Origin of the sequence: Shinella curvata (assembly GCF_022899935.1) — a bacterium.
GTDB lineage: Bacteria > Pseudomonadota > Alphaproteobacteria > Rhizobiales > Rhizobiaceae > Shinella > Shinella curvata.
The window spans coordinates 55,056-110,948 of the sequence record NZ_JALJCJ010000007.1 but is presented as its reverse complement, the minus strand read 5'-3'; the positions used below and the strand labels follow the sequence as shown (position 1 = coordinate 110,948).

Annotated in this window: 56 protein-coding genes (2 of these 56 running past the window's edge); 39 read left to right on the top strand and 17 right to left on the bottom strand. The window is 63.6% G+C overall.

The features are described from left to right. Positions 1-57: the end of a hypothetical protein gene (locus MUU55_RS23680; RefSeq protein WP_244763253.1), read on the top strand. It extends 351 nt beyond the left edge of the window; the window shows 57 of its 408 coding nt (coding positions 352-408); the start codon falls outside the window, past its left edge; the stop codon is at positions 55-57. Between the two features lie 35 nt (positions 58-92). Here the strand turns inward: MUU55_RS23680 and phaR are convergent, their stop codons facing one another. Further along, a complete protein-coding gene (gene phaR, locus MUU55_RS23675) occupies positions 93-671 on the bottom strand; it encodes a polyhydroxyalkanoate synthesis repressor PhaR (RefSeq protein ID WP_244763252.1) in 579 nt (192 codons plus the stop codon). Between the two features lie 291 nt (positions 672-962). Between phaR and MUU55_RS23670 the strand changes: the two genes are divergently transcribed. The 10 genes from MUU55_RS23670 to MUU55_RS23625 all read left to right on the top strand — a co-directional run bounded on the left by MUU55_RS23670 (position 963) and on the right by MUU55_RS23625 (position 10,993). Beyond that, positions 963-2,144 (top strand): acetyl-CoA C-acetyltransferase, encoded by a 1,182-nt coding sequence (locus MUU55_RS23670; protein ID WP_244763251.1) that lies wholly within the window; start codon positions 963-965, stop codon positions 2,142-2,144. 87 nt (positions 2,145-2,231) lie between these two features. After that, on the top strand, positions 2,232-2,957 hold the full coding sequence (phbB, locus tag MUU55_RS23665; RefSeq protein WP_244763250.1) for a beta-ketoacyl-ACP reductase: 726 nt from the start codon (positions 2,232-2,234) through the stop codon (positions 2,955-2,957). A gap of 76 nt (positions 2,958-3,033) precedes the next feature. Next, a complete protein-coding gene (locus tag MUU55_RS23660) occupies positions 3,034-3,342 on the top strand; it encodes a 4a-hydroxytetrahydrobiopterin dehydratase (RefSeq protein ID WP_244763249.1) in 309 nt (102 codons plus the stop codon). 71 nt (positions 3,343-3,413) lie between these two features. Beyond that, positions 3,414-3,803 (top strand): YkvA family protein, encoded by a 390-nt coding sequence (locus tag MUU55_RS23655; protein WP_244763248.1) that lies wholly within the window; start codon positions 3,414-3,416, stop codon positions 3,801-3,803. A 321-nt stretch (positions 3,804-4,124) separates the two neighbouring features. After that, positions 4,125-4,628 (top strand): invasion associated locus B family protein, encoded by a 504-nt coding sequence (locus MUU55_RS23650; protein WP_244763247.1) that lies wholly within the window; start codon positions 4,125-4,127, stop codon positions 4,626-4,628. Between the two features lie 71 nt (positions 4,629-4,699). Beyond that, on the top strand, positions 4,700-5,212 hold the full coding sequence (locus MUU55_RS23645; protein WP_244763246.1) for a SixA phosphatase family protein: 513 nt from the start codon (positions 4,700-4,702) through the stop codon (positions 5,210-5,212). A gap of 127 nt (positions 5,213-5,339) precedes the next feature. Further along, positions 5,340-6,293: an ABC transporter substrate-binding protein gene (locus tag MUU55_RS23640; RefSeq protein ID WP_244763245.1), complete on the top strand. Its 954-nt coding sequence runs from the start codon at positions 5,340-5,342 to the stop codon at positions 6,291-6,293. Between the two features lie 121 nt (positions 6,294-6,414). Then, positions 6,415-7,293, top strand: a complete 879-nt coding sequence (locus MUU55_RS23635) for an ABC transporter permease (RefSeq protein WP_244763244.1) — start codon at positions 6,415-6,417, stop codon at positions 7,291-7,293. After that, the gene (locus tag MUU55_RS23630; protein WP_244763243.1) at positions 7,293-8,087 is read left to right on the top strand and encodes an ABC transporter ATP-binding protein; all 795 of its coding nucleotides are present in this window, start codon (positions 7,293-7,295) and stop codon (positions 8,085-8,087) included. The genes MUU55_RS23635 and MUU55_RS23630 overlap by 1 nt, the downstream gene beginning before the upstream one ends. Before the next feature lie 215 nt (positions 8,088-8,302). After that, positions 8,303-10,993, top strand: a complete 2,691-nt coding sequence (locus tag MUU55_RS23625; RefSeq protein ID WP_244763242.1) for a capsular polysaccharide export protein, LipB/KpsS family — start codon at positions 8,303-8,305, stop codon at positions 10,991-10,993. 9 nt (positions 10,994-11,002) lie between these two features. Here the strand turns inward: MUU55_RS23625 and MUU55_RS23620 are convergent, their stop codons facing one another. Beyond that, entirely contained in the window at positions 11,003-11,644 is a 642-nt protein-coding gene (locus MUU55_RS23620) for a LysE family translocator (protein WP_244763241.1), read from the bottom strand. Between the two features lie 94 nt (positions 11,645-11,738). Continuing rightward, on the bottom strand, positions 11,739-12,587 hold the full coding sequence (locus MUU55_RS23615) for an SDR family NAD(P)-dependent oxidoreductase (protein WP_244763240.1): 849 nt from the start codon (positions 12,585-12,587) through the stop codon (positions 11,739-11,741). Between the two features lie 185 nt (positions 12,588-12,772). Here MUU55_RS23615 and MUU55_RS23610 point away from each other — a divergent pair, with 185 nt between their 5' ends. Beyond that, positions 12,773-13,996 (top strand): argininosuccinate synthase, encoded by a 1,224-nt coding sequence (locus tag MUU55_RS23610; protein ID WP_244763239.1) that lies wholly within the window; start codon positions 12,773-12,775, stop codon positions 13,994-13,996. Between the two features lie 173 nt (positions 13,997-14,169). Here MUU55_RS23610 and MUU55_RS23605 read toward each other — a convergent pair whose 3' ends face one another. Continuing rightward, positions 14,170-15,390, bottom strand: a complete 1,221-nt coding sequence (locus tag MUU55_RS23605) for a multidrug effflux MFS transporter (RefSeq protein WP_244763238.1) — start codon at positions 15,388-15,390, stop codon at positions 14,170-14,172. Further along, positions 15,387-15,872, bottom strand: coding sequence for a MarR family winged helix-turn-helix transcriptional regulator (locus MUU55_RS23600; RefSeq protein WP_244763237.1), 486 nt, complete (start codon positions 15,870-15,872; stop codon positions 15,387-15,389). Before MUU55_RS23600 ends, MUU55_RS23605 begins: the two co-directional genes overlap by 4 nt. 166 nt (positions 15,873-16,038) lie before the next feature. Here MUU55_RS23600 and MUU55_RS23595 point away from each other — a divergent pair, with 166 nt between their 5' ends. Then, a complete protein-coding gene (locus tag MUU55_RS23595) occupies positions 16,039-16,680 on the top strand; it encodes a LysE family translocator (RefSeq protein WP_244763236.1) in 642 nt (213 codons plus the stop codon). Here MUU55_RS23595 and MUU55_RS23590 read toward each other — a convergent pair. After that, positions 16,677-18,065, bottom strand: a complete 1,389-nt coding sequence (locus MUU55_RS23590) for a sensor histidine kinase (protein WP_244763235.1) — start codon at positions 18,063-18,065, stop codon at positions 16,677-16,679. The two genes, MUU55_RS23595 and MUU55_RS23590, sit on opposite strands and share 4 nt — an antisense overlap. Beyond that, positions 18,062-18,736 (bottom strand): response regulator, encoded by a 675-nt coding sequence (locus MUU55_RS23585; protein ID WP_244763234.1) that lies wholly within the window; start codon positions 18,734-18,736, stop codon positions 18,062-18,064. The genes MUU55_RS23590 and MUU55_RS23585 overlap by 4 nt, the downstream gene beginning before the upstream one ends. 78 nt (positions 18,737-18,814) lie before the next feature. Between MUU55_RS23585 and MUU55_RS23580 the strand changes: the two genes are divergently transcribed. The 5 genes from MUU55_RS23580 (at position 18,815) to MUU55_RS23560 (ending at position 23,410) form a co-directional block, all read left to right on the top strand. Further along, positions 18,815-19,882: an ABC transporter substrate-binding protein gene (locus MUU55_RS23580; RefSeq protein ID WP_244763233.1), complete on the top strand. Its 1,068-nt coding sequence runs from the start codon at positions 18,815-18,817 to the stop codon at positions 19,880-19,882. A gap of 230 nt (positions 19,883-20,112) precedes the next feature. After that, positions 20,113-21,057 (top strand): Bug family tripartite tricarboxylate transporter substrate binding protein, encoded by a 945-nt coding sequence (locus MUU55_RS23575; RefSeq protein WP_244763232.1) that lies wholly within the window; start codon positions 20,113-20,115, stop codon positions 21,055-21,057. Continuing rightward, positions 21,054-21,557 (top strand): tripartite tricarboxylate transporter TctB family protein, encoded by a 504-nt coding sequence (locus tag MUU55_RS23570; RefSeq protein ID WP_244763231.1) that lies wholly within the window; start codon positions 21,054-21,056, stop codon positions 21,555-21,557. The genes MUU55_RS23575 and MUU55_RS23570 overlap by 4 nt, the downstream gene beginning before the upstream one ends. 9 nt (positions 21,558-21,566) lie before the next feature. Next, positions 21,567-23,084, top strand: coding sequence for a tripartite tricarboxylate transporter permease (locus MUU55_RS23565; RefSeq protein WP_244763230.1), 1,518 nt, complete (start codon positions 21,567-21,569; stop codon positions 23,082-23,084). 161 nt (positions 23,085-23,245) lie between these two features. Continuing rightward, positions 23,246-23,410 carry a hypothetical protein gene (locus MUU55_RS23560; protein WP_024270181.1) on the top strand — a complete coding sequence of 55 codons (165 nt, stop codon included), beginning with the start codon at positions 23,246-23,248 and terminating at the stop codon, positions 23,408-23,410. A 202-nt stretch (positions 23,411-23,612) separates the two neighbouring features. Here MUU55_RS23560 and MUU55_RS23555 read toward each other — a convergent pair whose 3' ends face one another. Beyond that, positions 23,613-24,734, bottom strand: a complete 1,122-nt coding sequence (locus tag MUU55_RS23555; protein ID WP_244763229.1) for a DUF475 domain-containing protein — start codon at positions 24,732-24,734, stop codon at positions 23,613-23,615. Between the two features lie 379 nt (positions 24,735-25,113). Here MUU55_RS23555 and MUU55_RS23550 point away from each other — a divergent pair, with 379 nt between their 5' ends. The 4 genes from MUU55_RS23550 to MUU55_RS23535 all read left to right on the top strand — a co-directional run bounded on the left by MUU55_RS23550 (position 25,114) and on the right by MUU55_RS23535 (position 31,727). Beyond that, positions 25,114-27,174, top strand: a complete 2,061-nt coding sequence (locus tag MUU55_RS23550; protein ID WP_244763228.1) for a M3 family metallopeptidase — start codon at positions 25,114-25,116, stop codon at positions 27,172-27,174. A 318-nt stretch (positions 27,175-27,492) separates the two neighbouring features. Continuing rightward, the gene (locus MUU55_RS23545) at positions 27,493-29,055 is read left to right on the top strand and encodes an alkaline phosphatase D family protein (RefSeq protein WP_244763227.1); all 1,563 of its coding nucleotides are present in this window, start codon (positions 27,493-27,495) and stop codon (positions 29,053-29,055) included. 134 nt (positions 29,056-29,189) lie between these two features. Beyond that, the gene (gene typA / locus MUU55_RS23540) at positions 29,190-31,016 is read left to right on the top strand and encodes a translational GTPase TypA (RefSeq protein ID WP_244763226.1); all 1,827 of its coding nucleotides are present in this window, start codon (positions 29,190-29,192) and stop codon (positions 31,014-31,016) included. Between the two features lie 204 nt (positions 31,017-31,220). Further along, complete coding sequence (locus MUU55_RS23535; protein WP_244763225.1) at positions 31,221-31,727, top strand: GNAT family N-acetyltransferase; 507 nt, start codon at positions 31,221-31,223, stop codon at positions 31,725-31,727. A 6-nt stretch (positions 31,728-31,733) separates the two neighbouring features. Here MUU55_RS23535 and MUU55_RS23530 read toward each other — a convergent pair whose 3' ends face one another. Next, a complete protein-coding gene (locus MUU55_RS23530) occupies positions 31,734-32,345 on the bottom strand; it encodes a hypothetical protein (RefSeq protein WP_244763224.1) in 612 nt (203 codons plus the stop codon). Between the two features lie 125 nt (positions 32,346-32,470). On the opposite strand from MUU55_RS23530, the gene ppa reads away from it, so the two are divergent. Further along, positions 32,471-33,004 carry an inorganic diphosphatase gene (gene ppa / locus MUU55_RS23525; protein ID WP_244763223.1) on the top strand — a complete coding sequence of 178 codons (534 nt, stop codon included), beginning with the start codon at positions 32,471-32,473 and terminating at the stop codon, positions 33,002-33,004. 82 nt (positions 33,005-33,086) lie between these two features. On the opposite strand, the gene MUU55_RS23520 is transcribed toward ppa, so the two are convergent. The 7 genes from MUU55_RS23520 to hemC all read right to left on the bottom strand — a co-directional run bounded on the left by MUU55_RS23520 (position 33,087) and on the right by hemC (position 39,359). After that, positions 33,087-33,377, bottom strand: a complete 291-nt coding sequence (locus tag MUU55_RS23520) for a YggT family protein (protein WP_117371263.1) — start codon at positions 33,375-33,377, stop codon at positions 33,087-33,089. 113 nt (positions 33,378-33,490) lie between these two features. After that, positions 33,491-34,207, bottom strand: a complete 717-nt coding sequence (locus MUU55_RS23515; protein WP_244763222.1) for a glutamine amidotransferase — start codon at positions 34,205-34,207, stop codon at positions 33,491-33,493. A 3-nt stretch (positions 34,208-34,210) separates the two neighbouring features. Next, a complete protein-coding gene (locus MUU55_RS23510) occupies positions 34,211-34,699 on the bottom strand; it encodes a tellurite resistance TerB family protein (protein ID WP_244763221.1) in 489 nt (162 codons plus the stop codon). Between the two features lie 37 nt (positions 34,700-34,736). Next, positions 34,737-36,335, bottom strand: a complete 1,599-nt coding sequence (locus MUU55_RS23505; RefSeq protein ID WP_244763220.1) for a heme biosynthesis protein HemY — start codon at positions 36,333-36,335, stop codon at positions 34,737-34,739. Positions 36,336-36,348: 13 nt separating this feature from the next. Next, positions 36,349-37,602, bottom strand: coding sequence for a hypothetical protein (locus tag MUU55_RS23500; protein ID WP_244763219.1), 1,254 nt, complete (start codon positions 37,600-37,602; stop codon positions 36,349-36,351). A 98-nt stretch (positions 37,603-37,700) separates the two neighbouring features. Next, positions 37,701-38,426 (bottom strand): uroporphyrinogen-III synthase, encoded by a 726-nt coding sequence (locus MUU55_RS23495; protein WP_244763218.1) that lies wholly within the window; start codon positions 38,424-38,426, stop codon positions 37,701-37,703. Positions 38,427-38,429: 3 nt separating this feature from the next. Then, positions 38,430-39,359: a hydroxymethylbilane synthase gene (gene hemC, locus MUU55_RS23490; protein ID WP_244763217.1), complete on the bottom strand. Its 930-nt coding sequence runs from the start codon at positions 39,357-39,359 to the stop codon at positions 38,430-38,432. A gap of 73 nt (positions 39,360-39,432) precedes the next feature. On the opposite strand from hemC, the gene tsaD reads away from it, so the two are divergent. Genes tsaD through MUU55_RS23465 form a run of 5 tightly spaced genes read left to right on the top strand, consistent with a single transcriptional unit; the run spans position 39,433 to position 42,977 of the window. After that, the gene (gene tsaD, locus MUU55_RS23485) at positions 39,433-40,527 is read left to right on the top strand and encodes a tRNA (adenosine(37)-N6)-threonylcarbamoyltransferase complex transferase subunit TsaD (protein WP_244763216.1); all 1,095 of its coding nucleotides are present in this window, start codon (positions 39,433-39,435) and stop codon (positions 40,525-40,527) included. Then, positions 40,524-41,510 carry an NAD(P)H-dependent glycerol-3-phosphate dehydrogenase gene (locus MUU55_RS23480; RefSeq protein WP_244763215.1) on the top strand — a complete coding sequence of 329 codons (987 nt, stop codon included), beginning with the start codon at positions 40,524-40,526 and terminating at the stop codon, positions 41,508-41,510. Before tsaD ends, MUU55_RS23480 begins: the two co-directional genes overlap by 4 nt. Positions 41,511-41,530: 20 nt before the next feature. Then, entirely contained in the window at positions 41,531-41,824 is a 294-nt protein-coding gene (locus tag MUU55_RS23475) for a YciI-like protein (RefSeq protein WP_244763214.1), read from the top strand. 6 nt (positions 41,825-41,830) lie between these two features. After that, positions 41,831-42,262: an EVE domain-containing protein gene (locus tag MUU55_RS23470; RefSeq protein WP_244763213.1), complete on the top strand. Its 432-nt coding sequence runs from the start codon at positions 41,831-41,833 to the stop codon at positions 42,260-42,262. A 52-nt stretch (positions 42,263-42,314) separates the two neighbouring features. Further along, positions 42,315-42,977: a class I SAM-dependent methyltransferase gene (locus MUU55_RS23465; protein ID WP_244763212.1), complete on the top strand. Its 663-nt coding sequence runs from the start codon at positions 42,315-42,317 to the stop codon at positions 42,975-42,977. A 27-nt stretch (positions 42,978-43,004) separates the two neighbouring features. On the opposite strand, the gene MUU55_RS23460 is transcribed toward MUU55_RS23465, so the two are convergent. Continuing rightward, the gene (locus MUU55_RS23460; RefSeq protein ID WP_244763211.1) at positions 43,005-43,469 is read right to left on the bottom strand and encodes a hypothetical protein; all 465 of its coding nucleotides are present in this window, start codon (positions 43,467-43,469) and stop codon (positions 43,005-43,007) included. A gap of 300 nt (positions 43,470-43,769) precedes the next feature. Between MUU55_RS23460 and sdhC the strand changes: the two genes are divergently transcribed. The 11 genes from sdhC to odhB form a co-directional block, all read left to right on the top strand. Beyond that, positions 43,770-44,162: a succinate dehydrogenase, cytochrome b556 subunit gene (gene sdhC, locus MUU55_RS23455; protein ID WP_244763210.1), complete on the top strand. Its 393-nt coding sequence runs from the start codon at positions 43,770-43,772 to the stop codon at positions 44,160-44,162. A gap of 10 nt (positions 44,163-44,172) precedes the next feature. Beyond that, complete coding sequence (gene sdhD, locus MUU55_RS23450) at positions 44,173-44,553, top strand: succinate dehydrogenase, hydrophobic membrane anchor protein (protein WP_244763209.1); 381 nt, start codon at positions 44,173-44,175, stop codon at positions 44,551-44,553. Positions 44,554-44,559: 6 nt separating this feature from the next. After that, positions 44,560-46,401 (top strand): succinate dehydrogenase flavoprotein subunit, encoded by a 1,842-nt coding sequence (gene sdhA, locus MUU55_RS23445; protein WP_244763208.1) that lies wholly within the window; start codon positions 44,560-44,562, stop codon positions 46,399-46,401. Between the two features lie 18 nt (positions 46,402-46,419). After that, positions 46,420-47,199 carry a succinate dehydrogenase iron-sulfur subunit gene (locus MUU55_RS23440; RefSeq protein ID WP_244763207.1) on the top strand — a complete coding sequence of 260 codons (780 nt, stop codon included), beginning with the start codon at positions 46,420-46,422 and terminating at the stop codon, positions 47,197-47,199. Between the two features lie 142 nt (positions 47,200-47,341). Next, positions 47,342-47,884, top strand: a complete 543-nt coding sequence (locus MUU55_RS23435) for a protease inhibitor Inh/omp19 family protein (RefSeq protein ID WP_244763206.1) — start codon at positions 47,342-47,344, stop codon at positions 47,882-47,884. A 35-nt stretch (positions 47,885-47,919) separates the two neighbouring features. Continuing rightward, positions 47,920-49,125: a cell division protein ZapE gene (gene zapE, locus MUU55_RS23430; protein ID WP_244763205.1), complete on the top strand. Its 1,206-nt coding sequence runs from the start codon at positions 47,920-47,922 to the stop codon at positions 49,123-49,125. A gap of 176 nt (positions 49,126-49,301) precedes the next feature. Further along, positions 49,302-50,264 carry a malate dehydrogenase gene (gene mdh / locus MUU55_RS23425; protein WP_117371244.1) on the top strand — a complete coding sequence of 321 codons (963 nt, stop codon included), beginning with the start codon at positions 49,302-49,304 and terminating at the stop codon, positions 50,262-50,264. 16 nt (positions 50,265-50,280) lie between these two features. Next, positions 50,281-51,474: an ADP-forming succinate--CoA ligase subunit beta gene (gene sucC, locus MUU55_RS23420; protein ID WP_023514888.1), complete on the top strand. Its 1,194-nt coding sequence runs from the start codon at positions 50,281-50,283 to the stop codon at positions 51,472-51,474. Positions 51,475-51,491: 17 nt separating this feature from the next. After that, a complete protein-coding gene (gene sucD / locus MUU55_RS23415) occupies positions 51,492-52,394 on the top strand; it encodes a succinate--CoA ligase subunit alpha (RefSeq protein ID WP_244763204.1) in 903 nt (300 codons plus the stop codon). Positions 52,395-52,538: 144 nt separating this feature from the next. Continuing rightward, positions 52,539-55,535: a 2-oxoglutarate dehydrogenase E1 component gene (locus MUU55_RS23410; protein ID WP_244763203.1), complete on the top strand. Its 2,997-nt coding sequence runs from the start codon at positions 52,539-52,541 to the stop codon at positions 55,533-55,535. 53 nt (positions 55,536-55,588) lie between these two features. Next, positions 55,589-55,893, top strand: the 5' portion of a protein-coding gene (gene odhB, locus MUU55_RS23405) for a 2-oxoglutarate dehydrogenase complex dihydrolipoyllysine-residue succinyltransferase (protein WP_244763202.1). Its footprint extends 925 nt past the window's final position; 305 of the gene's 1,230 nt are visible here — the first part of the coding sequence; it begins with the start codon at positions 55,589-55,591; its stop codon lies beyond the right edge, outside the window.

Genomic DNA, 55,893 nt, shown 5'->3' with positions numbered 1-55,893 from the left:
GCCGGCTTTGCGGTATCGATCCGCACGGCAGGCCGCGATCTTTCGATCGGGCTTTGAGGCGGCGCGGGCGAGCCCGCGCCAGCCCGGCTTCTTCAGCTGAGATTGTCGAGCTTCGTCTGGAGCGCGCGCAGCTGCTCCTTCAGTTCGTCGAGATCCTTCGGCTCCGCCTTGCGCGTTTCCTTCGGCGGCGCGGCATTGGCGAAGGGCGAGAACATCTTCATCGCCTGCTGGAAGAGTTCCGTGTTGCGCCGTGTCGTTTCCTCGATGAGTGCCATGGGCACCTGGAGGTTCTTGGCGAGCGGCGTGTCGCCCAGCGCCTTGTTGATCTGCTCGCGCATCTGCGACTGCTGCTCGGTGAAGGCCTGCATCGAGTGCTCGAGATAACTCGGTACGACCATCTGCATCTGGTCGCCGTAATAGGAGATCAGCTGGCGCAGGAAAGAGATCGGCAAAAGCGTGTTGCCGGTCTTGGATTCCTGCTCGAAAATGATCTGGGTCAGCACCGAATGGGTGATGTCCTCGCCGGATTTCGCGTCCTGCACGGTGAAGTCCTCGCCCTTCTTCACCATGACCGCGAGATCGTCGAGCGTCACATAGGTGCTCGTGCCGGTGTTGTAGAGGCGCCGGTTCGCGTATTTCTTGATGACGATCTGACCGTCGTTCCTGGCCATTAGGGTCTCCTCATCCCCGTATTTCCATTTCTTTTTTGGTCCGGGGAGTATCGGCAAAAAGTCGGCGGCTGACAATCGAATTGTGCGATGCGGCGAGGAATGCTGCGCAACATGGATTTTCATGCTGCAGGTCCCGCGCATGAAATTTTAGCGGCACCGGATATCCCCGTTTGACTCTCCCCCTTCGCTTTGCCAGTTTCGATTTCGGGAGAACCGCCGGGCTCGCGCCGTTCGTGCGCCGGGGCCGGTTCCAGGACCGATAGCCCGGTCGCAGAATTGAGGAAGTACATCATGAGCACCCCGTCCATCGTCATCGCCAGCGCCGCCCGCACCGCGGTCGGATCGTTCAACGGCTCCTTCGCGAACACGCCCGCCCATGAACTCGGGGCAACGGCCATTTCGGCGGTTCTGGAACGCGCGGGCGTCGAGGCGGGCGAGGTCAACGAGGTGATCCTCGGTCAGGTACTGCAGGCCGGCGAAGGCCAGAACCCGGCCCGCCAGGCCGCCATGAAAGCCGGCATTCCGCAGGACGCGACCGCCTGGACGATGAACCAGCTCTGCGGCTCCGGGCTTCGCGCCGTGGCGCTCGGCATGCAGCAGATCGCGACCGGCGATGCCGGCATCATCGTGGCCGGCGGCATGGAGTCCATGTCGATGGCGCCGCATTGCGCGCATCTGCGCGGCGGCGTGAAGATGGGCGATTTCAAGATGATCGATACGATGATCAAGGACGGCCTGACCGACGCCTTCTACGGCTATCATATGGGCATCACCGCCGAAAACGTCGCCAAGCAATGGCAGCTTTCGCGCGACGAGCAGGATGTCTTTGCCGTGGGCTCGCAGAACAAGGCCGAGGCCGCCCAGAAGGAAGGCCGCTTCAAGGATGAAATCGTTCCCTTCATCGTCAAGGGTCGCAAGGGCGATGTATCGGTCGATGCCGACGAATATATCCGCCATGGCGCCACGCTGGAGCAGATGACCAAGCTTCGCCCCGCCTTCGACAAGGAAGGTTCGGTCACGGCCGCCAACGCCTCTGGCCTCAACGACGGTGCTGCCGCCGCCCTTCTGATGAGCGAAGCCGAGGCGTCGCGCCGCGGTATCCAGCCGCTCGCCCGCATCGTGTCCTGGGCGACGGCCGGCGTCGATCCGAAGATCATGGGCACCGGGCCGATCCCGGCTTCGCGCAAGGCGCTCGAGCGCGCGGGCTGGAAGATCGGCGATCTCGACCTCGTCGAAGCCAACGAAGCCTTTGCCGCCCAGGCCTGTGCGGTTAACAAGGACCTCGGCTGGGATCCGTCGATCGTCAACGTCAACGGCGGCGCGATCGCCATCGGTCATCCGATCGGCGCGTCCGGCGCCCGCATCCTCAACACGCTCCTCTTCGAGATGAAGCGCCGCGGCGCCAGGAAGGGGCTTGCCACGCTCTGCATCGGCGGCGGCATGGGCGTGGCGATGTGCGTCGAGAGCCTGTAAGCATCGACTGACATTCTGCTTTGCCAGGACCTGCCGCCCGCGGGGCGTCGGGTCGACTCAAAAAACAGTATCAGGGGAGTGAGCCAGATGAGCAGGGTAGCGTTGGTAACGGGCGGATCGCGGGGCATCGGTGCGGCCATTTCGGTGGCGCTGAAGGCTGCGGGCTACAAGGTGGCTGCGAGCTATGCCGGCAATGACGATGCCGCCAATGCTTTCAAGGCGGAGACCGGCATTCCGGTCTACAAGTGGGACGTTTCGAGCTACGAGGCCTGTGTCGAGGGCATCGGCAGGGTGGAGGCCGATCTCGGACCCGTCGACATTCTCGTCAACAATGCCGGCATCACCAAGGACGCGATGTTTCACAAGATGACGCCCGACCAGTGGGGTGCCGTCATCAACACGAACCTGACGGGTCTCTTCAACATGACCCATCCCGTATGGACCGGCATGCGCGACCGCAGCTTCGGACGCGTCATCAACATCTCCTCGATCAACGGCCAGAAGGGCCAGATGGGCCAGGCGAACTATTCCGCCGCGAAGGCCGGCGACCTCGGTTTCACCAAGGCGCTCGCCCAGGAGGGTGCCGCCAAGGGCATCACGGTCAACGCCATTTGCCCCGGCTATATCGGCACGGAAATGGTGCGCGCCATTCCCGAAAAGGTATTGAACGAGCGGATCATCCCGCAGATCCCGGTCGGCCGCCTCGGCGAACCGGAGGAGATCGCCCGCATTGTCGTCTTCCTCGCCTCCGACGACGCCGGTTTCATCACTGGCTCGACCATCTCGGCGAACGGCGGACAGTTCTTCGTCTGACGCGCATCGGAAAAACGGAACACGGCGCCCTCGGGCGCCGTTTTCATATGGTATCATGAGAAGAAGCGAGGGTGCCATGAAACAGGAAAAGCTCGATGACGCAGCAATCGCCGAGGCGCTGGCGGCACTCGACGGCTGGATCCGTGCCGACGACGGCATCGCCATCGAAAAGACGTTCAAGTTCAAGAGTTTCCGCGAGGCTTTCGGCTTCATGACGGAGGGAGCGCTGGCCGCGGAGAAATTTAATCACCATCCCGAATGGTTCAACGTCTACAACCGCGTCGACGTGCGGCTCACCAATCACGATGCCGGCGGCCTGACCGATCTCGATTTCAAACTGGCGGCGGCGATGGAGAAGGCGGCGGCATCTCGCACGAAGAGTTGAAGGCGCGTGAAGCCATCCCCATATGTTTTGGCGCCGGGCTTTGCCGGCGCTGCCACCCAAGGGAGGCCTGAATGGATGATGTGAAGATCGGCGAGATCCTTCTGCCTGGAGACCCGGACGAGCAGGAGCGTCAAGAAGGCCGCGTGAAGAAGCGGTTCTGGCCGGTTTTGAAGCGCGCGATGCGGCAGGTGCCGTTCTCACGCGATCTTGTCGCATCCTACTATTGCGCGCTCGACCCGCGCACGCCGGCAAAGGTGCGCGGCATCCTGCTTGCAGCGCTTGCCTATTTCGTGCTGCCGCTCGACGGTATCCCGGATGTCTTCGCCTTTGTCGGCTTTTCCGACGACATTGCGGTCCTCACCGCCGCCTTCGCCGCCATCCGTGGCCATGTCCGAGAGGACCACTACAGATCGGCTGACAAGGCGCTTGCGGACGAGCCGGGCATGCAGCCTGCGGGTTAAGGTGGTTGTGCTGGTTTGTCCCACACCTCTGTGGGTCAAATTCTTGCCCTAATCGTTGTGCCATTAGTGGGTTTCGACGGGTTCTATCTCACCAAATGGGGACTGGACATGCCCGCCTTTCACGGCAAGGGCAGTAGCGGTTTTCAACGCCAATTTGTCCCGGTGCGGCACGGAAGACCTTTGGAAATTGGGTGCATGTTGACGGTTTGGTAACCTGAATTAAGTCAAAATGAACCAGATCGTCATCATGCAAGGCCGAGACCGGATGGAAGGCGCCCGCCTTCGACCGGCAATCACTGGCAAGACAACCGGCAGGAAAACATGTTCGTAAGAAAGCTCGCAACCGCACTCGCCCTCGTCATCGCGACCGCAGGCGTTGCCTCGGCCCAGTCGCCGACGCGCATTCAGCAGTTCAACGCCTGGGGTGCCTATTCCTACCAGGCGAATGGCGGCAAGGTCTGCTACGTTCTTTCCGTGCCGAAGGAAAAGACGCCTCCCGGCGTTGATCACGGCGATGTCTTCTTCCTCGTTTCGCAGCGCCCGGGCCAGAACATCAGCTATGAGCCGCAGGCGATGATGGGCTATCCGCTGCAGGAAAACTCCAAGGTCAACGTCGTCATCGACGGACGCACCTTCGTGATGTTCACCAAGGGCAACTCGGCCTGGGTGGAAAACGCCGCCGAAGAGCCCGCGCTCGTCAACGCCATGAAGACCGGCAAGGACATGCAGGTGCAGGCGAAGTCGCGTCGCGGCACCGGCACGGCCTATTCCTATTCGCTCTCGGGGATTTCGGCTGCGTTGAAGCAGATCGAAGGCTGCCGCTGAGGCACGCACCCATTCACAGCAAAAAGGCCGGCGCAATGCCGGCCTTTTCCGTTTTGAGGGTGGAGTCTTCCATGAAAACCCTTCTGTTGCTGCGTCATGCAAAATCCGCCTGGCCGGAGGGCGTCGACGATCATGAACGTCCGCTTGCCGACCGCGGTCGCCGAGATGCGCCGCGCATCGGCGCCTACATCGCCGAGGCGGGTCTGTGGCCGGATTTTGCGCTGGTCTCGTCCGCGCGGCGAACGCTGGAAACCTGGGCGCTCGTCGAGCCGGCGCTTGGCAAGGCGTGCCCGTCCCGAACCGTATCTTCGATCTACGAGGCAGAGCCGGCAGCCATTCTGGCGGCGATTCACACGGCTCCCCAGCGAAGCGAAACCTTGCTCGTCATCGGGCACAATCCAGGCTTCGAGGATCTGGCGGCGATGCTGGCGCCGGCCGGGAATGCGCATGCGATCGGCCAGCTCAAGACGAAATACCCGACGGCAGGGCTGGCGGTGATCGGCTTCGATGTGGGGCGGTGGAGCGATGTCGTGCCTGGAGCCGGGACGCTCGATACGTTCGTGACGCCGAAGACGCTGCCATAGGCGCAACAAACACCATCCCGTTACGGGCTTCTATCAGAAAATGTGATTGATGAAGCTTGATCCAAGAATTGATCTGAAGGGCCGTTTTGCCTAGAAACGCCCTGAAATCATTCTAGGGAAACCCTTCATGCGTCAACTTCTCCTCGCTTTCGCGGCCACGCTCGCGATTTCGCTTCCCGCCCAGGCTGAAGACGTCACGGTTGCCGTGACCGCCATCGTCGAGCATCCCGCACTCGATGCGGCCCGTGATGGCGTCAAGGAGGCGCTTGAGGCGGCCGGCTACAAGGAAGGCGAGAACCTGAAGTTCATTTACGAGTCGGCGCAGGGCAATCCTGCGACGGCCGCGCAGATCGCCCGCCAGTTCGTCGGCGAAGGCCCCTCCGTGATCGTTCCGATCTCCACGCCCTCGGCGCAGGCCGTCGTCTCCGCGACCAAGGACATTCCAGTCGTCTTCACGGCGGTATCGGACCCGCTCGGCGCGCAGCTGGTCACCGACATGGACAAGCCGGGCGGCAATGTCACGGGTCTTTCCGACCTGTCGCCGGTCGCCGAGCACCTGGCGCTGATCAAGGAAATCCTGCCGAACGCCAAGACGATCGGCTTCCTGTACAATTCCGGTGAAGCCAACTCCGTGTCGCTGCTTGCCGTTCTGAAGGCCGAAGCCGAAAAGGCCGGCCTGACGGTCGTCGAATCCGCTGCCACCAAGTCGGCTGAAGTGCAGGGTGCGGCGCGCGCCCTCGTCGGTCGTGCCGATGCGATCTACGTGCCGACGGACAACACGATCATTTCCGCGCTCGAAGGTGCCGTCGCCGTTGCCGAAGAGGCGAAGCTTCCGCTCTTCACCGCCGATACGGATTCCGTTTCGCGCGGCGCCGTCGCAGCACTCGGCTTCAACTACAAGGACGTCGGCAAGCAGACGGGTGAAATCGTCGTGCGCATCCTCAAGGGCGAAAACCCGGGCGATATCGCCGTGAAGGTTGCTGCCGGCACCGACCTCGTTGTCAACAAGGGCGCTGCCGCAAAGATGGGTGTCACCCTGCCGGAAGCCCTCGTCGGCCGTGCGACCCGCGTGATCGAATAATCAGGGTTCCAGACATTTCCAATCGGGATCAACCGCTGCCGGATCGCCCGGCGGCGGTTGATCTGTTAAAAAGGCCCTGCCGCCAAACGGGCGGAATGGGTAAAAGAGAAAGCCGAAAACCGTGAGCCTGATTGCCTTCTGGGGTGCCGTCGAACTGGGGTTGGTCTATGCCTTCGTCGCCGTTGGCGTTTACCTCGCCTTCCGCGTGCTGGATTTTCCGGATCTGACGGTGGACGGGTCCTTTCCGCTCGGCGCTGCCGTCACGGCCGTCCTGATCATCGCGGGTGTCAACCCCTGGCTTGCCGCATTCGTAGCCATGCTGGCGGGTGCCGGTGCCGGTCTCGTCACGGCGATGCTCAATGTGCGCTTCCGCATCCTGAACCTGCTCGCCTCGATCCTGACGATGATCGCGCTCTTTTCGGTCAATCTGCGCGTCATGGGCAAGCCGAACGTCGCCCTGATCAATGCAGAGACGATGCTGAGCCCCTTCTTTGGCCTGGGCCTGCGCGATTTCTACGTGCGCCCGCTTTTCATCGGTGTTCTCGTCGTCGTCGCCGTGATCCTCGTATGGCGGTTCCTTGAAAGCGACGCCGGCCTGTCGATGCGCGCGACCGGGGCGAATGCCCGCATGGCCCGTGCCCAGGGCGTCGATACCAATCGCCAGATCTATCTCGGCATTGCGCTCTCGAACGCGCTCGTCGCGCTCGGCGGCGCGCTTTTTGCCCAGACGAACGGCTTTGCCGACGTCACCTCCGGTGTCGGGACCATCGTCGTCGGCCTCGCTGCCGTCATCATCGGCGAGACGCTTTTTGGCACACGCGGTATTTTGATGGCCTTGATCGGCTGCGTGTTGGGCTCGATCCTCTACCGCATCGCCATCCAGCTCGCGCTGTCCTCCGATGTGCTCGGCCTTCAGGCCTCAGACCTTAACTTCGTGACGGCGCTGCTCGTCACCGTGGCGCTCGTCCTGCCGCGCCTTCGCCGCGGGGGAACCGCCTGATGATCTCCGTTTCCGATATCAAGGTCACCTTCGGCAAGGGCACGCCCCTGCAGAAGCAGGCGCTGAACGGCATCAGCCTCACGATCGAAGAGGGACAATTCGTCACCGTCATCGGCTCCAACGGCGCCGGCAAGTCGACGCTGCTCGGGGTTCTCGCCGGGGACGTCATCGCGACCGAGGGACAGGTGAAGATCGGCTCGGCCGATGTCACCCGACAGGGCACGGCCGCCCGTGCTGGCCGCGTTGCCCGCGTTTTCCAGGATCCGCTGACGGGAAGCTGCGGTGCGCTCTCCATCGAGGAGAACCTGGCGCTCGCCGCTCGCCGCGGTGAACGTCGTGGCCTGTCTTCGGCGCTTGGCCCGCAGCGCCGCGCGCATTTCCGCGAGCGCATCGCCGAGCTGAACCTCGGCCTGGAGAACCGCATGCGCGACCGCATGGACCTGCTGTCCGGTGGCCAGCGCCAGGCCGTCTCGCTCGTCATGGCAACGCTTGCCGGTTCCGAGGTGCTGCTGCTCGACGAGCATACGGCAGCGCTTGATCCTGGTATGGCGGAGTTCATCATGAACCTCACCCAGAAGATCGTCTCCGAACGCAAGCTGACCACGCTGATGGTGACGCATTCCATGCGCCAGGCACTCGACTACGGTCACCGTACCGTCATGTTGCACGGCGGCGAGATCGTGCTGGACGTAGCGGGCGACAATCGCCGGACCCTGCAGGTTGAAGACCTCATCGCCATGTTCCGCAAAATGCGCGGCGAGATGCTGGATGATGATGCCCTGCTGATCGGCTGAAACCGTCACATCATGTCACAATCAGATGAAAGCCGGCTACCTGTGCAGCCGGCTTTCGTCGTTATATGGCTTTTTTACAATGGCTTAGCCGAGAGCCCCAGAGGCGGGAGCCGTTGCAACAAAGGTGCAACAAAACTGTCGCAGACCGTCGCTATAGAGGAGCCTTCCTGAAGAGCGAAAACGCGGCGTTACGCCGCTCTAGAGGGCGAATTGTGATGCACGCTACGGTATTGGAAGCGCTGAGGGCGGTTTACAGGTTTGCGCGCATTCCTCTGGACAGGTTTCGTTCGCTTGGGGAGCCGCTGCGTGTCCTGTTCGTGCGCAAGGCTCCGAAGGAAGTTCTGCTGCAATACTTTCCCGGTGAACGCGTGCGCTCGCGGAACGGCGTGCCATCCCGGTCGGAGTTCTACACGAAGTGGGCACCCTGGCTGCTGGCGGACCGCCGGTCGCGCATCTATTATGCAGGTAGCCCCCTTCCGCGCTTCATTCAGGCATTCTGCACGCGCTTCCGCATTCCCACCGTTGATCTCGTACAGACCCGGCCTGATATTCCGAGGAGCTTCCTGACGGTCCCACCGTCCGGTTCGCGCGCATCGACGGACGCCGAACGCTCCATTCCGTCGTGGTTCCAATCCCGCCCGACCCTTCATACCAAGATGGCGCTGGCATCGGGCAAGCCGGTCTTCCTCTACGTTCCCTGGATTGCCGAACACGGCGATGCCCTGGTGAGCCGCATCGAGGATCCGGCCTACGAGATCCTGCCCTTCGACATCATGAAAGACGTCGACAACAACGAGAACCGCCGGCGTATCCTGAGATTTGCGCGCTCCAATCCCGATCTCTACCGCCAGATGGTGGTGCGCCGCCTCGTGCCGATTCGCGCGTCCATCGCGGGCGTGATCGTGACGTTCGATTGGGCGCCGGTCATGCGGATCATCGTGAGCGTCTGCCAGGAGCTTGGCATTCCGACGATCCTCATTCCCCATGAATCTGTCTTCGTTGACCGGAGCAAATATTACTGGGATCCCTCCAGCCATGCATCGATCCCGCTTTCGGATGTCATCCTCGGATGGGGCAGCCTGCAGAAGGAGATTTTTGTCGAGCGCGGTTATCCCGAAGAGCGGTTCCAGATCGTGGGCGCGCCGAAGTTCGATACCTATTTCGACTATGCGCCGATGCTGACGCGGGTGCAGTTCGCGACGCTGTTCGGCCTCAATCCCGATAAGAAGATCATTCTTTTCGCTTCGCAGCCGCTGGATTCGCAGCTCGATACCGCCAAGGCGCGCGAATCGCAAAGGGCCGCCATCGCTGACCTGTTGCGCTATTGTGAAGCCAACGACGCCCAGCTTATCGTCCGCCTGCCGCCCTCCAAGGACGACATTCTCGGTCTCGTGCTCAGAAACGCGATGCTGCAATCCAACTATGCGGCCTTTGACGATGCGACCTGTTACCTTGTCGCCCCGGAAGAAGCGCTTTTCCATTGCGATGTCGTGACGTCGGTGAACAGCACGATGCTGTTCGAGGGGCTGTTGCTCGGGCGTTGCGCGCTGTCACTGAAATATGTCGAATTCGCACAGTTCTGGGACCAGGCCGGTATCCCGGTGGTCCGCTCGCTGGAGGAGGCTACGCCGGTTCTCGACCGGATGCTTACGGGACGCTGGGAGCGCGACGAGGACGGAATGAAATGGGCGGCCGACATGTTCGGCGTCGGCGCGTTCGATGGCCAGGCAGCGCCCCGTATCCGCACCTTCCTGTCGGATATGGTTTCGGGCAAGGCAACACTCGCGGCCGCCCCGACGCCCATGCAGAAGCTCGCTTCGGGGCAGATGCTGGATGTCGCTGCCATCGACAGCGACGAGGAGGTTCTCGGCACGGCCCATTACTTCCTGCCGAAACTGCTCAACATTCGCGCGCTGAAAAGCAGTCTCGCGAAGAACATGCTTGAAATGGCCTCGGTCGAGGTGTTTTTCCAGGTGGGCCTGAAGGGAAGGGATGCCAAGGAGCAGCAGCGCATGGCGCGGCTTCTCGGCAAGCCGGTCGTGGTCGTAGAGGAGGGGTTCATCCGCTCCCTGAGCACGGGTATCGCCAGCGAGCCGGCGCTTTCCGTGATCGTCGACGACACGACCGCGCACTACGACGCGACACGGCAGTCCGGTCTGGAGCGGGCACTCGAGCATGGCCGCGACATTGGTAACCTCGAGCGCCGGCGCGCACTGGCGGCCATCCGGCAGGTGGTGGAGGCCCGCATATCGCGATACAACCACGCACCTGACGTCCCCCTTCATGTCGGGCGGCCCGGCCGCGCAAAGCTCCTCGTCATCGACCAGCGCTATGGCAATGAGTCGGTCGAGTTCGGCCTTGCCGACGAACGCACCTTCGAGCGGATGCTGCAGGAAGCGATTGCCAATTATCCCGAGCACGACATCGTCGTCAGCGGCTATGTCGATCCGACCGGCCGGGGCAAGGTGGGATATTTCGACAAGAACCTGGCGCAGGTGCCGGCGCAGGATCGGCACAGGGTCTTCTTCATCCAGGAAGACCGCAATCCCTATGCATTGATCGATCTCGCCGAAATCGTTTTCGTCGTCTCGTCGCTGACCGGTTTCGAGGCGCTGATGGCCGGCCGTCAGGTTCATTGTTACGGCGCGCCCTTCTATTCGGGCTGGGGCGTGACCACGGATCACTGCGCAACCGGGCGGCGCAGCCGCAGGCGCACCATCGAGGACATCTTCCACTTTGCGTATATCGAGGCGTCGCGCTATGTGAATCCGCAGACCAACGAGCGCGTCGAGGTCGAGGAACTCGTCGATTTCGTAAGCCGGAAGAAAGCCGAGCTTGCCACCGCCGAAAGGTCCCTGCCGGCCCGCCTGGCGGAGCCGCGGAGCCTTGCGGCGCTCAGTGCCTGATGCTGTGCGTCACCGCGCCTGCGTAAACAGGATCTTTGCCGCGAAAACCGAAAAGACACCGGCGAAGGTGTAGTCGATGCCGCGCAGGATTTTCGGGTTTCGCTGCAGCCAGACGGCGAGCTTGTCGGCGGCGAGGATGACGGTCATGTTTACGGGCATGCCGATGGCGATGAAGAGCAGGCCGAGCACAATCAGCTTGCCGGTGACGTCGGGATCGCCTGCCGATATGAACTGCGGCAGGAAGGTCATGAAGAAGATGATGACCTTCGGATTGAGCAGATTGACCCAGAAACCGGTCGAGATGTTGTTGAGGGTCGTACCGCGGGGGCCGGTTGCGGTTCTGACGGTCAGGCTCGATCCGAAACGGATGGCCTGAACGGCAAGCCAGAGCAGATAGGCTGCGCCGCCGGTTTTCAGGATCAGGAAGGCCGTCGGCGAGGCGGTGATGAGCGCGGAAACGCCGAAAGCGACGAGCAGCGTGTGCACGACGATGCCGAGGCTGGTGCCGATCACCACATAGAGTGCCGGGCCGCGGCCCTGCGACAGTGCCCGGCTGATCGACAGCGTCATGTCGGGGCCCGGTGTCATCGCAAGCAGAAGGCTTGCGGCGGTGAAGGCGAGCAGTGTTGCAAGCGTGGGCAGGTAGTCCATGGCAAATCCCCGAAAGCCGATTTTGGCCGAAATATCGTTCGGTCCTAAGCCGGCTTCCGGACAATTGCCAATCAAGCTTTGTGATGGGCGGTCATCAGTCTTCCAGGAAGGTTCGGAAGGCCTCGGAATAGTCCTTGTGCCAGCGTGAGAGTGGCGGGCGATTCTCGATGACGTCGCCGATCGCCCAGGCCATGCGGCGCTCATCGAGCGCGCGGGGCACGTCGTTGTCGGGGCACAGGATGTAGAAATCGCCGCGGGCGAGGCTCTCCAGCATGAAATCGACGGTCTGGGCCGGCGTCCAGGCCGCATCCGGTTTTTCCGTGCGGTCGCCCTTGGTCAGTGCCGTATAGACGAAGCCGGGGATGAGGAGATGGGCCGAGAGCTTCGCGCCTTCGGTGTTGCGCAGTTCGTGCTGCAGCGCCTCGGTGAAGACTTTCACGCCAGCCTTTGAGACGTTGTAGGCGGGATTGCCGGGCGGCGTGGTGATGCCCTGCTTGGAGCCGGTATTGATGATGAGGCCGGGCTCGCCATGGGTCAGCATGTTCGGCCCGAAGACCTGCGTGCCGTGGATGACGCCCATCAGGTTGACCGCAAAAATGTGATCCCAGTTGGCTTCAGCGCTGAAGACCGAGGTATCCGGCTGGATGCCGGCATTGTTCATGAGCACATGCACGCGTCCGAAGCGTTGTAGAACCGCGCGTTCCAGCGCCTCCAGCTCGTGGCGATGGGCGACGTCCGCTTCCACCGCCATGACATTGGCTTCGCCGGCGATGGCTTCGAGTTCGAGACGGGCTTCGCCCAGCCGGTCGCCGCCGAGATCGGCGATCGCGACGGACATGCCGGCCTCCGCAAAGCGTCGCGCGGCGGCAAGCCCGATGCCGGAGGCGCCGCCGGTGACGACGGCGACGTTGTCCTTTTTGATGATATCCTTAAGGTCGGTCATGGGGTCATCCCCTTCCATGGTCCAGTCTTGCGCAATATGGGGTCGCCCGCGTCGGCGTCAAACCCTGCTTGCGGCAGGATGCGACGGTGCTCACCCTTGCGCCGCGCGCCAATCTCGCTAAAAGTGCCCGCGATACCGGGCCTTCGCGGGTTTGCCGCGTCCCTCATGCAACGGACCTCATCATCATGGCATCACATAAAGACGTGAAGAAAGTCGTTCTCGCCTATTCCGGCGGCCTCGACACCTCGATCATCCTGAAGTGGCTTCAGACCGAACTCAACGCCGAAGTCGTGACCTTCACGGCCGATCTCGGCCAGGGCGAAGAGCTCGAGCCGGCGCGCAAGAAGGCCGAGATGCTCGGCATCAAGGAGATCTTCATCGAGGACGTGCGCGAGGAATTCGTGCGCGATTTCGTCTTCCCTATGTTCCGCGCCAATGCGGTCTATGAGGGCGTCTATCTGCTCGGCACGTCGATCGCCCGCCCGCTGATTTCAAAGCATCTGATCGAGATCGCCGCCAAGACCGGCGCCGACGCCATCGCGCATGGTGCGACCGGCAAGGGCAACGACCAGGTCCGCTTCGAGCTTTCGGCCTACGCGCTGAACCCCGACATCAAGATCATCGCCCCCTGGCGCGACTGGACGTTCAAGAGCCGCACGCATCTGCTCGAATTCGCCGAGCAGCACCAGATCCCGGTCGCCAAGGACAAGAAGGGCGAAGCGCCGTTCTCCGTCGACGCCAACCTGCTGCACTCCTCGTCCGAGGGCAAGGTGCTGGAAGACCCGGCCGTCGAGGCCCCCGAATACGTGCATATGCGCACCATTTCGCCGGAAGCGGCCCCCGACAAGGCGACCATCATCAAGGTCGGTTTCGAACGTGGTGATGCCGTCTCGATCAACGGCGTGCGCATGTCGCCGGCGACGCTACTGGCCGCGCTCAACAACTATGGCCGCGACAACGGCATCGGCCGGCTCGATCTCGTGGAAAACCGCTTCGTCGGCATGAAGTCGCGCGGCGTCTACGAGACGCCCGGCGGCACAATCCTGCTCGCCGCCCACCGCGCCATCGAATCCATCACGCTCGACCGCGGTGCCGCGCACCTGAAGGACGAGCTGATGCCGCGTTACGCCGAACTGATCTATTACGGCTTCTGGTTCTCGCCGGAGCGTGAAATGCTGCAGGCGCTGATCGACAAGAGCCAGACGCATGTCGAGGGCGAAGTGACGCTGAAGCTCTACAAGGGCAATGTCATGGTCATCGGCCGAGAATCGGACAAGTCGCTCTATTCCGACAAGCTCGTCACCTTCGAGGACGACCAGGGCGCCTACGACCAGAAGGACGCTGCCGGCTTCATCAAGCTGAACGCGCTGCGCCTGCGCACGCTGGCCGCCCGCAACAAGCGCGGCTGATCGGGACGATACGAATGAAAAGGCCCGCTGCTGGAAACGGCAGCGGGCCTTTTTGCGTTTGAAGGCACGTTTCTTGTGTAAGGCAACGCCACACACTTCTCGTCATCCTCGGGTCAAGCCCGAGGATGACGGCAGAGAGGAGGCGGGGTCTCGCCCACGTATCGTGTTGGCGGCTACTCCGCCGGCTCCGTCGCAAGCTGCGCCTCGCGGCTGCACACCGCGCGGTACCAGACATACGAGAGGATCGCCATCAGGCCCATCAAGGGGATGATCGTGCCGAAGGCGAAGAGCGGCATGCCGATGGCGGCGGCGATCAGGCCGGCAAGGAAGCCGGAGCCCATCTGGATGAAACCCATGGCGGCGGATGCGGAACCGGCGATATGCGGGAAGGGCTCCATGGCGGCCGTCATCATGTAGGGCATGACGAAGGCGATACCGAAGGCATAGAGGCCGACCGGCCCCATGACGCTGATGAAGGTCGGGGTCTCCAGGAGATGCGAGGCAAGCGCGATGAAGATGCTGGCGACGCCGATGAAGGAAAGGCCGGCCGGCACGAGCCGGTCGGGCGCGAATGTGCGCATCAACAGGCGTACCGCGACGGTGCCGGCGAAGAAGAAGCCCGATTGCATCAGCATGCCGACGCCGAACTGGGTCGGCGTCAGGCCGACGCGATCGATCAGCACGAAGGGCAGCATGGTCGCCTGGCCGTAGAGTGCGCCGACGGCGCCGGCCATGACCAGCGTGGCGGAGATGAAACGGCTGCTCGATGCAAGTTCGCCATAGCCGCGCAGGATCGGTCCGATATGGCCCTTGGCCGAATCGGGTACCGTCGTCTCGCTCATGCAGAAATAGACCGCGCCGCAGGCGGCGAGCGCAAAACCCACCATCAGGAAGAAAATCGACTGCCAGCCGAACAGGCCGAGCGCGAAGCCGCCGAGCGTCGGCGAGACCGCTGGGCCGATGGCAAGCATCATACCCACCATATTCATGATGCGGGCGGCTTTGGTGCCGGTGAACTGGTCGCGCACGATGGCGCGCGAGACGGTCATGCCGACGGAGGCGCCGATGCCCTGCACGAGGCGGCCGGCAAGCAGCACGCCGACGGATGGCGCGAAGGCGGCCATCAGGCTGCCGAGGAGGTAGACGGACATGAAGATCAGCGTCGTCTTGCGCCGCCCGAGCACATCGGACGTGGTGCCGGACACCAGCTGGGCCAGCGCGAAACCGGCGAAATAGAGCGACAGCGTCAGCTTGATCGCCGATTCCGTGGAGGAGAAGGCATGCACCAGCTGCGGCATGGCCGGCGTATAGAGCGCCATGGAGACCGGGCCGAGCGCCACGAGGAAGGCGGCGATGATGCTGGTGCGCCGTTCGCTCATGCGCGGCAATGTCATTGCGCCAATTCCTTCACGAGGGCCAGTGCTGCGCTGTCCTCTTCCAGGGCGCACAGATTGGCGCGCAGCCGCTTCAGCTTTTCGCGCATGGCCTCGAGATCCTGTTCGCCGATACCGCTCGTCACATGCTGCATCAGACCGATCTGCTCGTCGCGGATATCGTCGATGAGGGGAATGGCGGCCGGTGTCGTGTAGATCAGCTTGGCGCGGCGATCGGATGGATCCGGGCGGCGCTCGATGAAGCCGAGGCTTTGCAGGCGGTCCAGATAGGTCGAAAGCGTCATCGGCTCGATGCCCATGCGCTGGGCGATGTCGAGCTGGCGGCTACCCTCAAGCGTGGCGATACGCACGAGCGTGCGCGCCTCCCCGGGGGTCAGGCCGAGGCCGGCGGTGGCGATGCGGCGTTCGAAGGCGCTGCGCAGCATGCGGGCAACGTCGATAAGGACGAAACCGAGGGCGTCGGGATCGGGGCGTGAGGGCATGTTCACTTTCTGGCTTATTATAAGTTTAGCTTACTATGCCTTGCCGGAATGAACAACTGTCAAGCTGGCGCCGCAATGCATGGCTGCCTTGCGAAAGGACGAATCCGCCCCTTGACGAAACCGGTGGCAAAGACTGGAATGCCGGGAAATTCTCGGGGACACTTTAATGACCGGTTCGATGCTGTTCGGCGCCTTCATGGCTGCGCTTCTCTATGTGCTTATTCCTGGGCCGGCGTTTCTTGCGCTTCTCGGCATCGGGGCGGGGCAGGGGCGCAAGGCGGGCGCGCTTTTCATGGGCGGCCATCTCGCCGGCGACCTCTTGTGGTCGACGCTTGCGCTGGTCGCCATCGTTGGTGCCAAGACAATCGGTACGATGGTGTTCGATGTGCTCGGTCTGCTTTGCGGCTTCTATCTCGCCTGGATCGGCTGGTCGGCGCTGCGTGCCAAGCCGCGGCAGGATGGTGCCGCCGTCATGACCGTCGAGCGGCCGCTGCGCCGCGGCCTCGTCTTCGGCCTCACCAATCCCAAGGGCTATCCGGTGGCGCTCGCGACCTTCACGGCGCTGCTTGCCGGTTCGTCCAACGCGCTCGATTTCGACGCGCTGCCCGCCTTGCTCGGCGTGTCCTTCTTCGGCTTCCTGATGGCGGACGTCATTCTGATCGGCATCATCGGCGCGGGCATGGTGCGCCGCTTCTATCGCCGCCACGAGCTGGCGATCGTGCGCATGTCCGGCCTGCTCTTCATGGGCTTTGCCGTTCAGGCCGTCTGGCACGCCGCACCGGGCCTGCTGGGCTGGCGCAAACCCTAGACGGTGCCTGGGAAGCGGATCGTCACACGAAGACCCCGGTCGTTCGCACCGCTTTCCAGCGCCATCGTGGCCTCGAACAGCGCAGCGATCTCCTCGACGATGGGCAAGCCGAGACCCATGCCGGGCGCGTCGCGATGCTCGCCGCGCGAAAAGCGCTGGCGCACGAGGTTGCGACGCTCGGGTGGGATGCCGGGACCGTTGTCCTCGACGGTGAGGAGCACGGCATCGCCGGTCTGGCGCACGCTGACCGTCACTTCCGCGCCGGGGCCGGCATAGGCAAGCGCGTTTTCCACGAGGTTGCGCAGCAGTTCGCCGAAGAGCAGCGGCTCGGCACGGGCGAAGGCGGGGCTGTTCCCCTCGTAGCCGAGATCGATGCCGGCTTCCGCGGCGGACGGCACGCGATCGGCCGTCAACTGTTGGGCGAGTGCCGCGATATCGATCGGGGCCGGTTTCTGGGGTTCGTTGGAGCCAGCGGCATCGATCTTCGCCATCAGCAGCAGTTGGGCAAGAATACGCTCGGCATGCGCCACGGCGGCGTCACCCTTGCGCGCGGCTTCCTGCGCTTCCTCCAGCGTATTGGCGCGGCTGGCGAGCGCCAGCTGTGTGCGGATGATGGCGAGCGGTGTTCGGAGCTGGTGGCTGGCATTGCCGGAAAAATGCCGGAGTGCATCGAGTGCCGCTTGCAGGCGCACCATGAAGGAGTTGACGGTCACGACGAGGCCCTGCACCTCGTTCGGCACGCGCTGCTCGATCGGGTGCAGGTCGTTCGGATTGCGCTCGGCAATGGCGTCACTCAGCCGGTAGAGCGGGCGCAGCGACACCGTGACGGCGATCCAGACGATGGTGGCCGCACCGGCGATCATCATGGCAAGCCGCAGCGCCGAGCGCAGCAGGATCGCCTGCGCCAGCTGGCGACGGGCGATGGTGGTCTCGGCAACCGTTACGGCGAAGGGCACGGAATTGATGCCGGTCGAGGCGGACCGCTGCAGCACGGCGATGCGGATCGGCTCACCGCGGAAGGTGGCGTCCCGATAGGCGGTCGGCTGGCCCTGCATGTCGGCGATGGTGGGCAAGGTCTGGTAACCGGTTATGAACTGGCCGGGCGGGCCGTCGACCCGGTAGAAAACCCGGTCCTGCGCTGCCGAGGTCAGCATTTCCAGCGCGACATAGGGAATATCGACTTCCAGCACGCCGTTTTCCGTCACCACCACGCGCTCCGCGATGGCAAGCGCCGATCCGGCCAACACGCGGTCGGATACGGCATTGGCGGTCTTCACGGCCTCGCGCCAGGTATCGATGAGCGCAACGACGCCGATCACCGCCGTAGAGACGAGCAGCCAGGCGAGCAGGCGGCGGCGCAGCGAGGAGGCCGGAGGGAAGGTCAAGCCGCACTCGCCTTGTCGAGATAATAACCAATGCCGCGCGCGGTGCGCACGGTCAGACCGTGCGGTGCGAGACGCTTCCTGAGCCGGCTAACATATTGTTCGATGGCATTGGCGGAGAGGTCGTCGTCGAAGGCGGCAAGCGACTGCATGATCGCTTCCTTGGCAACCACCTTTCCGGCGCGCATGAAGAGGATTTCCAGGAGGCCGACTTCGCGGGCCGGGATATCGAGCGGGGCACCGTCGGCGGAGAAGGTGCGCGAATTGAGATCGAGCGCGATGGCGCCATAGGTGATCGCCGCGGAGCGCAGGCCGGCCTGCCGGCGCAGCAGCATGCGTACACGCGCCTCGAATTCCGAGATGTCGAACGGCTTGATCATGTAGTCGTCGGCGCCGAGATCGAGGCCGCGCACCCGCTCTTCCGGGGCGCCGCGCGCCGTCAGGATCAGCACGGCGGCCTTGCTCTGGCGCGCGCGCATGGCGCGCAGCACGTCGAGCCCGTCCATTTCGGGCAAGGTCAGGTCGAGGATGACGAGATCGAAATTTTCCGATGCGATCGCCGCATCGGCAGATGCGCCGTCGCGCACCACGTCGACGGCGTGGCCGGTCCCCTTGAGGATGGCGAATAGGCCATCCGCCAGAGCTTCGTTGTCCTCCACCAGTAGAATGCGCAAGCGTCCGGTCCTCCCGCCGAAACCTTAGCGGTGGCGAGCGCACTTGTGAACGGGCCTGCGCTTTGGCAAGCTCGCATCATGCGCTTTGTCCTCACGCTTCTTCTCCTGCTCGCCGCGCCGCTTGCCGCCTTCGCCAATGTGACGCTTTACCCGGCCGGTGACGGCAATGTCGCCGCGTCTGTTCTCGTCGTCTATTCCTCGCTCGACGAGCCGCTTGCCCGGCCCATGATCCGGGGGTTCCAGGCGGCCAATCCGGATGTCGCCGTGCGCTACGAGGAAATGCTGACCGGCGAGGTGCATGACCGCATCGTGCGCGAGACCGATGCCGGCGAGAAAACGGCGGACTTCGCCTTCTCCTCGGCGATGGACCTTCAGGTGAAGCTGAGCAATGACGGCTACGCCCAGCGCAGCGATCTGCCGATGAGCGAGCGCTGGCCGCAATGGGCAAACTGGCGCAACACGGCTTACGCGCTGACCTTCGAGCCCGCCGTCTTCGTCTACCACAAGCCGAGCTTCAAGGGGCGCAAACCGCCCGCCTCGCGGGCGGAGTTCGTGGAGTATCTCAAGAGCGAGGGCGAGAAGGTTTTCGGCCGCATCGGCACCTATGACATAGAGCGCTCCGGCGTCGGCTTCCTTTTCATGGCGCGTGACCAGGAGCAGTTCGGCGATATCTGGACGGTGATCCAGGCGATGGGGGCTGCCGGCGTCAAACTCTATTCGACGAGTTCGGCGATCCTTGAACGTGTCGCCGACGGGCGCTTCGTTCTCGGCTACAACATTCTCGGTTCCTATGCGGCGGACTGGGCCTCGCGCGATCCGAATGTCGGCATCATCCTGCCGAAGGACTACACGGTCGTCATGTCGCGTATCGGGCTTGTGCCGCAGGCGGCTGCATCTCCCGAACTCGGCCGGCGCTACCTCGCCTTCTTCATGTCGAAGGAGGGCCAGGAGATTCTGTCGCGCGAATTGCAGATCGCCGCCGTCAGCCCCGAAGTCTCCGGCTCCAATACGGCGCGCACGATGAACGCGCTGCTCGGAGCGCAGCTCAAGCCCGTGCCGGTCAGCCCCGGCCTCATGGTCTATCTCGACCAGGTGAAACGGGCGCGGCTGATTGCGCGCTGGAATGAAGTTCTGCGGATGCAATAACCCGTTTTACGCCTCGACAACGCGCATCCGCGCCCCATGTCAGTTAGATGTCAGCTTCTTGTGCTGGTTTAGGGGTCTTCATCGTCCGTGGAGGCGGACGGAAGACCGGGAGGAGACTTCAGCCGATACGTTTTGCGCCCGCGAACCCAGCGTTCGTGCCGGTGCGGCTGACCATCCTCCCGTCACAGGCAACGACGCGCGAACAATCGCGCCTGACGGAGGACAGACCTTTGAAACATTTCTTCCTGGCATCCCTTATCGCCGGCGCGATGGCGCTTCCGGCCCTTGCCGCGGACTATACGATCATCGCGCCGGCCGGCCCCGGCGGCGGCTGGGACCAGACGGCCCGCTCGATCCAGACCGTTCTGCAAGATGAGAAGATTTCCGGCAGCGTGCAGGTGGTGAACGTTCCGGGTGCCGGCGGCACGATCGGCCTTGCCCAGTTCGCCAGCCAGAACAGCGGCAACCCCAACGCCCTCATCGTCGGCGGCTACGTCATGGTCGGCGCAATCCTCACCAACCAGTCGCCCGTTTCGCTGAAGGACGTGACCCCGATCGCCCGCCTCACCGGCGAATACGAGGCGATCGTCGTTCCCGCCGCCTCGCCGATCCAGAACATGGAAGACCTGATCAAGGCCCTGAAGGCCGATCCGGGTGCCGTTTCCTGGGCCGGCGGCTCGGCCGGCGGTACGGACCACATCACGGCCGGCCTGATCGCCAAGGCGGCCGGCGTCGATCCGACCAAGATCAACTACGTCGCCTATGCAGGCGGCGGCGAAGCACTCGCCGCGATCCTCGGCAACCAGGTGACCGCGGGCATTTCCGGCTACGGCGAGTTCGAAGCCCAGGTGAAGGCCGGCACGTTGCGCCTCATCGCCATTTCCAGCGCCGAGCGCGTCGAGGGTATTGACGCCCCGACCATCAAGGAAGGCGGCCTCGACGTCGTCGTGCAGAACTGGCGCATGATTGCCGCAGCGCCCGGTCTTTCGGCCGAGCAGGTCACGGCGATCAATGCCGATATCGAGAAGATGGTGAACTCCGAGGGCTGGAAGACCATTCTGAAGACCAAGGGATGGCAGAACACCTACCTCGCCGGTGACGCGTTCAAGGCACAGCTGGACGAGGATGTCGCCGCCACCGAGAGCATCCTCAAGGACATCGGGCTCGTCAAATGAGCGAGGTTCCGTCCTCCCACGTCCCCTCCTCGCATGGAAAGCGCCGCCCTGATCGGGCGGCGCTGGCCATCGCTCCGGTCCTCTTCATCCTTGCCGGCATCATCTGGTGGGATGCCGGCCGGCTGGCGGAAATGAGCAACTATTCGCGCATCGGCCCCGCCACCGTGCCGCATGTCGTTGCCATCGGGCTCGCACTGCTTGCCATCTGGACAGGTTTCGAAGCCTGGCGCGGCGATTTTCCGGAACGCGAGCCCATCGAAGTCCAGCCGGTCGTGATGATCGTCGCGGGTCTTGCCGGGCAGATGCTGCTCCTCAAGGCTGCGGGCTTCTCGATTGCCACGGGTGTGCTCTTTGCCCTGACGGCCTTCGGTTTCGGCCGGCGCAAGCTCTGGATATCCTTGCCCATCGGCATCGTCTTCAGCTTCGTCGTCTACATCATCTTCGGCCGCTTCCTGCAACTCTCGCTGCCCGCCGGGCCGCTCGAGCACCTGTTCTTCTGAGGACTGACGATGGGCACTTTCGAATTCCTGCTGCAGGGCATCCTCATCGCCGCACAGCCGATGAACCTGCTCTACGCCCTGATCGGCGTGACGCTCGGCACCGCCGTCGGCGTTCTGCCCGGCATCGGCCCGGCCCTGACCGTGGCGCTCCTGCTGCCGGTTACCTACAAGCTCGATCCGGCCGGCTCGCTCATCATGTTCGCCGGCATCTACTATGGCGGCATGTACGGCGGTTCGACGACATCGATCCTGCTCAACACGCCCGGTGAAAGCGCTTCCGTCGTCACCGCGCTCGAAGGCAACAAGATGGCCCGTGCCGGCCGTGGCGGGCCGGCACTCGCGACGGCTGCCATCGGCTCCTTCGTTGCGGGCCTCATCGCCACGCTCGGTCTCGCCTTCATCGCGCCCTTCGTCGTGAAGTTTGCCCTCTCTTTCGGCCCGCGCGAGTATTTCGCGCTGATGGTCCTCGCCTTCGTCACCGTCTCGGCGGCGTTCGGCGATTCGACGCTGCGGGGCCTGACCGCGCTTTTCGTCGGTCTCGGCCTTGCCATCATCGGCATCGACCAGCAGACCGGTCAGGCACGGCTCTCCTTCGGCATCCCCGATCTGCTCGACGGTATCGAGGTGACGACGCTTGCCGTCGCCATGTTTGCTATCGGCGAGACGCTTTTCGTCGCCTGTCAGGGCGACCGCATCCCCGACAAGGTGGAGGCGGTCAAGGGTTCGGTCTGGATGAGTGCGCAGGATTGGGCCCGCTCGTGGAAACCCTGGCTGCGCGGCACCTTCATCGGTTTCCCGATCGGCGCCATGCCGGCCGGCGGCGCGGACATTGCGAGCTTCTTGTCCTATTCGACGGAAAAGCAGTTCTCCAGGCACAAAGAAGAGTTCGGCAAGGGCGCCATCGAGGGCGTGGCCGGTCCGGAGGCGGCGAACAACGCGTCCGCCGCCGGCACGCTGGTTCCGCTGCTCTCGCTCGGTCTGCCGACCACGGCGACTGCGGCGATCATGCTCGCCGGCTTCCAACAATACGGCCTGCAGCCCGGTCCGCTTTTGTTTGCGACCAACCCGCAGCTCGTCTGGGGTCTCATCGCCAGCCTGCTCATCGCCAATTTCATGCTGCTGGTACTGAACCTGCCGCTGATCGGGCTCTGGGTGAAGCTGCTGACCATCCCGAAGCCCTGGCTCTATGCCGGCATCCTGCTCTTCGCGACGCTCGGCACCATCGGCGCCAACCCGTCGGTCTTCGAACTCGGCATGCTGCTCGTCTTCGGCCTGCTCGGCTTCGCCATGCGCATCTTCGGCTATCCGATCGCGCCCGTGGTCGTTGGCCTCATCCTCGGGCCGATGGCGGAGCAGCAGCTGCGCCGGGCGCTGGCGATCAGCCAGGGGGACGTGACGACACTCTTCATGTCGCCGATCGCCGCGGTGCTCTTCGCGCTCGCCTTCCTTGCCGTCGCCGTGCCGCTCGTTCTGCGCGCCCGCGGAAAGGGCGAAGTTCTCTCGCAGTTCGCAGCGAACGAAGATTGACTATTCTGCATGTTCCTCCCGGGACCGAAAGCAAGGCAGGTCGGAAACGGAGTTTCCGGCCTGCATCCGTTGCATGGCTGGGCTGAGAAAGAGTCTGTTGTACTTTCGGCCCCCAAGCCTCATCTTTCGCTCGTAAGCTAAACAAGAAAGCGAGCAATCCAATGACCACCCTCCGCAACTCCTTCGCCCAGGGCTTCTTCGGCCGGGCCTTCGCCGTACTGAGCGCTGCCAACGCAGCCGCCGCGGCCGTTGAAGGCCACCGCCGCCCGAAGGAACGCGACCTGAGGACGCTCGGCATCAACCCTGCCGACTTCCCCCGCGTCTAACGCGAAGCAGAATTTTCCGAATGAAAAGGCCCGCTGATCGCAAGATCAGCGGGCCTTCTGTATTTCTGCGTTGCTTTGGTAGATTGCAGCCGCGCCGCCTTCTCCTCCGTCATCCTCGGGTCAAGCTCGAGGATGACGGAGAGAGTAGATCCGGGCGTCACCGAACAAAAAGGCCGGCCGTTGGAGCGGTCGGCCTTCGTGTTTAGGCGTTGTTCTCGCCGAGCTGGGCCGACACGCGGTCGCCAGCATGTGGGGCCTCGTGGTGCCCCAGTTCCTTTTCCCGCCTGTTGTAGCGGATGGAGGACCACAGCGAGATGCCGATGAGCGTCGCGCCGCCAAGGCCGGTGATCACCTCGGGGATATGCACCAGCGTCTGGCAGTACATGACGACCGACAGGATCAGGATCGCGTAGAACGCGCCGTGCTCCAGGTAGCGGTATTCTGCAAGCGTGCCCTTTTCCACGAGCATGATCGTCATCGAGCGCACATACATGGCGCCGATACCGAGGCCGATGGCGATGATGAAGAGGTTCTGCGTCAGCGCGAAAGCGCCGATGACGCCGTCGAAGGAGAAGCTGGCATCGAGCACTTCGAGATAGATGAAGGCGCCGAGGCCGCCCTTGGCCGCTTCCGACATCGCCTTCTGCGAGGCATCGAGCAGGCCGCCGACGACTTCCACGGCAAGGAAGGTCAGAAGGCCATAGATGGCGGAGAAGACGAAGGTGTTGGCATCCTCGCCCTCGAGCAGATTGGAGAAGACGAGGATCAGCAGCAGCACGAAGGCGATCTCGATGCCCTTGACGGTGGCCGAGCGCGCCATGTGCTTCTCGATGAAGCCGATCCAGTGCACGTCCTTCTCATGATTGAAGAAGTAGGTGAGGCCGACCATCATCAGGAAGGTGCCGCCGAAGGCGGCGATGGGCAGGTGCGCGTCATGCATGATGCGGGCGTATTCCGCCGGCTCGCGGGCCGCGAGGATGAGCGCGTCGATCGGGCCGATACCGGCGGCGATGACGACGATCAGAAGCGGGAAGACGATGCGCATGCCGAAGACGGCGATCAGGATGCCCCAGGTCAGGAACCGGCGTTGCCAGACCGGCGTCATGTCCTTGAGCTTGTTGGCGTTCACGATGGCATTGTCGAAGGACAGCGAGATTTCCAGCACCGCCAGAACCGCGCAGATGAAAAAGACGGTCGCCATGCCGGCGAGCGTGCCTTCCGTCTGCCAGCCCAGCCACGCGCCGAGCGCGAGGCCGATGACGGTCGAGATGAGTGCCCATTTCAGGTAGGAGAGGGTGGTCTTGCCTTCACCGTTGCCGATCATGACAGCACCTCCATGGAGGTGGAGATACGGGAGGTGAAGTTGCGCATACCACAACGGGCATGCGGGTAAGGCATCGTCAGGATGTTCATGTGCGTATGAATCCGCCGGCTAATTGCTGGCGGTACCGACATCACGAGAGCGCCGTAAAAACTCTCGCCAGAGGGGCCCGGCACCAGTGTTCGTCGCGGCAAGGATGTCAAAAGGCCGCGAACCGAACTGTTTTCACCGAAGTTGCCGTCCGCGTCAAGAGGCAGGGTGCCGCAGCCGGTCTAACGCGGCAATGGGGTTTCCGTTCCCGGTTTTTGTGCTGCTCCCCTGTACCAGACCCGGTCTCCGTTCCTATATTCGCCGCACAGTGATTTGCCAGAAAGGATCTCCCATGACCGAAACGCCGATCGATCCCGCCCTCGTCGAATGGACCGGCCTCAACGGCCTGCCGCGGTTCGATCTCGTGAAGGACGAGGCCTTTGCGGCGAGCTTCGATGCGGCGCTTGTGGCCCATGAGGCGGAGATTGACGCCATTGCCGGCAATCCCGATGTGCCGACCTTCGAGAACACGGTCGTGGCGCTGGAAATCGCCGGCGATGCGCTGTCGCGTGTCTCGGCCCTTTTCTGGAGCCGCGCCGGCGCCAATACCAACGACACGATCCAGGCCTTGGAACGCGACATCGCGCCAAAAATGTCGCGGCACTATTCGAAGATTGGCACCAATGCCGCGCTCTTCAAGCGCATCGATGCGCTGTGGGAGGGCCGCGCGGGCCTCAACCTCTCGCTGGAGCAGGTGCGCGTGCTGGAGCGACACTGGAAGGGGTTTGTCAAATCGGGCGCCAAGCTCGCCAAGCCTGAACAGGATCGTCTCTCGGCGATCAACGAAACGCTGGCCGGTCTCGGCGCGAAATTCGGCCAGAACGTGCTGGCCGATGAGAAGAGCTGGGCGCTGTTCCTCGACGAGGGTGAGGCGCTGGACGGCCTGCCGGATTATCTGAAGGACGCCATGGCGGCGGCGGCGCGGGATCGTGGGCAGGACGGGCGCTATGCCGTCACCCTGTCGCGCTCGATCATCGAGCCCTTCCTTGCCTCCTCCGCCCGCCGGGACCTGCGCGAGCAGGCCTTCCGGGCCTGGGTGGCGCGCGGCGAGAATGACGGCGAGACGGACAATCGCGGCATCGTGAAGGACACGCTGGCGCTGCGATCGGAAAAGGCCGGGCTGCTCGGCTACGCGAATTTTGCCGCCCTGAAGCTCGACAACACCATGGCGAAGACGCCGGATGCGGTGAACGGGCTGTTGATGCAGGTCTGGGAAAAGGCCGTGGCGCGGGCACGCGAGGAGGAAGCGGAGCTTGCCGCGCTCATCGCGGACGAGGGCCGCAACCACGAGGTCATGCCCTGGGACTGGCGCTACTATGCCGAAAAGCTGCGCGCCAAAAAATTCAACTTCTCCGAGGCCGAGCTGAAGCCCTATCTCCAGCTGGAAAAGATCATCGATGCCTGCTTCGATGTTGCCGAGCGCCTCTTCGGCATCCGCGCCATCGAGAAGAAGAACGTGCCGGTCTATCATCCCGATGTGCGGGTCTTCGAGATCCGCGATCGTGAGGACAAGCTGGTCGCCATGTTCCTCGGTGATTATTTCGCGCGGTCCTCGAAACGATCCGGCGCCTGGATGAGTTCCTACCAGAGCCAGCATCGCCTGCCGCTGCCGAACGGTTCGGTCGGCGAGATCCCGATCATCTACAATGTCTGCAATTTCGCAAAACCCGCCGAAGGCAAGCCGGCGCTGCTATCGCTCGACGATGCGCGCACGCTCTTCCACGAATTCGGTCACGCGCTGCACGGTATGCTTTCGGACGTCACCTACCCCTCGGTGTCCGGCACGGGCGTATCGCGCGACTTCGTCGAACTGCCCTCGCAGCTCTATGAACACTGGCTGACGGTGCCGGAAATCCTGACCCGCTACGCCGTGCACTACCAGACCGGCGAGGCGATGCCGCAGGCGCTGCTCGACAAGGTTCTGGCCGCCCGCACCTTCAATTCGGGCTTCGCGACGGTGGAGTTCACCTCCTCGGCGCTGGTTGACATGGCGTTTCATACGCGCGGACCGGTCGAGGACCCGATGACGGTGCAGGGCGAGGTGCTGCAAAAGATCGGCCTGCCGAAATCCATCGTCATGCGCCATGCGACGCCGCACTTCCAGCATGTCTTCTCGGGCGACGGTTATTCGGCCGGCTACTACTCCTACATGTGGTCGGAGGTGCTGGACGCCGATGCCTTCTCCGCCTTCACGGAAACCGGCGACGCCTTCAACCCTGCCATGGCGGCGCGGCTGAAGACCTATATCTACGCCGTGGGCGGCTCGGTCGACCCGGAGGACGCCTACAAGGCCTTCCGAGGCAAACTGCCGACGCCGGAGGCCATGCTGGAGAAGAAGGGGCTGGCGGCCTGAACGGTCTGTTAGAAAGGCGCCTGAGGTCGGTGTTTCCTGTAAGGGCTCTACCTCTCCGCCGTCATGGTCGGGCTTGACCCGACCATCCACGCTCCGGGTGCGGCGGTGGATCCTCGGGTCGAGCCCGAGGATGACGTCCGTGGGGATGCAAGGGTAGTGGCTAAAGCAGAAATACAGTCGGAGACGGCGGTGGCTTCGTCCACACCCGTCATCCTCCCGTCACCAAAGCTTGGGTGAAACGTCATCCTCCCGTTACCGGACTGACATGTCGCCGACCGATGGTCTGCCCGTCGATTCGCGGGCTTGGCCGGAGGTGGCATGGCGATTGTTCCCGAGGCGCTGACGCGGCGCTCGTTTCTCTTGACCGCAGGGGCCGGCGCGCTGGCGACGTCCTCCGCGCTGGCGGTGCCGTACTACTCACGCCGTCACGGAAGCCCGGTCTTTTCGCATGGCGTGCAGTCTGGGGATGTCGATTGTTCCTCGGGCATGGTCTGGGCGCGCACCGACCGACCGGCCGAGGTGACGCTCGAATATTCGACCACCGACAGTTTTATCGACGTCAAACGCCTGCCGCTGCAGAAGGCGACAGGGGCTTCGGACAATGCCGTCAAGGCGATGCTTGAAGGGCTCCTGCCGGACCAGGACATCTTCTACCGTTTCACCGCGAGCGATCCCTATTCGAGCCATCTCGTCTCCGAGCCCGTCGTCGGCCGGTTCCGCACGGCGCCGATGCGCAAGCGCTCGGTGCGCTTCGTCTGGTCTGGCGATACGGCGGGGCAGGGCTGGGGCATCGACGATGTCGGCATGAAGACCTATTCGACCATGCTGCGCCACGAGCCGGATTTCTTCATCCATTCCGGCGACACGGTCTATGCCGACGGGCCAATCCCGGACGAGATTCCGCTGCGCGACGGCGGTATCTGGAAAAACCGCATCGTCACCGACGAGAAGCGCACTGTTGCGCGCACGCTCGATGAATTTCGCGGCCAGTGGAAGTACAATCTGCTCGACGACCACCTCCTGTCTTTCAACACGCAATGCCCGACCTTCTTCCAGTGGGACGACCATGAGGTCTTGAACAACTGGTCGGAATCGAGCGATCTCACCGGTGACCGGCGCTATCCGGAAAAGGATATCGGCGTCTACGAACAGCGCGCCCGCCGCGCCTTCCACGAGATGACGCCGATCCGCTATTTCGCCACCGAACCCGGCCGCATCTTCCGCAAGGTCGCCTATGGGCCGCTGCTCGATGTGTTCTTCGTCGATTTGCGCTCCTATCGCAGCCCCAACAAGGGCGGCACGGAGAATGGCCTGTTCGGCTGGCGGCAGGCGGATTGGCTGCGACGTGAGCTGGCGGCCTCTGAGGCCGTCTGGAAGGTGATCGCCTGCGACATGCCGCTCGGCCTCGTCATCTGGGACGACTATGCCAACAGCTTGGGCTACGAGGGCGTGGCCGACGGCCTGAACGGCCCGCCGGCGGCACGCGAGCGGGAGATTGCCGATCTCTTGTCCTTCATGCGCGACAATGCCATCCACAATGTCGTCTGGCTGACGGCGGACGTGCATTACACCGCCGCCCACCACTACGATCCGTCGCGCGCGAAGTTCCAGGAGTTCAATCCGTTCTGGGAGTTCGTGTCCGGGCCGCTGCATTCCGGCACCTATGGGCCGAAGCCGCTCGACATGACCTTCGGACCGGAGGTGCGCTTCATCAAGTCGTCGGCAGGTGGCATCGACAGCAATCTGCCGCCCTCGGCCGGGCTGCAATTCTTCGGACTGGTCGATATCAACGGTACAAGCGAGGAGATGACGGTGCGGCTGATGGACCGCGAGGATCAGGAACTCTGGCGCGTCGTGTTGCCGCCCGTGCGTTCATCATGATGACAAGCTGCGCGTCGGACGGATAACAGAGTTGCGGTCCGCCCCTTTCGCAAATGCGGAAAAACATGTAAGAGCCCGCCCATTGAAGACGGCGCCCTCGTTTTGCGCGCGCCCCGAACCTCAGAGATTATACCATGTCACTCCGCAATATCGCGATCATCGCGCACGTCGACCATGGCAAGACCACGCTCGTCGACGAGCTTCTCAAGCAGTCCGGCTCGTTCCGTGAAAACCAGCGCGTTGCCGAACGCGTGATGGATTCGAACGATCTCGAAAAGGAACGCGGCATCACCATTCTCGCCAAGGCGACCTCGGTGGAGTGGAAGGGCGTTCGCATCAACATCGTCGACACCCCCGGCCACGCCGACTTCGGCGGCGAAGTCGAGCGCATCCTCTCGATGGTGGACGGCGCCATCGTTCTCGTCGATAGCTCGGAAGGCCCGATGCCGCAGACCAAGTTCGTGGTCGGCAAGGCACTCAAGGTCGGTCTGAAGCCGATCGTCGCGATCAACAAGATCGACCGTCCGGACGGCCGCCACGAAGAAGTCATCAACGAAGTCTTCGACCTCTTCGCCAATCTCGACGCCACCGACGAACAGCTCGACTTCCCGATCCTCTACGGTTCGGGCCGTGATGGCTGGATGAACGTCAACCCGGAAGGTCCGAAGGAAGAAGGCCTCGCGCCGCTTCTCGACCTCGTGCTCAAGCACGTTCCGGAGCCCGTCGTCGAAGAAGGTCCGTTCCGCCTGATCGGTACGATCCTGGAAGCCAACCCCTTCCTCGGCCGCATCATCACCGGCCGCATCGCCTCGGGCACGCTGAAGTCCAACCAGCCGGTCAAGGTTCTCGGCCAGGATGGCAAGCTGATCGAAACCGGCCGCATCTCGAAGATCCTCGCTTTCCGCGGTATCGAGCGCACGGCGATCGACGAAGCGCATGCCGGTGACATCGTCGCCATTGCCGGTCTCTCCAAGGGCACCGTCGCCGACACGTTCTGCGACCCCTCGGTCACCGAAGCCATGACCGCGCAGCCGATCGACCCGCCGACCGTTACGATGTCCTTCATCGTCAACGATTCGCCGCTCGCTGGCACCGAAGGCGACAAGGTCACCAGCCGCGTCATCCGCGACCGCCTGTTCAAGGAAGCTGAAGGCAACGTCGCGCTGAAGATCGAGGAAGCCGAAGGCAAGGATTCGTTCTACGTCTCCGGCCGCGGCGAACTTCAGCTTGCCGTTCTCATCGAAACCATGCGCCGCGAAGGTTTTGAGCTTGCGGTCTCGCGTCCACGCGTCGTCATGCACAAGGACGAGGCCGGCACCACCATGGAGCCGATCGAAGAAGTCGTCATCGACGTCGACGAAGAGCATTCGGGCATCGTCGTGCAGAAAATGTCGGAGCGCAAGGCCGAGATGACGGAACTGCGTCCGTCGGGCGGCAACCGCGTCCGCCTGAAGTTCCTGGCGCCGACCCGCGGCCTCATCGGCTACCAGTCGGAACTCTTGACCGACACGCGCGGCACGGCGATCATGAACCGCCTGTTCCACGACTACCAGCCCTTCAAGGGCGCGATCGGCGGCCGCGTCAACGGCGTTCTGCTGTCGAACGGTTCGGGCGAAGCCGTGGCTTACGCCATGTTCAACCTGGAAGACCGCGGCCCGATGATCATCGAGCCGGGCGAGAAGGTCTATGCCGGCATGATCATCGGCATCCACTCGCGCGACAACGACCTCGAGGTCAACGTGCTCAAGGGCAAGCAGCTCACCAACATCCGCGCCGCCGGCAAGGATGAAGCCGTCAAGCTGACCCCGCCGATCCGCATGACGCTCGACCGCGCGCTGTCGTGGATCCAGGACGACGAGCTGATGGAAGTGACGCCGAAGTCGATCCGTCTGCGCAAGATGTTCCTCGATGCCAACGATCGCAAGCGATTCGAAAAGCAGCGCGCCGCTGGCGCTGCCTGATCGTCTTTCCCGAAACGGGACAAATGGAAACCCGGCCGAAAGGCCGGGTTTTTTCATGTGTGTGTCATCGTTTTACGACTTGTGACGTTTGTTAAAAAAGCGTTAACTTTCATTGGTGCCATGCGGAACGCGCCTGTGGGCAATGAGCGCCCTTGCAGGCGTCGAGGATTCCGGTGGAATCGGTGCGGGAATAAGAGTGGTGTTATGAAGACACTGTCGATTGATGTGCGGCGCGCCGAGCCGCAGGACGCGCGCGCGATATCCGAGACGCATCGGGTGTCGTGGCTGCAGGCTTATGGCGGCCTCATTCCGCATATCCCGCTCAGCCAGATGGTCGACCGCCGCAATGAGGGCTGGTGGCGCAAGGCGACGCGCGGTCCCGCGACGCTGCTGGTGCTCGATGTCGCCGGCACGGTTGCCGGTTACGCCACGCTTGGCCTCAACCGCGCCCGCGCGCTGCCGCAGGAAGGCGAGATCTACGAGCTCTACCTGCGTCCTGAATATCAGGGCATCGGCCTTGGCCGGCTGCTGTTCGGCGAGGCGCAGCGGCTTTTGAAGTCGCTCGGCTGCAACGGCATGATCGCCTGGTGCCTCGAGGACAGCGAACATGCCGACCGCTTCTTCCGCTCGGCCGGCGGACGCGACATTGCCGAGGGCATGGAGAATTTCGGCGACAAGGAACTGAAAAAGATCGGTTTCGTCTGGCCCTAAGGCCAGTTATTCCACCATGCCCGGCAGGGTGCGGGACGGTTCTCCCGCAAGCGTTCCCCGTTTGCCGTGCCATTGGGGCTCGCTTACGCCGCAGGCAAAGTCTGCAGCCTCGTCATCCGCAACCGCGCGAGCGAGCGTGTTGGCATCCTTGTTTTCGAGCGCATCGACATAACCGACGACGCAGCTCGTCGGATTGTCTTTCGTCGCCACGGTGGAGACGACGAGCACCTGGCCCGTCTTGGAATCGGCTTCGCCCGTGGTCTCGGGATCAGCGATGAACCAGCGCACGATGGTGGCGACCGGCGCGCCCTTTGCGCCAAGCCGCCATTCGATCTTGGTGCCGGTATGGTTGAATGGCCCGAAGGTCTCGAAGGCTTCGTCGATATAGGCCTTGCTGACCGGGCCATAGGCGATGCTCTGCCTCAGATCGCCTTCCTTGAAATAGACGGCCAGATTCTTGTAGCCGGGGCATTGCAGGCTGACGCTAGCGCCCTCCTCCACCTCCGACAGCGTCTTGCAAGCTTCGAGGTCGCGGTCCGTATAGGCGCTTTCGTTGGCGCGGGCGGCGCTCGCGGATACGGCGATGGCGACGGAAAGCAGAAGCGGCGTCAGGCGCATGAAAAAATCCTCCGGTTGGAAGGAGGACGAAAGATCCGGTCCGTCTATTCGAAAGTCATGTTGCGCCGCAGCGGGATTCGCTTTAGGAAGCCCGAAAATCACTGCATCTCACTGAGGGAGCCCCCATGCGTATCGATGCGATTTCCGTTGGCAAGAACCCGCCTGAAGACGTGAACGTCATTGTCGAGGTGCCGGTCGGCGGCCACCCGATCAAGTACGAAATGGACAAGGAAGCCGGCGCGCTTGTCGTCGACCGTTTCCTCTACACGCCGATGACCTATCCGGGCAATTACGGCTTCGTGCCGCATACGCTCTCGGAAGACGGCGACCCGATCGACGTTCTTATCGCCAACACCCGCCCGCTCGTTCCGGGCTGTGTGATCAATGTGCGTCCGATCGGCGTTCTGGTCATGGAAGACGATGGCGGCAAGGACGAGAAGATCATCGCCGTGCCGGTGCCGAAGCTGACGCGCCGCTACGACAAGGTCGAGAACTACACCGACCTGCCGGAAATCACGCTCAAGCAGATCGAGCACTTCTTCACGCACTACAAGGATCTGGAGCCCGGCAAGTGGGTGAAGATCGCCGGCTGGCAGGATGTCGCCACCGCCAAGAAGATGATTCTGGAAGCCGTCGAGCGCTACAACGCCTCGAAGTAAGCGCCAGCGCGCTTTCGGTCCTCAAAACAAAACCCTCCGGGTCACCAGCGATCCGGAGGGTTTTTTATTGTTGAAGCGATGGTCAGAGAACCGCGGGCGCCAGAACCGTGCGGATGACCTGCTCGAGGAAGAACAGGATGACCAGCACGACGAGCGGCGACAGGTCGACGCCACCGAAATTCGGCAGGACGCGGCGGATCGGGCGATAGATCGGTTCGGTCAGCTGGTAGAGCGAGCGGCCGATGGTCGCGATCACCTGATTGTTCGCGTTGATGACGTTGAAAGCATAGAGCCAGGAAAAGATCGCCGAGGCGATGACCAGGAACCACGCGATGCTGATGATGAACAATAGGGTGTTGATGACCGCTATCATTGACGTCTCCAATTGGTTTCGTCCCGACATGTAGCCATTGCAAGGCCTGCCAGCAAGGCCATGCACCAGACGGCGCGGCAACATGTTTAATGTGCCGGTATTTTTACGGGCGCTCAGGCTTCGTGAAAAATGCGGTCGAGGAAGGACGTCATCCAGATTCTCAGCGCCGCATCGTGCAGCAGGCGTCCGTCGAGATGCAGGCTACCGACCTGCGCGCCCGGCAGCTCGAAGCGATGTGCACCGCGCACGACCCAGCGATGCATCATGGCGAGCGTCAGTTCACCATGGAACTGAATGCCCCAGGCATTGTCGCCATAGCGGAAGGCTTGATTCTCGTAGTGATGGCCGGTGGCGAGCAGTGTTGCGCCAGGGGGCAGATCAAAACCCTCGCGATGGAACTGATAGACCATGTCCGGCCAGGGCATCAGCGCCGTGCCGGCCTCGGTGGCGGTAAGCGGATACCAGCCGATCTCCGTCCAGCCCTCGGTATGGCCGAACACCGCGCCGCCGAGATTTTTCACCAGCATCTGCGCGCCGAGGCAGATGCCGAGGAAGGGGCGGTTCTCTTTCAGGGGCACGTTCAGCCAGTCGATCTCGTCGCGCACATAGGCTTCGTCGTCATTGGCGCTCATCGGCCCACCGAACACGACGGCGCCGGCATGGTGGGCGAGTGTTTCGGGCAGGGGATCACCGAGCACAGGGCGGCGGATGTCGAGCGCGTGGCCCATCTGCTGCAGGATTTGCCCGACGCGGCCGGGGCTGGAGTTTTCTTGGTGCAGCACGATCAGAACGGGGCGCTTGGCGCGCGGCTTGCGTGGGAAATCGAGCATGGCTCAGGCCTCGTCCGGCTCCACTTGGCCGGCCGCCGCGCCCACCCGTTCGGCCACTTCCTGTCGCTTCATGATGCGCTCGCGCCCGGAGACGCCGAGCAGATCGGCAATGCGCCAGATGGCATGGTCCTCCATCTCGCTGCGCTCGCCGTCGGCATAGACGATCTCCCAGAGCAGGCCGATCAGTGCGACACGCTGGTCCTCGGAAAGCTGGCGCTTCAGTTCGGAGGTGAAGCGGAAGAAGTCGATCGCTTCGCTCTCCGCGTCGGCGCCGGCATCGATCAGCGCAGCCAGTTCCTTTTCATCGACGCTGTAAAGCTCGCTGAAATGGTCATGCAGCGCTTTCTTCTCGACATCCAGCACCTGGCCGTCCGCCTCCATCACCTGGATGCAGAGGGCCATGACCGCGACCCGCGGATCGTCGGCGGCGAAGGCCGGTTTGCTGTCGCCGCCGGAAAGGCTCGCCAGAAATTGCTGCAAGCGTTCAAACATCGATGGTTTAGCCCCGTTCCCTCAAGCCTCGGAATAGTCAGAATAACCGGAAGCCGCTGGTTCCGTCCCGTTTGACGGTGGTTCCTTCCTTGACGCCCGGATCGTCAGGCAGGCCGAAGAATGGACGTTCCTCCTCCTCGGCAGGCAGAGCCTCCTTGGCTTTTTCCACCTTCACCGGGGCCGGCTCGAGGACGGCCTCCACAACCACGGGCTTTTCCACCGGCGCCTTTTCGACCTTCACAACGTCTTCCACCCTGGCGACCGGCTTCTGCTCTATGGCGAGCGGCGGCAGGGTGCGGATCGCCTCGTCGACGGCATCCGTCGATCCCTCCTCGACCGGACCTTCGAGCGCGCTGACCGGCGTCTTCCATTCGAAGGCGTCGAGACGGCCGGTCACGGGCGAGACGGCTCGCCATTCCGGCGCGGTGATGCCGTCGGCCGTCCAGGCCGGATCACGCGGTGCCTTCAGCGCCTGGTTCATCCAGTGGCGGATGCGGCCCTGGTCGCCGGTCTCGGCGTCCTCGATATCGGCGAGCAGCAGGAAGGCGCTTTCGCGCGGCGCAAGACGGGCGGCCGCCTCGGCCTTGCCGCGGGCCAGCGCAAAATTGCGCGTCTCAAGTGCTGCTTCCGCGACGGTGTAGAGCGCCTCGGCATTGTTCGGGCGGATCGCTTCGAGCTTTTCCGCCCGCTTCAACCGGTCGGCGGCCGAATCGCCGCTGCGGGCGCGGACATAGAGTTTCGCCACGTCGCCATGCGCTGTCGATTTCCAGAGTTTTTCTAGGATGGAGGCCGCCTTGCGCAGATTGTCCTCGCGCAGATAGGCCTTGGCCTCGATCAGCCCGGCGGGCACGAAAGTCTCGTCGAGCTTCAGCGCCTGATGCGCATCCTCGCGCGCCCCCTTCGGGTCCGCGTCGAGCTTGGCTGCGGCGCGCGCGGTAAGCAGCACGGTCCTGCGGCGGGCATAGGTCTTCTTCTCCTCCGCCGAGCTGGAGCGGCCGTCGCCGAGCAGTTTCAGTGCCTCGTCCCAGTCGCCGGCTTCAGAGCGGTATTCAAGGGCCGCTTCCGTCGCCCAGGGCAGCTGCGGTGCCTTCTCGGCGGCACGTTCGGCATATTGCCGGGCGGCCTCGTTGGCGCCGAGGCGGCGGGCCTCGAGATAGAGGCCGCGCAGGCCGAGTTCGCGCGTCTCCGGATCGTCGGCCATCAGCTCGAACTTTTTCCGCGCATCGTCATAGCGGCCTTCGATCATAGCGGCCTGCGCTTCGAGCAGATGAATGAGCGGTTCCTGATCGGCGCTCAGCAGGCCCTTGGTGCGGCCGAGCATTTTTCGCGCGCCGGCGGCGTCGCCGGCCCCGGCGGCGATCAGGCCGGTCGAGAGCGCCTGATAGCCGCGGTCGCGCTTGCGGGCGCGGAAATAGCGCTGGATCGAATGCGGCGAGGTCCAGATGACGCGCACGATCCACCAGGAGAGCATCACGGCGGCGATCAGCGAGACGACGAGCGTGGCGGCGACCATCAGGCTCATATCGGCGCGCTGGCCCTGCCAGATGATCGAGAGTTCGCCGGGACGATCGGCAAGCCAGGCAAAACCGGCGGCAAGGGCGAGAACGAAGAGAGCGAAGACCAGAATGCGAATCATGACGTCCTTCTCCTCAGCCCTGGTTGCCGTTCGGAGCGACGGCGCCGGAGACGACAGCGCCGATCAGGCCCTCGACGGTAACGCGCGTATCGAGTTTGCGCTTGTATTCCGCAGCTGCGGCCCGGCCCGTTTCCGGCAGGGTCTGCCATTCGATCTGTGCGCCCTTGAAATCGCCGTTCTGCAGCTTGTTTTCGATGCGGGCGACGACGGCTTCCGGCGTATCCCCCTCGATGCTGCCCACGGGGCGCACGCGGATGGCCGAGGCGGCGCTCGACATCAGGCGATTGAAGATGCCCTGATCGCCGTCCGGCTGGTGCACGGCGTCGAGAATTGCATCGGCGGTCGGCTGGAAATCGCGCACGAGATCGGAGCGCGCGGCGACGCCGATGGCGGCATGCTCGCGCAGGCCTGCGATGGAGGGATCGTCGGGGGCGATGCTGGCGAAGGCTTCGAGTTCGGCAAGATAGGGGCCGCCGCGGTCGATGGCGGTCTTCAGTGCGCTTGCCGCCACGGCGCGAGCCATTTCGATATCGCTGCGCGGTTCATCGAGCTTCTGCTCGGCAGCGGTGATGCGTGCGGTAAGTTGGCTTTCGGTTGAGCTGACGGCTTCGGTGGTGCGGGCAATGGCCTCGCGCAGCGCCGCAAGTTCGGTGCTCAGACGGGTCACGTCGCCTTCGAGCTTGCTCACCGCTTCAGGGTTTCCTGCGGTCGCGCCGCCGCTGTCGCCGGTGCCCTTTTCGAGGGCGGCGATGCGGGTTTCGAGTGGCTGGAGATCGACGCTACTGGCTGCCGGCGCTTCGGCAAGGCGTGTCTTCAACGCTTCGACCTCATTGGAAAGGCTGGCGAGCACGCTGGTGTCGCCTGCCCGGTCCGGGCCGAGAGCAGGCAGATAGCCGCCATATTGCAGGCTGCCGGCGCCGAGAAGGGCGATCAGGCCGCCGAGAATGCCGGCGGCAAGCGGGCCGGCATTGCCGCGCCGGGCCGGCGGCGCGGTTTGGGTATAGACCGGTTCCTCATAGGTCGGGCGGGCCGGTTCGACCGGCTCCGACTTTTCCTCGGAGGTCTTCTGGGATTCCGGGGTTTCCGGCTCCGACGCAACCGATTCCATCGTTGCGGTCTCGGTGGTTTCCGCGGTTGCGGCGTCCGCTTCGGTCTTCTCTTCGGCGGTGCGTGCTTCGTTCTCGGCAGAGGCTGGAACCGCTTCGAGATCGATCGTCACGGGTTCGTCACCAGCCTTCTTGCGGCGAGACGGGGTTTCCGGTTCCATGGCGATCTCCTCGCGTTCATGTGCATTGCACTAAACCTAGACAGCGAAGGCAGCGAGGGAAAGACCCTTGCGGCAATTTCGTCCATGGCGGCATGCGCCTAGAGAAGATCGAGCAGGCTTTCCTCGTTCGGCGCGGAGGCGACGACGGTGAGCGCGGCAAAGCGTTGCGGTACGGCTTTGGCGACGTTCGCGCTCATGCACAGCATCAGGGTGGAGAGAAAGCGCTCCGGGGTTTCGGCGAGTGGTGAAAGCTCGAAAAAGGTCCGGGCGGTTTCGCGTGAATAGAACAATACGGCATCCGGCACGGGCTTCAAAAGCACAGCTTCGGCATCGGAGCGCTTCGGGATGATCGGCGCCATTCGGTAACATTCGGCAGTGCGCAGAGGAATGCCGGCATCCTCGAGCCGCGCTTCGAAGCCGGGCGCGCGCGGTCGGCCTGTGAGATAAAGGATCGGTTCGGCAGGCATGCCGAAATCCCGGCAATGCGCGATGATCATGTTGGCGAGGCCCTTGCCGTCGCCGCCGGGTGACAGCACCGTGCGAAAGCCGGCGTCGGCCGCCGCCTGCGCGGAGACATGGCCCACGGAAAATACGGTGGTCAGCAGATGCCGGTCGAGCGCCGGGCCCACATTGCCGAGCAGGCGCGCCACTTCGGCGCTGGTGATGGCGATCGCCGAATGCCGTTCGGCAAGGGCTGCACGCGCGGCTTCGACATCGTGCTCGGCCCGGGCGAGCGGCAGCAGTACCGGTTCGTGACCGAGGGCTGCGAGTTTTCGCGCGGTGCGGGCTGCTGCGGGCGCCGGCCTGGTGACGAGAACGCGCAAGGATCAGCCCCAGCTTTCGAAGAAGCCCGCTCCCGCCTTGGCGCGGATCGCCTGTCCCGCCGTTTCGCCGAGCTTTGCGGCGTTGTCGGCCGGGCCGCTCGTCTCGATTTCGTGGAACTGGCTGCCGTCGGGTGTCAGGATCATGCCGCGGAACTGGAGATGATCGCCCTCGACCGTCGCATAGCCGGCGATCGGCGTGCGACAGGAGCCGTCGAGCGTGGCGAGGAAGCCGCGCTCGCAGGAGACGGCAGCACGGGTCGCGCGATCGTCGATGGCGGAAAGCAGGCCGTTGATGCGATCGTCGTCGACGCGGCTTTCGATGCAGATCGCGCCTTGCGCCGGGGCCGGCGGGAAAGAAACGGGATCGAGCAGTTCGGTCGGCACGTCGAGCTTGCCGAGGCGCTTCAGGCCGGCATAGGCGAGCAGCGTGGCGTCGGCCTCGCCGGCGGCAAGCTTGCCGAGGCGGGTATCGACCTGACCACGGAAGACGATGACGTTGATATCGGGCCGAAGGCGACGGATGAGGGCCTGGCGGCGCAACGACGCGGAGCCGACGGTGGCGCCCTGCGGCAGGTCGAGCAGGCGCTGGGCGGTGCGGCCGATGAACGCGTCGCGGATGTCCTCGCGCGGCAGGTAGGCGGAGAGATGCAGGCCCTCCGGCAGCTTGGTCGGCATGTCCTTGGAGGAGTGCACGGCAAAATCGAGCTCGCCGGAGGAGAGCTGCGCCTCGATCTCCTCGGTGAACAGGCCCTTGCCGCCGATCAGCGCCAGCGACCGGTCGGTGATGCGGTCGCCCTTGGTCGAGAGCACGACGATCTCGAACATATCTTCCGGCAGGCCGTGTGCGGCCATCAGACGCGAACGGGTCTCGTGGGCCTGGGCGAGCGCCAGCGGGCTGCCCCGGGTGCCGATCCTGAAAGGTTTTGTTTGCATCCGCCTTGATCCATTGTTACCGGGATGTCTCGTAACCGGCTTTCCGGCCCATCGCAATCAATCCTAGTGCTTCATGTCGTCCCAATTGACCATTCTCGGCATCGAAACGAGCTGCGACGAGACCGCCGCGGCCGTCGTCTTGCGCGATGCGTCGGGAAAAGGCCAGATTCTCGGCGAGGTCGTGCTGAGCCAGCTCGAAGAGCACAGCGCCTATGGCGGCGTGGTGCCGGAGATCGCCGCTCGCGCCCATGTCGAGGCGCTGGACAGCCTGATCTCGGAGACGCTGTTGCGGGCTGGAAAATCGCTCGCGGATGTCGATGCCATTGCCGCCACAAGCGGGCCGGGGCTGATCGGCGGCCTCATTGTCGGCCTGATGACCGGCAAGGCGATCGCGCGGGCGACGGGCAAGCCGCTCTATGCCATCAACCATCTCGAGGGGCATGCGCTGACGGCGCGGCTGACTGACGGGCTCTCCTTTCCCTATCTGATGCTGCTCGTGTCCGGCGGGCACACCCAGCTCGTGCTGATCCGCGGTGTCGATGACTACGAGCGTTGGGGCACCACCATCGACGATGCGCTCGGCGAAGCCTTCGACAAGACCGCAAAACTGCTCGGCCTGCCCTATCCGGGCGGTCCGGCCGTCGAGCGCATGGCGAAGAAGGGCAACCCCGAGCGCTTCACCTTCCCGCGCCCGCTGGTCGGTGAGGCGCGGCTTGATTTCTCCTTCTCCGGTCTCAAGACGGCCGTGCGCCAGGCGGCGCAGTCGATCGAGCCGGTGACCGAGAAGGATATCGCCGATATCTGCGCCTCCTTCCAGCGCGCCGTCTCGCGCACGCTGAAGGACCGCATCGGCCGCGGGCTGGAACGGTTCCGCGCGCTCTATCCCGAAGTGGCGACGCCCGCGCTGGTCGTTGCCGGCGGTGTCGCGGCGAATGCGGAACTGCGTGCGACGCTGCAGGCGCTGTGCGACAAGAACCGCTTCCATTTCATCGCCCCGCCGCTCGCACTCTGCACCGATAATGCCGCGATGATCGCCTGGGCCGGGCTGGAGCGCATGGCGGCCGGCCTTGCGCCTGACGATCTCGCGGTGGCGCCACGCTCGCGCTGGCCGCTCGACAAACAAGCGGCGACCCTACTCGGATCCGGCAAGCGGGGAGCCAAGGCATGACGGTCTCGAAGCGCATCGCCGTGGTGGGCGCGGGTGCCTTCGGCACGGCGCTGGCAAGCGTGGCGGCGGCCAGCGGTGGCGACGTCACGCTGATCGGCCGCGATGCGGCAGCCGTCGAGGCGATGCGCACGACGCGGCGCAACGAAAAGGCGCTGCCGGGCATCGGTCTGCCGGTAACGCTCGCCTTCAGTGCCGATGTGGAATGCATTCGCGGGGCGGGCATCGTGCTGTTTGCCATGCCTTCGCAGGCACAGCGGGACGCCGCGCGCCAGCTCGCGCCGCTTCTGGCGCCGGGCACGGCGGTGGTCATTTGCGCCAAGGGCATGGAAAAGGGCACCGGCCGTCTGCTGACCGAGGTGCTGGAAGAGGAGCTGCCTGGCCGCGAGGTTGCCGTACTGTCAGGCCCCGGCTTTGCCGCCGATATCGCGAAAGGTCTGCCGACGGCGATGGTCGTTGCGGCGCGGTCCGCCGAGATCGGTGCGGCGCTCGCGCAGGCGCTCTCCGGGCCGACCTTCCGGCTTTATCCCTCGACGGACCGCATCGGCGTGCAGCTCGGCGGCGCCCTGAAGAACGTTCTGGCGATCGCCTGCGGCATCATCGAGGGTGCGCAGCTTGGCGATTCGGCGCGGGCGGCACTGATTTCGCGCGGGCTTGCCGAACTGTCGCGCTTCGTCGAGGCGCATGGCGGCGAGGGGATCACGGTGACAGGCCTTTCCGGCCTCGGCGACCTTGTCCTGACCGGCACCAGCCACCAGTCGCGCAACCTGCGCTTCGGCATCGCGCTCGGCCGCAACGGTACGGCCGCCGGTTGGTCGGGCGATCTCGTGGAAGGCGCCTTTGCCGCCTCCGTTGCCTCCGGCGTGGCGGCGGAAAAAGGCATCGACATGCCGATCACCGACGCGGTCGCCCGGATCATCGATGGCACGCTCGACGTGAAAACCGCCATCGGGCAGCTGATGACGCGCCCGATCACCCAGGAATGATAATCGAAAGGACCGCTTCCATGCTTTTCGCCTTCCTCTGCCAGGACAAGCCCGACGCGCTTCAGGTGCGCATGGACACGCGCCCGGAGCACGTCGCCTATCTCAATGACCTCAATGCAAGCGGCAAGCTCGCCTTCGCCGGCCCCTTCCTCGGCGATGATGGCAAGCCGACCGGCAGCCTCGTCGTGGTCAAGGCCGAGACGATCGAAGAGGCGCGGCAGATTGCGCAAAACGATCCCTATGCCAAGGCCGGCCTGTTTGCCTCCGTCGATGTGAAGGCCTGGAACTGGGTCTTCAACAATCCGGAGGCGTAAGCTCTGATGGCATTCTGGCTCTACAAGTCCGAACCCTTCAAATGGTCCTGGCAGATGCAGAAGGACGCCGGTGAGGCGGGCACCGAATGGACCGGCGTGCGCAATTATCTCGCGCGCAACCACATGCGGGCCATGCAGATCGGCGACAAGGGCTTCTTCTACCATTCCAACGAGGGGCTGGAGATCGTCGGCTTCACCGAAGTCTGCGCACTGTCGCATCCGGACACGACGGCCGGCGAGGATCCGCGCTGGGACTGCGTCGATATCCGCGCCGTGCGGGACATGCCCAAGCCCGTGTCGCTGAAGGACATCAAGGCCAATCCGAAGCTCTCCAACATGTCGCTCGTCACCTCCATGCGCCTCTCGGTGCAGCCGGTGACCGAGGAGGAGTGGATCGAGGTCTGCCGCATGGGCGGTCTCGACAACCCGCCGCGCTGATGCTTCGCATCCCTGCCCTGAACGGCCTCTTCCCTTTCGGAGTGATGGCGGCGTGAAAACCGACCCCGAAGTCTTCATCCGGGACAATACCGGTGTGCTCGCACCGCCGCATGTGCCGGAGGTCAAACTGCGACTCGCCACCGAGGCGCATGACCTGTGGCTGAAGACGGAGGAGGAGCTGGAGGAGATCGGCCTGCCGCCGCCCTTCTGGGCCTTCGCCTGGGCGGGCGGGCAGGGGCTTGCCCGCCATGTGCTCGATCATCCGGAGCTCGTCGCCGGCAAGTTCGTGCTGGATTTCGCCAGCGGTTCCGGCCTCGTCGGCATCGCGGCGCGCATGGCCGGCGCATCGGGCGTGCTTGCGGCGGATGTCGACCCCTGGAGCGAGACGGCGATCCGGCTGAACGCCGGGCTCAACGATGTGCCGCTGGATTATACGGTCGAGGATATGGTCGGTCGCGACGAAGGCTGGGACGTGGTGCTGGCCGGCGACGTTTTCTACGATCGCGGCTTCGCCGATGTCCTGATCCCGTGGTTCTCAAGGCTGGCGGGGCGGGGTGCGACGGTGCTCGTCGGCGATCCCGGCCGCGCCTATTGCCCGCGCGAGCGCATGGAAGCGCTCGCGACCTATACGGTGCCGGTGACGCGGGCGCTGGAGGACAGCGAGGTCAAGAAGACTACGGTCTGGCAGTTCAAGACCGTCCAGGCCGCTACCTGAAGCGGCTCTGCGTCCAAAAATTCCGGATCAGAAATTAGGCCGGATGACGCAGACGCCCATTTCCCACGAGCAGTCATTCTGCCCCGGCATGACCTGAATGACCTTTGGCCCGCCGCGGCTGTAGCGTGGTGCGTCGATCACGTCGCCGAAATAGTCATCGTTGTCGATGTAGAAATAGGTGCCGTTGCCGCGGTCACGATAGGCGGTGATCGCGCCGCCATAGAAATTGCCCGTACCCCAGCCGCGCTGTTCGCGTTGGCGCTCGGCGTGGTAGCGCGAACCACGGTCCTCGCGATCGCGATGCCGCGAGGCTTCGCGGCGGTGATGGTGCTCGCGATCGCGTCGTTCAATGACGCGGCCTTCGATATTGGATTCGGACCAGCCGAAACCATCCTTGTTGCCGCCAGCGTGAACGGCCGTCATGCCGCTCGTTGCAAGTGCGATCGCCAGTCCTAGAACTTTGGTCGCATGGGGCGCTGAAAACAGAGTCATTCTGTCCTGCCTTCCGGGTTACGCTTAACAAGTCGTTAACGCCAAGATGGGGCAGGGTGCGGCGAAAGTCACGGATTTCCCTGCGATTTTTGCCGATATCGTTAATGCGGAAAAAGCGTCCCGAAATGGCGCAATTCCCATCCGCTTCTTAATCGATTAAATTCATTTTGCACTGCAATGAGGCTTGTGGTTCCGCTTTCTGGTGAGTAAGTGTCGCAATCACTGCATTGTGCACAACATACTGCAATTCCGGAGAAAATTTGTCCAGTTTTTGGCTCTCCGGGGTTCCGTGAGGTTCAGATGGCGAATGTCACTCGAAGCCGGCCGCTCTCGCCGCATCTCCAAGTCTATAAACCGATCCCGACGATGGTCATGTCCATCGTGCACCGCATCACCGGCGCGGCGCTGTATTTCGGTACGGTGCTCGTTGCCTTCTGGCTGATCGCCGCCGCTTCGGGCGAGGCGTCCTTCGAGTGGGCCAGCTGGCTCTTCGGTACGCTGATCGGCCGTCTCGTGCTCTTCGGCTACACCTGGGCGCTGATGCACCATATGCTCGGCGGGCTGCGCCACTTCATGTGGGACATGGGCCGCGGTTACGAAAAGCACTTCAACACCAAACTCGCCATCGTGACCCCGATCGTCTCCGTCGCCCTGACGGTGCTGATCTGGATCGTCGGCTATCTGGTCCGCTGAGGAAACATCCATGGACATGCGCACTCCCCTCGGCAAGGTTCGTGGTCTCGGCTCGGCAAAGGACGGCACGGAGCATTTCTGGCGCCAGCGCCTGACGGCCGTCGCCAACGTTCCGCTGATGCTGTTCTTCGTCGGCTTTCTCATCTGCTACAGCGGCGCTTCCTACGCGGAAGTGACGGCCGCCCTTTCGAACCCGATCGTCGCCGTCCTGATGGGCCTCGTCGTTATCTCCGGCCTCATTCACATGAAGCTCGGCATGCAGGTCATCATCGAGGACTACGTGCATGCGGAAGGCGTAAAGATCGGCCTCCTCATGCTCAACACGTTCTTCGCGATCCTGGTCGGCGGTCTCTGTCTTTTCGCCGTCCTCAAAATCGCTTTCGCAGGATAATTCACCATGGCAGCGATCTCCTCCCCGGCGGCCAACGGCAAAGCCTATACCTATGTAGATCATTCCTTCGACGTGATCGTCGTCGGCGCCGGCGGCGCGGGTCTGCGCGCGACACTCGGCATGGCCGAGCAGGGCCTCAAGACGGCCTGCATCACCAAAGTCTTCCCGACGCGTTCGCACACCGTCGCCGCCCAGGGTGGCATCGCGGCCTCGCTGCAGAACATGACGCCGGATAGCTGGCAGTGGCACCTCTACGACACCGTCAAGGGTTCCGACTGGCTCGGCGACGTCGACGCCATGCAGTATCTCGCCATGGAAGCGCCGAAGGCGGTTTATGAGCTGGAACACTACGGCGTGCCCTTCTCGCGCAATGCCGAAGGCAAGATCTACCAGCGCCCGTTCGGCGGCCACATGCAGAATTTCGGCGAGGGTCCGCCGGTCCAGCGCACCTGCGCTGCCGCCGACCGTACCGGTCACGCCATCCTGCACACGCTCTATGGCCAGTCGCTGCGCAACAATGCCGAATTCTTCATCGAGTATTTCGCGCTCGACCTGATCATGTCGGCCGATGGCCGCTGCACCGGTGTCGTCGCCTGGAACCTCGATGACGGCACGATCCATCGCTTCGCCGCCAAGATGGTGGTTCTGGCGACCGGCGGCTACGGCCGCGCCTATTTCTCCGCCACCTCGGCGCATACCTGCACGGGTGACGGTGGCGGCATGATCGCCCGCGCCGGCCTGCCGCTGCAGGACATGGAATTCGTGCAGTTCCACCCGACCGGCATCTACGGCGCCGGCTGCCTCATCACCGAGGGTGCCCGCGGTGAAGGCGGTTATCTCGTCAATTCCGAGGGTGAGCGCTTCATGGAGCGTTATGCACCGTCGGCCAAGGATCTCGCCTCGCGCGACGTCGTCTCGCGCTGCATGACGATGGAAATCCGCGAAGGCCGCGGCGTCGGCAAGAACAAGGACCACATCTTCCTGCATCTCGACCATCTCGATCCGGCCGTCCTGCACGAGCGCCTGCCGGGCATTTCCGAGAGCGCCAAGATCTTCGCCGGCGTTGACGTGACGCGCGAGCCGATCCCGGTTCTGCCGACCGTGCACTACAATATGGGCGGCGTGCCGACCAACTATTGGGGTGAAGTGCTGAACGCCGACAGCCAGAACCCGGAGCGCATCGCGCCCGGCCTGATGGCCGTGGGTGAAGCCGGCTGCGCGTCGGTGCACGGCGCAAACCGCCTTGGTTCCAACTCGCTGATCGACCTCGTGGTCTTCGGCCGCGCCGCCGCCATCCGCGCCGGCCAGGTCATCGATCGTGCCGGCCCGATCCCGGCGCTCGATATCGCCGCCTGCGACAAGATCATGGACCGTTTCGATCGCCTCCGGAACGCCAATGGCGGCACGCCGACGGCGATCCTGCGCGACAAGATGCAGCGCACCATGCAGGACGACGCGGCGGTGTTCCGCACCCAGGAATCGCTGGAAAGCGGCTGCCGCCGCATGACCGCGATCTGGAAGGAACTGCCGGACATCAAGGTCACCGACCGCTCGATGGTCTGGAACTCAGACCTCGTCGAGACGCTGGAGCTGGAAAACCTGATGGCCAACGCCATTACGACCGTCTACGGCGCCGAGGCTCGCAAGGAAAGCCGCGGCTCGCATGCCCGCGAAGACTATGTCGACGGCCCCTTCGCCGGCCGCGACGACGTCAACTGGCGCAAGCACACGCTCGCCTGGGTGAACGAGGCGGGCGATGTCAAGCTCGACTATCGCCCCGTGCATACCGACCTCATCGCCGACGGGATCGATCCCCAGAAGATCGCGCCCAAGGCGCGTGTCTACTGATATCGAGGAGAACAGGACATGGTTGAACTCGCTCTCCCGAAGAATTCGCAGCTGACCGAAGGCAAGGTCTGGCCGAAGCCGGCCGGCGCCACCAACACCCGCGAATTCCGCATCTATCGCTGGAACCCGGATGACGGGAAAAACCCGTCGGTCGACACGTTCTATATCGATGTCGACGATTGCGGCCCGATGGTGCTCGACGCGCTGCTCTACATCAAGAACAAGATCGATCCGACGCTGACGCTGCGCCGCTCCTGCCGCGAAGGCATCTGCGGATCCTGCGCCATGAACATCGATGGCACCAACACGCTCGCCTGCACCAAGGGCATGGACGAGGTGAAGGGCGCTGTGAAGGTCTATCCGCTGCCGCATATGCCCGTCGTGAAGGACCTCGTTCCCGACCTCACCAACTTCTACGCCCAGCATCGCTCGATCGAGCCCTGGCTGAAGACGGTATCGCCGACGCCGGCCAAGGAATGGAAGCAGAGCCACGAGGATCGCCTCAAGCTCGATGGCCTCTACGAGTGCATCCTGTGCGCCTGCTGCTCGACCTCCTGTCCGAGCTACTGGTGGAACGGCGACCGTTATCTCGGTCCGGCCGTGCTGCTCCAGGCCTATCGCTGGTTGATCGACAGCCGCGACGAAGCCACCGGCGAGCGCCTCGACGACCTCGAAGATCCCTTCCGTCTCTATCGCTGCCACACGATCATGAATTGCGCCCAGGCCTGCCCGAAGGGCCTCAATCCGGCCAAGGCTATCGGCGAAATCAAGAAGATGCTGGTCGAACGCCGTCTCTGACCTACATAATCGGCAGTCACGAAACGTGAGGAGGCGGCCCGAACAATCGGGCCGTTTCATCTTGATTCGTGTGGGCGATTCACGTTAATTCGGCGGAAATGCTGCGGGGCAGCAGTATCGGGCAGATATCGGGAGTATCGACATGCGGGTTGTACATGTAGCAGGCGGACTGATGATGGCGCTTGCTCTGGCGGGTTGCCAGCGGACTTCCTCGATGGACAGCGTCAATACGCAGCAGAACATTCAGCCGCTGGAGGCGCAGCCGATCGGGACTGTGTCTTCGAGCCAACTGCCGGATCCGACGACCGACACGTCCGGCCAGTTCCCGGAAAAGCCCACCACCGATACGGCGATGGCGACGGGCACTGGTGTTGCCGGTGATACGGCTGCTGCAGCAGCGGGTCTCGAAGTCAAGAAGGAAGCCATGGTCGGCAACTGGAAGGTCGCCAACGGCGCTTCCTCCTGCGACATGTTCCTGACGCTCACCAATCTCGGCAGCGGTTCGCGTGGCGGCACGCGCGGTTGCGCGGGCGAGCTGACGGCGATGGGCTCCTGGGAAGTCGCCGGCAAGCAGGTGGTGCTGAAGGATCGCAACGGCAGCGCGATCGCGCGTCTCTACAAGACGGCCGACACACAGTTCAACGGAACGACCAATTCCGGCCAGCCCGTCAGCCTCTCGCGTTGATCGGCATTTTCAGACGACACGGATAAAAGCCGTCCATGGGCAAGAACTGGGACAGCGGGGCGACGCATCCGGACAAGGGCGTCTCGGATAGGCTGCAGGCCCTTGTCGCCAGTGGCGAGCTGAAACCGGATCCGGCGCAGAAGGCCATGGCCGCGCGCTTCGACCGCCTGCTCGGCGATCTCCATGCCCAGCGCCCGGCGCGCAAATCGAGCGCGCTCGGCTGGCTCTTCGCCTCCCGCAAGCCCGAAAGCGTCAGCGCTCCCAAGGGGCTCTATCTCTATGGTGGTGTCGGTCGCGGCAAGACCATGCTGATGGACATGTTCTTCGAACTGGCGCGGGTGAAGCGCAAGCGGCGGGCGCATTTCCATGAATTCATGGCCGATGTGCACGACCGCATCCACAAACACCGCCAGAAGCTGAAGGCCGGCGAGACCAAGCAGGCCGATCCCGTGCCGCCGGTTGCCGAAAGTCTTGTCGCCGAAGCCCGGCTTCTCTGCTTCGACGAATTCTCCGTAACCGATATCGCCGATGCGATGATCCTGTCGCGGCTCTTTGGCGAACTCTTCCAGCGCGGCTGCATTCTCGTGGCGACGTCGAATGTCGAGCCCGACAATCTCTACAAGGACGGTCTCAACCGCGGCCTCTTCCTGCCCTTCGTCGATCTGCTCAAGCAGTATGTCGAGATCGTTGCGCTGGATTCGCTGACGGATTACCGCATGGAGAGGGACAGCGGCCTGCCGGTCTTCCGTCATCCGCTCGGCGACGAGGCCGATAAGGCGATGGATGCGGCCTGGCGGCGCGAGACCGCGGGCATGGCCGTCGCGCCGGCGACCATCGCCTTCCGCGGGCGCAGCATCGCGGTGCCGCAGGCGGCGTCGCGCGTCGCGCGCTTCTCCTTCGCCGATCTCTGCGAGAAGCCGCTGGGTGCGGCCGACTATCTGGAAATCCTCGCGCATTACGACACGCTGTTCGTCGATCACGTGCCGCTGTTGGGCGCTGAAAAGCGCAACGAGACCAAACGCTTCATCAATCTTGTCGATACGATCTACGATCATCGCGCCCGGCTCTTCGCCTCCGCCGCGGCTGCACCCGAAAACCTGCTTGTGACCCGCAAGGGCACCGAGGGCTTCGAATTCGACCGCACGGTCTCGCGCCTGATCGAAATCCGCAGCACGGAATATCTGGCCGATCACAATGATCGCTACGGTGTGGGGCAGGGCTCCGTTACAGCAAAGACGTGACGAAAGCATGACGGTAATTCTTACGTTTACGTAAGAATTTTTATATCTAACCGATTGAAAAAATTCAGTCCAAAAGTATGTGTTGAAATTTTAACCTTAGAAGCGTAAGCCCTTGCGCCGAAAGGTCCTGCAATTGCGACATTGCGGACCTGTTGATCGGAGCAAAGGAAGCTTTCATGGCCCGCAAGAAGATCGCACTTATTGGTTCTGGCATGATCGGTGGCACGCTGGCGCATCTCGCCGGCCTGAAGGAGCTGGGCGACATCGTCCTGTTCGACATCGCCGACGGTATCCCGCAGGGCAAGGGCCTCGATATCGCCCAGTCCTCGCCGGTCGAAGGCTTCAACGCCTCGCTGACGGGTGCCAGTGACTATGCTGCGATCGAAGGTGCCGATGTCTGCATCGTCACCGCCGGCGTTGCCCGCAAGCCCGGCATGAGCCGCGACGACCTGCTCGGCATCAACCTCAAGGTCATGGAACAGGTTGGCGCCGGCATCAAGAAGTACGCCCCGAACGCCTTCGTCATCTGCATCACCAACCCGCTCGACGCGATGGTCTGGGCGCTGCAGAAGTTCTCCGGCCTGCCGAAGAACATGGTCGTCGGCATGGCCGGCGTGCTGGATTCGGCCCGCTTCCGCCTCTTCCTCTCCGAGGAATTCAAGGTCTCCGTCCAGGACGTCACCGCCTTCGTTCTCGGCGGCCACGGCGACACGATGGTGCCGCTCGCCCGCTATTCGACCGTCGGCGGCATTCCGCTGACCGACCTCGTCAAGATGGGCTGGGTCACCAAGGAACGCCTCGAAGAAATCATCCAGCGCACCCGTGACGGCGGCGCCGAGATCGTCGGTCTGCTGAAGACCGGCTCTGCCTACTATGCGCCGGCCGCTTCCGCGATCGAAATGGCCGAGTCCTACCTCAAGGACAAGAAGCGCGTCCTGCCCTGCGCTGCCTACCTCTCCGGCCAGTACGGCGTGAAGGACATGTATGTCGGCGTGCCCACCATCATCGGTGAAGGCGGCGTCGAGCGCATCATCGAGGTCGAGTTCAACAAGGCCGAACAGGAAGCCTTCGAGAAGTCGGTCGCGGCCGTCGCCGGCCTTTGCGAAGCCTGCATCAACATCGCGCCTTCGCTGAAGTAAGAACAGGATCATCCCTATGAACATTCATGAATATCAGGCCAAGGCTCTGCTGAAGAGCTTCGGCGCTCCGGTCGCCGAAGGTGTGGCGATCTTCTCCGCCGACGAGGCTGAAGCGGCTGCGAAGTCGCTGCCCGGCCCGCTCTACGTGGTCAAGAGCCAGATCCACGCTGGTGGTCGCGGCAAGGGCAAGTTCAAGGAACTCGGCCCCGACGCCAAGGGCGGCGTTCGCCTCGCCTTCTCGATCGACGAAGCCAAGGCGCACGCCAAGGACATGCTCGGCAACACGCTCGTCACCGCCCAGACCGGCGAAGCCGGCAAGCAGGTGAACCGCCTCTATATCGAGGACGGCGCCGACATCGACCGTGAACTCTATCTCTCGCTGCTCGTCGATCGCTCGGTCGGCCAGGTTGCCTTCGTCGTCTCGACGGAAGGCGGCATGGACATCGAAGCTGTTGCGCATGACACGCCGGAAAAGATCCTCACGGTCGCGATCAACCCGGAAGCCGGCGTCACTGCCGACGACCTGGCGAAGCTCACCTCGGCCCTGAAGCTCGAAGGCGAAGCCAAGGCTGACGCCGAAAAGCTCTTCCCGATCCTCTACAAGGCCTTTGTCGAGAAGGACATGAGCCTGCTCGAGATCAACCCGCTGATCGTCATGAAGAACGGCCGCGTGCGCGTTCTCGACGCCAAGGTCTCGTTCGACGGCAACGCGCTGTTCCGCCACGACGACATCAAGGCGCTGCGCGACGAGACCGAAGAAGACGCCAAGGAAATCGAAGCCTCCAAGTGGGACCTCGCTTACGTGGCGCTCGACGGTAACATCGGCTGCATGGTCAACGGTGCCGGTCTCGCCATGGCGACGATGGACATCATCAAGCTCTACGGCAAGGAGCCGGCGAACTTCTGCGACGTCGGCGGCGGCGCCGGCAAGGAGAAGGTCGCGGCGGCCTTCAAGATCATCACGGCCGACCCGAAGGTCGAGGGTATCCTCGTCAATATCTTCGGCGGCATCATGAAGTGCGACGTCATCGCTGAAGGCGTCGTCGCAGCCGTGCAGGAAGTGGGCCTCAAGGTTCCGCTGGTCGTTCGTCTCGAAGGCACGAATGTCGAACTTGGCAAGAAGATCCTGAACGAATCGGGCCTGGCAATCACCGCCGCCGACGATCTGGACGATGCTGCCAAGAAGATCGTCGCCGCGATCAACGGCTAACGGAAGGACCAGACCTCATGTCGATTCTCGTCAACAAGAACACCAAGGTCCTCGTTCAGGGCCTGACCGGCAAGACCGGCTCCTTCCACACCGAACAGGCGCTCGCCTATTACGGCACGCAGATGGTCGGCGGCATCCACCCGAAGAAGGGTGGCGAAACCTGGACCGGCTCGAAGGGCGAAAGCCTGCCGATCTTCGCTTCCGTTGCCGAAGGCCGCGAGAAGACCGGTGCCGACGCATCCGTGATCTACGTTCCGCCGGCAGGCGCTGCGGACGCGATCATCGAGGCGATCGATGCGGAAGTCCCGTTCATCACCTGCATCACCGAAGGCATCCCGGTTGCCGACATGGTGCGCGTCAAGGCTCGCCTCGACCGCTCCTCCTCGCGTCTCCTCGGCCCGAACTGCCCCGGCATCCTGACGCCGGAAGAGTGCAAGATCGGCATCATGCCGGGCTCGATCTTCCGCAAGGGTTCGGTCGGTATTGTTTCGCGCTCCGGCACGCTGACCTATGAAGCCGTGTTCCAGACTTCCAACGAAGGCCTCGGCCAGACGACGGCTGTCGGCATCGGCGGCGATCCGGTCAAGGGCACCGAATTCATCGACGTGCTCGAGATGTTCCTGGCGGACGACGCCACGACCTCGATCATCATGATCGGCGAAATCGGTGGCTCGGCGGAAGAAGATGCGGCGCAGTTCCTCATCGACGAAGCCAAGAAGGGCCGCAAGAAGCCGATGGCCGGCTTCATCGCGGGCCGTACGGCTCCGAAGGGCCGCACCATGGGCCACGCCGGCGCTGTCGTTTCCGGCGGCAAGGGCGATGCGGAATCCAAGATCGCGGCCATGGAGGCAGCGGGCATCCGCGTTTCGCCTTCGCCGGCCCGTCTCGGCAAGACCCTCGTCGAAGTCCTCAAGGGCTGAGATGCGACACTGGATGGGCCGGCGAAAGCCGGCCGATCCGTCTCTCCCGTCGCTCAAGCGGACAGGCTTGCGGCGGGCGGCAAACCGGGGAGAGCCCGGTCAACACGATCGTTCGGGAGGCGGGCGCGGCGCCCGCAAGAAACCATGGCACGGCAAGACGCCAACGAACAATTCCTGGCCACCTCCTTCCTCGACGGAGCGAACGCGGCCTATATCGAACAGCTCTACGCCAGGTACGAGGCTGATCCCGCCTCGGTTGGCGAAGAATGGCAGGCCTTCTTCAAGGCCCTGGAAGATCAGCCCTCCGACATTGTGAAGGCTGCCAAGGGCGCCTCCTGGAAGCGCGCGAACTGGCCGATCGTCGCCAATGGCGAACTCGTCTCGGCGCTCGACGGCAACTGGGGTGTCGTCGAGAAGGTGCTTGAGAAGAAGGTGCAGGCGAAGGCCGAGGCCGTCGCCGCCAAGACCGGCGCACCGGTCAACCAGGCAGACGTCAACCAGGCGACCCGCGATTCGGTGCGCGCCATCATGATGATCCGCGCCTATCGCGCCCGTGGTCACCTGCACGCCAAGCTCGACCCGCTCGGCATTGCCGCGCCCGTCGAGGACTATCACGAGCTTTCACCCTCGAACTACGGGTTCGAGGACAAGGATCTCGACCGCAAGATCTTCATCGACAACGTGCTCGGCCTCGAATACGCAACCGTGCGCGAAATGGTCGAAATCCTCGAGCGCACGTATTGCTCGACCATCGGCGTCGAATTCATGCATATCTCCAACCCGGAAGAGAAGGGTTGGATCCAGGAACGCATCGAAGGGCCGGACAAGGGCGTTGACTTCACGCCCGAGGGCAAGAAGGCGATCCTGCAGAAGCTGATCGAGGCCGAGGGCTTCGAGCAGTTCATCGACGTCAAGTACAAGGGCACCAAGCGCTTCGGCCTTGATGGCGGCGAATCGCTGATCCCGGCGCTCGAGCAGATCATCAAGCGCGGCGGCCAGCTCGGCCTCAAGGAAATCGTGCTCGGCATGGCCCACCGCGGCCGCCTCAACGTTCTGACGAACGTGATGGCCAAGCCGCATCGCGCCGTCTTCCACGAATTCAAGGGCGGCTCTTACGCGCCTGACGACGTGGAAGGTTCGGGCGACGTGAAGTATCACCTCGGCGCCTCCTCGGACCGCGAGTTCGACGGCAACAAGGTGCATCTGTCGCTGACGGCGAACCCCTCGCATCTTGAGATCGTCAACCCTGTCGTCATGGGCAAGGCCCGCGCCAAGCAGGACCAGATGGCGAAGGTCTTCGAAGGCGATATCATCCCCCTGTCCGAACGTGCCCAGGTCATGCCGCTCCTGCTGCATGGCGATGCGGCCTTCGCGGGCCAGGGCGTGACGGCGGAAATCCTCGGCCTGTCCGGCCTGCGCGGCCATCGCGTCGCCGGCACGATGCACGTCATCATCAACAACCAGATCGGCTTCACCACGAATCCGGCCTTCTCGCGCTCTTCGCCCTATCCGTCCGACGTGGCGAAGATGATCGAGGCACCGATCTTCCACATCAATGGTGACGATCCCGAAGCGGTGACCTATGCCGCAAAGATCGCCACCGAATTCCGCATGAAGTTCCACAAGCCTGTCGTCATCGACATGTTCTGCTACCGTCGCTTCGGCCATAACGAAGGCGACGAGCCTGCGTTCACGCAGCCGAAGATGTACAAGGCGATCCGCGCCCACAAGACCGTGGTCAACCTCTACGGTTCGCGCCTCGTCGCCGAAGGCGTCATCTCCGAAGGCGAATTCGAGAAGATGAAGGCCGACTGGCGCGCCAATCTCGAAACGGAATTCGAGATCGGCCAGTCCTACAAGCCGAACAAGGCCGACTGGCTCGACGGTGCCTGGTCGGGGCTGCGTTCTGCCGACAACCAGGACGAACAGCGTCGCGGCAAGACCTCGGTGCCGATGAAGCAGCTCAAGGAAATCGGCCGCAAGATCGCGACGATCCCGGAAGGCTTCCGCGCCCACAAGACCATCCAGCGGTTCATGGACAACCGCATGCAGATGGTCGAGACGGGCGAGGGCATCGACTGGGCGATGGGCGAAGCTCTGGCCTACGGCACGCTCTGCGTCGAAGGCACCAAGATCCGCCTGTCCGGCCAGGACTGCGAACGCGGCACCTTCTCGCAGCGCCATTCGGTTCTCTACGATCAGGAGACCGAAGACCGCTACATCCCGCTCGCCAACCTCTCGCCGACCCAGGCCCGCTACGAGGTCATCAACTCGATGCTCTCTGAAGAGGCGGTCCTCGGCTTCGAATACGGCTATTCGCTGGCCCGTCCGAACGCGCTCACCCTCTGGGAAGCCCAGTTCGGCGACTTCGCCAACGGTGCGCAGGTCGTCTTCGACCAGTTCATCTCCTCGGGCGAACGCAAGTGGCTGCGCATGTCGGGCCTCGTCTGCCTTCTGCCGCACGGCTATGAGGGTCAGGGTCCGGAGCATTCTTCTGCCCGTCTCGAGCGCTGGCTGCAAATGTGCGCCGAAGACAACATGCAGGTCGCCAACGTCACGACGCCCGCGAACTACTTCCACATCCTGCGCCGCCAGGTGAAGCGCGACTTCCGCAAGCCGCTGATCATGATGACGCCGAAGTCGCTGCTGCGCCACAAGCGTGCGGTCTCCTCGCTGTCGGAAATGGCGGGTGAAAGCTCGTTCCACCGTCTGCTGTGGGATGACGCCGAAGTGATCAAGGACGGCCCGATCAAGCTGCAGAAGGATGCCAAGATCCGCCGCGTCGTGATGTGCTCCGGCAAGGTCTACTACGACCTCCTGGAAGAGCGCGAAAAGCGCGGCATCGACGATGTCTACCTGCTGCGTCTGGAACAGCTCTATCCGTTCCCGGCCAAGGCGCTGATCAACGAGCTCTCGCGCTTCCGCAATGCCGAGATGGTGTGGTGCCAGGAAGAGCCCAAGAACATGGGCGGCTGGGCCTTCATCGACCCCTATCTCGAGTGGGTGCTTGCCCATATCGACGCCAAGTACCAGCGCGTGCGCTATACCGGCCGTCCGGCTGCAGCCTCGCCCGCAACGGGCCTGATGTCCAAGCACCTCGCGCAGCTGGCTGCCTTCCTGGAGGACGCGCTGGGCGGCTGATGCCGCCTTGCGCTCCGTAACCGCGACAAAGATACAACGAACGGAACACACTCATGGCTACCGAAATCCGCGTCCCGACTTTGGGCGAATCCGTCAGCGAAGCCACCGTCGGCACCTGGTTCAAGAAGGTCGGCGACGTCATCAAGGCCGACGAGCCGCTCTGTGAGCTCGAAACCGACAAGGTGACGATCGAAGTGCCGGCACCCGCCTCCGGCGTGCTCTCGGAAATCACGGCGAATGCCGGCGATACCGTTGCACCGGGTGGCCTGCTCGGCCAGATCTCCGAAGGCGCCTCCGCCGGTGCCGCCGCTCCGGCCGCCGCCGAGAAGGCTGCCGCCGCGGCTCCCGCCGCCGAAGC

Coding starts and splice junctions, on each gene's coding strand:
- phaR (WP_244763252.1), bottom strand. CDS start 671: ATGGCCAGGAACGACGGTCAGATCGTCATCAAGAAATACGCGAACCGG.
- MUU55_RS23670 (WP_244763251.1), top strand. CDS start 963: ATGAGCACCCCGTCCATCGTCATCGCCAGCGCCGCCCGCACCGCGGTC.
- phbB (WP_244763250.1), top strand. CDS start 2,232: ATGAGCAGGGTAGCGTTGGTAACGGGCGGATCGCGGGGCATCGGTGCG.
- MUU55_RS23660 (WP_244763249.1), top strand. CDS start 3,034: ATGAAACAGGAAAAGCTCGATGACGCAGCAATCGCCGAGGCGCTGGCG.
- MUU55_RS23655 (WP_244763248.1), top strand. CDS start 3,414: ATGGATGATGTGAAGATCGGCGAGATCCTTCTGCCTGGAGACCCGGAC.
- MUU55_RS23650 (WP_244763247.1), top strand. CDS start 4,125: ATGTTCGTAAGAAAGCTCGCAACCGCACTCGCCCTCGTCATCGCGACC.
- MUU55_RS23645 (WP_244763246.1), top strand. CDS start 4,700: ATGAAAACCCTTCTGTTGCTGCGTCATGCAAAATCCGCCTGGCCGGAG.
- MUU55_RS23640 (WP_244763245.1), top strand. CDS start 5,340: ATGCGTCAACTTCTCCTCGCTTTCGCGGCCACGCTCGCGATTTCGCTT.
- MUU55_RS23630 (WP_244763243.1), top strand. CDS start 7,293: ATGATCTCCGTTTCCGATATCAAGGTCACCTTCGGCAAGGGCACGCCC.
- MUU55_RS23625 (WP_244763242.1), top strand. CDS start 8,303: ATGCACGCTACGGTATTGGAAGCGCTGAGGGCGGTTTACAGGTTTGCG.
- MUU55_RS23620 (WP_244763241.1), bottom strand. CDS start 11,644: ATGGACTACCTGCCCACGCTTGCAACACTGCTCGCCTTCACCGCCGCA.
- MUU55_RS23615 (WP_244763240.1), bottom strand. CDS start 12,587: ATGACCGACCTTAAGGATATCATCAAAAAGGACAACGTCGCCGTCGTC.
- MUU55_RS23610 (WP_244763239.1), top strand. CDS start 12,773: ATGGCATCACATAAAGACGTGAAGAAAGTCGTTCTCGCCTATTCCGGC.
- MUU55_RS23605 (WP_244763238.1), bottom strand. CDS start 15,390: ATGACATTGCCGCGCATGAGCGAACGGCGCACCAGCATCATCGCCGCC.
- MUU55_RS23600 (WP_244763237.1), bottom strand. CDS start 15,872: ATGCCCTCACGCCCCGATCCCGACGCCCTCGGTTTCGTCCTTATCGAC.
- MUU55_RS23595 (WP_244763236.1), top strand. CDS start 16,039: ATGACCGGTTCGATGCTGTTCGGCGCCTTCATGGCTGCGCTTCTCTAT.
- MUU55_RS23580 (WP_244763233.1), top strand. CDS start 18,815: ATGCGCTTTGTCCTCACGCTTCTTCTCCTGCTCGCCGCGCCGCTTGCC.
- MUU55_RS23570 (WP_244763231.1), top strand. CDS start 21,054: ATGAGCGAGGTTCCGTCCTCCCACGTCCCCTCCTCGCATGGAAAGCGC.
- MUU55_RS23565 (WP_244763230.1), top strand. CDS start 21,567: ATGGGCACTTTCGAATTCCTGCTGCAGGGCATCCTCATCGCCGCACAG.
- MUU55_RS23560 (WP_024270181.1), top strand. CDS start 23,246: ATGACCACCCTCCGCAACTCCTTCGCCCAGGGCTTCTTCGGCCGGGCC.
- MUU55_RS23555 (WP_244763229.1), bottom strand. CDS start 24,734: ATGATCGGCAACGGTGAAGGCAAGACCACCCTCTCCTACCTGAAATGG.
- MUU55_RS23550 (WP_244763228.1), top strand. CDS start 25,114: ATGACCGAAACGCCGATCGATCCCGCCCTCGTCGAATGGACCGGCCTC.
- MUU55_RS23545 (WP_244763227.1), top strand. CDS start 27,493: ATGGCGATTGTTCCCGAGGCGCTGACGCGGCGCTCGTTTCTCTTGACC.
- typA (WP_244763226.1), top strand. CDS start 29,190: ATGTCACTCCGCAATATCGCGATCATCGCGCACGTCGACCATGGCAAG.
- MUU55_RS23535 (WP_244763225.1), top strand. CDS start 31,221: ATGAAGACACTGTCGATTGATGTGCGGCGCGCCGAGCCGCAGGACGCG.
- MUU55_RS23530 (WP_244763224.1), bottom strand. CDS start 32,345: ATGCGCCTGACGCCGCTTCTGCTTTCCGTCGCCATCGCCGTATCCGCG.
- ppa (WP_244763223.1), top strand. CDS start 32,471: ATGCGTATCGATGCGATTTCCGTTGGCAAGAACCCGCCTGAAGACGTG.
- MUU55_RS23520 (WP_117371263.1), bottom strand. CDS start 33,377: ATGATAGCGGTCATCAACACCCTATTGTTCATCATCAGCATCGCGTGG.
- MUU55_RS23515 (WP_244763222.1), bottom strand. CDS start 34,207: ATGCTCGATTTCCCACGCAAGCCGCGCGCCAAGCGCCCCGTTCTGATC.
- MUU55_RS23510 (WP_244763221.1), bottom strand. CDS start 34,699: ATGTTTGAACGCTTGCAGCAATTTCTGGCGAGCCTTTCCGGCGGCGAC.
- MUU55_RS23505 (WP_244763220.1), bottom strand. CDS start 36,335: ATGATTCGCATTCTGGTCTTCGCTCTCTTCGTTCTCGCCCTTGCCGCC.
- MUU55_RS23500 (WP_244763219.1), bottom strand. CDS start 37,602: ATGGAACCGGAAACCCCGTCTCGCCGCAAGAAGGCTGGTGACGAACCC.
- hemC (WP_244763217.1), bottom strand. CDS start 39,359: ATGCAAACAAAACCTTTCAGGATCGGCACCCGGGGCAGCCCGCTGGCG.
- tsaD (WP_244763216.1), top strand. CDS start 39,433: ATGTCGTCCCAATTGACCATTCTCGGCATCGAAACGAGCTGCGACGAG.
- MUU55_RS23480 (WP_244763215.1), top strand. CDS start 40,524: ATGACGGTCTCGAAGCGCATCGCCGTGGTGGGCGCGGGTGCCTTCGGC.
- MUU55_RS23475 (WP_244763214.1), top strand. CDS start 41,531: ATGCTTTTCGCCTTCCTCTGCCAGGACAAGCCCGACGCGCTTCAGGTG.
- MUU55_RS23470 (WP_244763213.1), top strand. CDS start 41,831: ATGGCATTCTGGCTCTACAAGTCCGAACCCTTCAAATGGTCCTGGCAG.
- MUU55_RS23460 (WP_244763211.1), bottom strand. CDS start 43,469: ATGACTCTGTTTTCAGCGCCCCATGCGACCAAAGTTCTAGGACTGGCG.
- sdhC (WP_244763210.1), top strand. CDS start 43,770: ATGGCGAATGTCACTCGAAGCCGGCCGCTCTCGCCGCATCTCCAAGTC.
- sdhD (WP_244763209.1), top strand. CDS start 44,173: ATGGACATGCGCACTCCCCTCGGCAAGGTTCGTGGTCTCGGCTCGGCA.
- sdhA (WP_244763208.1), top strand. CDS start 44,560: ATGGCAGCGATCTCCTCCCCGGCGGCCAACGGCAAAGCCTATACCTAT.
- MUU55_RS23440 (WP_244763207.1), top strand. CDS start 46,420: ATGGTTGAACTCGCTCTCCCGAAGAATTCGCAGCTGACCGAAGGCAAG.
- MUU55_RS23435 (WP_244763206.1), top strand. CDS start 47,342: ATGCGGGTTGTACATGTAGCAGGCGGACTGATGATGGCGCTTGCTCTG.
- zapE (WP_244763205.1), top strand. CDS start 47,920: ATGGGCAAGAACTGGGACAGCGGGGCGACGCATCCGGACAAGGGCGTC.
- mdh (WP_117371244.1), top strand. CDS start 49,302: ATGGCCCGCAAGAAGATCGCACTTATTGGTTCTGGCATGATCGGTGGC.
- sucC (WP_023514888.1), top strand. CDS start 50,281: ATGAACATTCATGAATATCAGGCCAAGGCTCTGCTGAAGAGCTTCGGC.
- sucD (WP_244763204.1), top strand. CDS start 51,492: ATGTCGATTCTCGTCAACAAGAACACCAAGGTCCTCGTTCAGGGCCTG.
- MUU55_RS23410 (WP_244763203.1), top strand. CDS start 52,539: ATGGCACGGCAAGACGCCAACGAACAATTCCTGGCCACCTCCTTCCTC.